The sequence below is a fragment of the Streptomyces sp. RPT161 genome (genome assembly GCF_027533845.1).
Classification (GTDB): Bacteria; Actinomycetota; Actinomycetes; order Streptomycetales; family Streptomycetaceae; genus Streptantibioticus_A; species Streptantibioticus_A silvisoli_A.
The window spans coordinates 851705-909375 of sequence record NZ_JAPZVN010000001.1 but is presented as its reverse complement, the minus strand read 5'-3'; the positions used below and the strand labels follow the sequence as shown (position 1 = coordinate 909375).

52 protein-coding genes and 3 tRNA genes (2 of these 55 running past the window's edge) are annotated in these 57671 nt (G+C 70.6%); 40 read left to right on the top strand and 15 right to left on the bottom strand.

Annotated elements, in window-relative coordinates; all coding sequences use genetic code 11:
- The 11 genes in view from O5O46_RS04170 to nuoN are tightly spaced (at most 35 nt apart) and all read left to right on the top strand, a layout consistent with a single transcriptional unit that may run on beyond the window.
- Positions 1–50 carry the final stretch of an NADH-quinone oxidoreductase subunit D gene (locus tag O5O46_RS04170; protein ID WP_269853801.1) on the top strand. Its footprint begins 1297 nt before the window's first position, so only the last 50 of its 1347 coding nucleotides appear in the window; its start codon lies beyond the left edge, outside the window; the stop codon is at positions 48–50.
- A gap of 35 nt (positions 51–85) precedes the next feature.
- Entirely contained in the window at positions 86–808 is a 723-nt protein-coding gene (gene nuoE / locus O5O46_RS04165) for an NADH-quinone oxidoreductase subunit NuoE (protein WP_269853923.1), read from the top strand.
- Positions 805–2157, top strand: coding sequence for an NADH-quinone oxidoreductase subunit NuoF (nuoF, locus tag O5O46_RS04160; protein WP_269853800.1), 1353 nt, complete (start codon positions 805–807; stop codon positions 2155–2157). The genes nuoE and nuoF overlap by 4 nt, the downstream gene beginning before the upstream one ends.
- Positions 2154–4646 (top strand): NADH-quinone oxidoreductase subunit G, encoded by a 2493-nt coding sequence (locus tag O5O46_RS04155; RefSeq protein WP_269853799.1) that lies wholly within the window; start codon positions 2154–2156, stop codon positions 4644–4646. The genes nuoF and O5O46_RS04155 overlap by 4 nt, the downstream gene beginning before the upstream one ends.
- Entirely contained in the window at positions 4646–6031 is a 1386-nt protein-coding gene (gene nuoH / locus O5O46_RS04150; RefSeq protein WP_391858376.1) for an NADH-quinone oxidoreductase subunit NuoH, read from the top strand. Before O5O46_RS04155 ends, nuoH begins: the two co-directional genes overlap by 1 nt.
- Complete coding sequence (gene nuoI, locus O5O46_RS04145) at positions 6024–6647, top strand: NADH-quinone oxidoreductase subunit NuoI (protein ID WP_269853798.1); 624 nt, start codon at positions 6024–6026, stop codon at positions 6645–6647. The genes nuoH and nuoI overlap by 8 nt, the downstream gene beginning before the upstream one ends.
- A complete protein-coding gene (locus O5O46_RS04140; protein ID WP_269853797.1) occupies positions 6644–7495 on the top strand; it encodes an NADH-quinone oxidoreductase subunit J in 852 nt (283 codons plus the stop codon). The genes nuoI and O5O46_RS04140 overlap by 4 nt, the downstream gene beginning before the upstream one ends.
- Complete coding sequence (nuoK, locus tag O5O46_RS04135) at positions 7492–7791, top strand: NADH-quinone oxidoreductase subunit NuoK (protein ID WP_269853796.1); 300 nt, start codon at positions 7492–7494, stop codon at positions 7789–7791. Before O5O46_RS04140 ends, nuoK (O5O46_RS04135) begins: the two co-directional genes overlap by 4 nt.
- A 15-nt stretch (positions 7792–7806) precedes the next feature.
- On the top strand, positions 7807–9747 hold the full coding sequence (nuoL, locus tag O5O46_RS04130) for an NADH-quinone oxidoreductase subunit L (protein ID WP_269853795.1): 1941 nt from the start codon (positions 7807–7809) through the stop codon (positions 9745–9747).
- Between the two features lie 5 nt (positions 9748–9752).
- Complete coding sequence (locus O5O46_RS04125) at positions 9753–11378, top strand: NADH-quinone oxidoreductase subunit M (RefSeq protein WP_269853794.1); 1626 nt, start codon at positions 9753–9755, stop codon at positions 11376–11378.
- Positions 11375–13027, top strand: a complete 1653-nt coding sequence (nuoN, locus tag O5O46_RS04120) for an NADH-quinone oxidoreductase subunit NuoN (RefSeq protein WP_269853793.1) — start codon at positions 11375–11377, stop codon at positions 13025–13027. Before O5O46_RS04125 ends, nuoN begins: the two co-directional genes overlap by 4 nt.
- Positions 13028–13087: 60 nt before the next feature.
- On the opposite strand, the gene O5O46_RS04115 is transcribed toward nuoN, so the two are convergent.
- Positions 13088–13300 (bottom strand): DUF397 domain-containing protein, encoded by a 213-nt coding sequence (locus tag O5O46_RS04115; protein WP_269853792.1) that lies wholly within the window; start codon positions 13298–13300, stop codon positions 13088–13090.
- Entirely contained in the window at positions 13297–14145 is an 849-nt protein-coding gene (locus O5O46_RS04110) for a helix-turn-helix domain-containing protein (protein WP_269853791.1), read from the bottom strand. The genes O5O46_RS04115 and O5O46_RS04110 overlap by 4 nt, the downstream gene beginning before the upstream one ends.
- Positions 14146–14356: 211 nt before the next feature.
- On the opposite strand from O5O46_RS04110, the gene O5O46_RS04105 reads away from it, so the two are divergent.
- Positions 14357–14593 carry a hypothetical protein gene (locus O5O46_RS04105; RefSeq protein WP_269853790.1) on the top strand — a complete coding sequence of 79 codons (237 nt, stop codon included), beginning with the start codon at positions 14357–14359 and terminating at the stop codon, positions 14591–14593.
- A complete protein-coding gene (locus O5O46_RS04100) occupies positions 14583–15080 on the top strand; it encodes a hypothetical protein (RefSeq protein ID WP_269853789.1) in 498 nt (165 codons plus the stop codon). The genes O5O46_RS04105 and O5O46_RS04100 overlap by 11 nt, the downstream gene beginning before the upstream one ends.
- Positions 15081–15150: 70 nt before the next feature.
- Here O5O46_RS04100 and O5O46_RS04095 read toward each other — a convergent pair whose 3' ends face one another.
- Together O5O46_RS04095 and O5O46_RS04090 are read right to left on the bottom strand one after the other, a co-directional pair.
- Positions 15151–15600, bottom strand: a complete 450-nt coding sequence (locus tag O5O46_RS04095; RefSeq protein WP_269853788.1) for a hypothetical protein — start codon at positions 15598–15600, stop codon at positions 15151–15153.
- A gap of 67 nt (positions 15601–15667) precedes the next feature.
- On the bottom strand, positions 15668–17470 hold the full coding sequence (locus O5O46_RS04090) for an ABC transporter ATP-binding protein (RefSeq protein ID WP_269853787.1): 1803 nt from the start codon (positions 17468–17470) through the stop codon (positions 15668–15670).
- Between the two features lie 605 nt (positions 17471–18075).
- Between O5O46_RS04090 and O5O46_RS04085 the strand changes: the two genes are divergently transcribed.
- The 6 genes from O5O46_RS04085 to O5O46_RS04060 all read left to right on the top strand — a co-directional run bounded on the left by O5O46_RS04085 (position 18076) and on the right by O5O46_RS04060 (position 25422).
- Entirely contained in the window at positions 18076–19326 is a 1251-nt protein-coding gene (locus O5O46_RS04085) for a carboxylate--amine ligase (protein WP_269853921.1), read from the top strand.
- Positions 19323–20525, top strand: a complete 1203-nt coding sequence (locus O5O46_RS04080; protein WP_269853786.1) for an FAD-dependent oxidoreductase — start codon at positions 19323–19325, stop codon at positions 20523–20525. Before O5O46_RS04085 ends, O5O46_RS04080 begins: the two co-directional genes overlap by 4 nt.
- A gap of 561 nt (positions 20526–21086) precedes the next feature.
- Positions 21087–22106, top strand: a complete 1020-nt coding sequence (locus tag O5O46_RS04075; RefSeq protein ID WP_269853785.1) for a polyprenyl synthetase family protein — start codon at positions 21087–21089, stop codon at positions 22104–22106.
- 205 nt (positions 22107–22311) lie between these two features.
- A complete protein-coding gene (locus O5O46_RS04070; RefSeq protein ID WP_269853784.1) occupies positions 22312–23568 on the top strand; it encodes a LolA family protein in 1257 nt (418 codons plus the stop codon).
- A gap of 35 nt (positions 23569–23603) precedes the next feature.
- Entirely contained in the window at positions 23604–24578 is a 975-nt protein-coding gene (locus tag O5O46_RS04065; protein WP_443072384.1) for an ABC transporter ATP-binding protein, read from the top strand.
- Positions 24565–25422: an ABC transporter permease gene (locus O5O46_RS04060; protein ID WP_269853783.1), complete on the top strand. Its 858-nt coding sequence runs from the start codon at positions 24565–24567 to the stop codon at positions 25420–25422. The genes O5O46_RS04065 and O5O46_RS04060 overlap by 14 nt, the downstream gene beginning before the upstream one ends.
- A gap of 55 nt (positions 25423–25477) precedes the next feature.
- On the opposite strand, the gene O5O46_RS04055 is transcribed toward O5O46_RS04060, so the two are convergent.
- From O5O46_RS04055 to O5O46_RS04030, 6 genes are all read right to left on the bottom strand, one after another.
- On the bottom strand, positions 25478–27457 hold the full coding sequence (locus O5O46_RS04055) for an APC family permease (RefSeq protein WP_269853782.1): 1980 nt from the start codon (positions 27455–27457) through the stop codon (positions 25478–25480).
- An 81-nt stretch (positions 27458–27538) separates the two neighbouring features.
- Positions 27539–28591 carry a 2-oxoacid:ferredoxin oxidoreductase subunit beta gene (locus tag O5O46_RS04050; RefSeq protein WP_269853781.1) on the bottom strand — a complete coding sequence of 351 codons (1053 nt, stop codon included), beginning with the start codon at positions 28589–28591 and terminating at the stop codon, positions 27539–27541.
- On the bottom strand, positions 28581–30527 hold the full coding sequence (locus O5O46_RS04045; RefSeq protein ID WP_269853780.1) for a 2-oxoacid:acceptor oxidoreductase subunit alpha: 1947 nt from the start codon (positions 30525–30527) through the stop codon (positions 28581–28583). The genes O5O46_RS04050 and O5O46_RS04045 overlap by 11 nt, the downstream gene beginning before the upstream one ends.
- Positions 30528–30777: 250 nt before the next feature.
- A complete protein-coding gene (locus tag O5O46_RS04040; RefSeq protein WP_269853919.1) occupies positions 30778–31437 on the bottom strand; it encodes a response regulator transcription factor in 660 nt (219 codons plus the stop codon).
- A gap of 100 nt (positions 31438–31537) precedes the next feature.
- A complete protein-coding gene (locus O5O46_RS04035; protein ID WP_269853779.1) occupies positions 31538–32857 on the bottom strand; it encodes a sensor histidine kinase in 1320 nt (439 codons plus the stop codon).
- Positions 32858–32962: 105 nt separating this feature from the next.
- Positions 32963–34171: a sensor histidine kinase gene (locus tag O5O46_RS04030; RefSeq protein WP_269853778.1), complete on the bottom strand. Its 1209-nt coding sequence runs from the start codon at positions 34169–34171 to the stop codon at positions 32963–32965.
- 275 nt (positions 34172–34446) lie between these two features.
- Between O5O46_RS04030 and O5O46_RS04025 the strand changes: the two genes are divergently transcribed.
- From O5O46_RS04025 to O5O46_RS03970, 12 genes are all read left to right on the top strand, one after another.
- The gene (locus O5O46_RS04025) at positions 34447–34854 is read left to right on the top strand and encodes an NADH-quinone oxidoreductase subunit A (RefSeq protein ID WP_269853918.1); all 408 of its coding nucleotides are present in this window, start codon (positions 34447–34449) and stop codon (positions 34852–34854) included.
- On the top strand, positions 34845–35474 hold the full coding sequence (locus tag O5O46_RS04020; RefSeq protein ID WP_269853777.1) for an NADH-quinone oxidoreductase subunit B: 630 nt from the start codon (positions 34845–34847) through the stop codon (positions 35472–35474). The genes O5O46_RS04025 and O5O46_RS04020 overlap by 10 nt, the downstream gene beginning before the upstream one ends.
- Positions 35471–36553 carry an NADH-quinone oxidoreductase subunit C gene (locus tag O5O46_RS04015; protein ID WP_269853776.1) on the top strand — a complete coding sequence of 361 codons (1083 nt, stop codon included), beginning with the start codon at positions 35471–35473 and terminating at the stop codon, positions 36551–36553. Before O5O46_RS04020 ends, O5O46_RS04015 begins: the two co-directional genes overlap by 4 nt.
- Positions 36550–37512 (top strand): complex I subunit 1/NuoH family protein, encoded by a 963-nt coding sequence (locus tag O5O46_RS04010; protein WP_269853775.1) that lies wholly within the window; start codon positions 36550–36552, stop codon positions 37510–37512. Before O5O46_RS04015 ends, O5O46_RS04010 begins: the two co-directional genes overlap by 4 nt.
- Before the next feature lie 64 nt (positions 37513–37576).
- Positions 37577–38143 carry a NuoI/complex I 23 kDa subunit family protein gene (locus O5O46_RS04005; RefSeq protein ID WP_269853774.1) on the top strand — a complete coding sequence of 189 codons (567 nt, stop codon included), beginning with the start codon at positions 37577–37579 and terminating at the stop codon, positions 38141–38143.
- Positions 38140–38757: an NADH-quinone oxidoreductase subunit J family protein gene (locus tag O5O46_RS04000; protein ID WP_269853773.1), complete on the top strand. Its 618-nt coding sequence runs from the start codon at positions 38140–38142 to the stop codon at positions 38755–38757. Before O5O46_RS04005 ends, O5O46_RS04000 begins: the two co-directional genes overlap by 4 nt.
- Positions 38757–39167, top strand: a complete 411-nt coding sequence (nuoK, locus tag O5O46_RS03995; protein WP_269853772.1) for an NADH-quinone oxidoreductase subunit NuoK — start codon at positions 38757–38759, stop codon at positions 39165–39167. The genes O5O46_RS04000 and nuoK (O5O46_RS03995) overlap by 1 nt, the downstream gene beginning before the upstream one ends.
- On the top strand, positions 39164–41137 hold the full coding sequence (locus tag O5O46_RS03990) for an NADH-quinone oxidoreductase subunit 5 family protein (protein WP_269853771.1): 1974 nt from the start codon (positions 39164–39166) through the stop codon (positions 41135–41137). Before nuoK (O5O46_RS03995) ends, O5O46_RS03990 begins: the two co-directional genes overlap by 4 nt.
- Before the next feature lie 3 nt (positions 41138–41140).
- A complete protein-coding gene (locus tag O5O46_RS03985; protein ID WP_269853770.1) occupies positions 41141–42754 on the top strand; it encodes a complex I subunit 4 family protein in 1614 nt (537 codons plus the stop codon).
- Positions 42754–44265 (top strand): NADH-quinone oxidoreductase subunit N, encoded by a 1512-nt coding sequence (locus O5O46_RS03980; protein WP_269853769.1) that lies wholly within the window; start codon positions 42754–42756, stop codon positions 44263–44265. Before O5O46_RS03985 ends, O5O46_RS03980 begins: the two co-directional genes overlap by 1 nt.
- Before the next feature lie 143 nt (positions 44266–44408).
- Positions 44409–45269: a zinc metalloprotease HtpX gene (gene htpX, locus O5O46_RS03975; protein ID WP_269853768.1), complete on the top strand. Its 861-nt coding sequence runs from the start codon at positions 44409–44411 to the stop codon at positions 45267–45269.
- Positions 45266–45658 (top strand): YccF domain-containing protein, encoded by a 393-nt coding sequence (locus O5O46_RS03970; RefSeq protein ID WP_269853767.1) that lies wholly within the window; start codon positions 45266–45268, stop codon positions 45656–45658. Before htpX ends, O5O46_RS03970 begins: the two co-directional genes overlap by 4 nt.
- 40 nt (positions 45659–45698) lie before the next feature.
- On the opposite strand, the gene O5O46_RS03965 is transcribed toward O5O46_RS03970, so the two are convergent.
- Positions 45699–46187 (bottom strand): YajQ family cyclic di-GMP-binding protein, encoded by a 489-nt coding sequence (locus O5O46_RS03965; RefSeq protein WP_269853766.1) that lies wholly within the window; start codon positions 46185–46187, stop codon positions 45699–45701.
- Positions 46188–46418: 231 nt separating this feature from the next.
- On the opposite strand from O5O46_RS03965, the gene O5O46_RS03960 reads away from it, so the two are divergent.
- A tRNA-Tyr gene (locus tag O5O46_RS03960) sits at positions 46419–46501 on the top strand.
- A gap of 289 nt (positions 46502–46790) precedes the next feature.
- Positions 46791–47864, top strand: a complete 1074-nt coding sequence (locus O5O46_RS03955) for a S1 family peptidase (protein WP_443072371.1) — start codon at positions 46791–46793, stop codon at positions 47862–47864.
- A gap of 50 nt (positions 47865–47914) precedes the next feature.
- Here the strand turns inward: O5O46_RS03955 and O5O46_RS03950 are convergent, their stop codons facing one another.
- The 4 genes from O5O46_RS03950 to O5O46_RS03935 all read right to left on the bottom strand — a co-directional run bounded on the left by O5O46_RS03950 (position 47915) and on the right by O5O46_RS03935 (position 54250).
- Positions 47915–49420 carry a protein kinase domain-containing protein gene (locus O5O46_RS03950; RefSeq protein ID WP_269853764.1) on the bottom strand — a complete coding sequence of 502 codons (1506 nt, stop codon included), beginning with the start codon at positions 49418–49420 and terminating at the stop codon, positions 47915–47917.
- A gap of 145 nt (positions 49421–49565) precedes the next feature.
- The gene (locus O5O46_RS03945; protein ID WP_269853763.1) at positions 49566–52022 is read right to left on the bottom strand and encodes an ArnT family glycosyltransferase; all 2457 of its coding nucleotides are present in this window, start codon (positions 52020–52022) and stop codon (positions 49566–49568) included.
- A gap of 198 nt (positions 52023–52220) precedes the next feature.
- Complete coding sequence (locus O5O46_RS03940) at positions 52221–52883, bottom strand: SDR family oxidoreductase (protein WP_269853762.1); 663 nt, start codon at positions 52881–52883, stop codon at positions 52221–52223.
- Between the two features lie 68 nt (positions 52884–52951).
- On the bottom strand, positions 52952–54250 hold the full coding sequence (locus O5O46_RS03935) for a hydrolase (RefSeq protein ID WP_269853761.1): 1299 nt from the start codon (positions 54248–54250) through the stop codon (positions 52952–52954).
- A 311-nt stretch (positions 54251–54561) separates the two neighbouring features.
- Between O5O46_RS03935 and O5O46_RS03930 the strand changes: the two genes are divergently transcribed.
- The 7 genes from O5O46_RS03930 to O5O46_RS03900 all read left to right on the top strand — a co-directional run.
- Positions 54562–54634: transfer RNA gene (locus O5O46_RS03930), tRNA-Thr, on the top strand.
- A gap of 48 nt (positions 54635–54682) precedes the next feature.
- Positions 54683–54755, top strand: a tRNA-Met gene (locus O5O46_RS03925).
- Between the two features lie 84 nt (positions 54756–54839).
- Positions 54840–55004, top strand: a complete 165-nt coding sequence (gene rpmG / locus O5O46_RS03920; protein ID WP_004571794.1) for a 50S ribosomal protein L33 — start codon at positions 54840–54842, stop codon at positions 55002–55004.
- 118 nt (positions 55005–55122) lie between these two features.
- Complete coding sequence (locus O5O46_RS03915) at positions 55123–55599, top strand: MaoC family dehydratase N-terminal domain-containing protein (protein ID WP_269853760.1); 477 nt, start codon at positions 55123–55125, stop codon at positions 55597–55599.
- A 1-nt stretch (position 55600) separates the two neighbouring features.
- A complete protein-coding gene (locus tag O5O46_RS03910; protein WP_269853759.1) occupies positions 55601–56035 on the top strand; it encodes a MaoC family dehydratase in 435 nt (144 codons plus the stop codon).
- A 112-nt stretch (positions 56036–56147) separates the two neighbouring features.
- Entirely contained in the window at positions 56148–56729 is a 582-nt protein-coding gene (locus O5O46_RS03905) for a TetR/AcrR family transcriptional regulator (RefSeq protein WP_269853758.1), read from the top strand.
- Between the two features lie 78 nt (positions 56730–56807).
- Positions 56808–57671 carry the 5' portion of an MFS transporter gene (locus O5O46_RS03900; RefSeq protein WP_269853757.1) on the top strand. The gene runs 558 nt beyond the window's last position, so the window shows 864 of its 1422 coding nt (coding positions 1–864); the start codon lies at positions 56808–56810; its stop codon lies beyond the right edge, outside the window.

Here is a 57671-nt window from a genome sequence, read left to right as displayed (position 1 = left end):
TCGTCGCGGTGGCGTCCATCGACCCCGTCATGGGAGGCGTCGACCGGTGACAACCGAACCCCCGGTATCGCTCGGCATCCCCGAGATGCCGCCACCCGACTATCCGGCCGAGGTGCGTGCCAGGCTGGAGGCGGACGCACGGGAGGTGATCGCCCGCTACCCGGACACCCGCTCCGCGCTGCTGCCGCTGCTGCACCTGGTACAAGCCGAGGAGGGCTACGTCAGCCGCACCGGCGTCCGCTTCTGCGCGGAACTGCTGGAACTGACCACCGCCGAGGTGACCGCCGTCTCCACCTTCTACTCCATGTACCGGCGCAAGTCCTCCGGGGAGTACCAGGTCGGGGTGTGCACCAACACGCTGTGCGCGGTGATGGGCGGTGACGCCATCTTCGAGGAGCTCCAGCGGCACCTCGGCATCGGCAACGACGAGACCACCGGGGACGGCAAGGTCACGTTGCAGCACATCGAGTGCAACGCGGCCTGCGACTACGCCCCGGTGGTGATGGTCAACTGGGAGTTCTTCGACAACCAGACCCCCGACTCGGCCAGGCGCCTGGTGGACGACCTGCGCGCCGGAAGGCCGGTCCGGCCGACCCGGGGCGCGCCGCTGTGCACCTTCCGGGAGACCGCGCGGATGCTCGCCGGCTTCCCCGACACCCGGCCGGGCGCGGTGGAGGCCACCGGCGGCGCCGGTCCCGCCACCCTGGTCGGGCTGCGGCTGGCCAAGGGCGAAACGGCCCCCGGGCGAATCGTCTCGCCACGCGAAGGCGGGATCTCGCCGTGCGAGGGCGGGGAGGGTGAGGAATGACCGTGGCAGCCGCCGTCAACGAGACCAGCCCGGAGAAGGTGCTCTCCCCGGTCCTCTCCGCGTTCTGGGACGAGCCCGAGTCCTGGACCCTGGAGACCTACCAACGCCATGACGGCTACCAGGGCCTGCGCAAGGCGCTCGCCATGGCACCCGACGACGTGATCGCGCTGGTGAAGGACTCCGGCCTGCGCGGCCGGGGCGGCGCGGGCTTCCCGACCGGAATGAAGTGGCAGTTCATCCCGCAGGGTGACGGCAAACCGCACTACCTCGTGGTCAACGCCGACGAGTCCGAACCCGGTACGTGCAAGGACATCCCCCTACTCTTCGCCAATCCGCACGCCCTCATCGAGGGCATCGTGATCGCCTGCCACGCCATCCGCTCCAACCACGCCTTCATCTACCTGCGCGGCGAGGTGGTCCCGGTGCTGCGGCGGCTGCACCACGCGGTCGCCGAGGCGTACGGCGCCGGATACCTCGGCCGCGACATCCAGGGCTCCGGCTTCGACCTGGAACTGACCGTGCACGCGGGCGCGGGCGCCTACATCTGCGGTGAGGAGACGGCGCTGCTGGACTCCCTCGAAGGACGCCGCGGCCAGCCCCGGTTGCGTCCCCCCTTCCCAGCGGTCGCCGGTCTGTACGCGTGCCCCACTGTGGTGAACAACGTCGAATCCATCGCTTCGGTTCCCGCCATCCTCACCAGGGGTAAGGAATGGTTCCGGTCGATGGGCAGCGAGAAGTCCCCCGGCTTCACGCTGTACTCGCTCTCGGGCCATGTCGCCAACCCCGGCCAGTACGAGGGCCCGTTGGGCATCACGCTGCGCCAACTCCTCGACATCAGCGGTGGGATGCGCCCCGGCCACCGGCTGAAGTTCTGGACGCCGGGCGGTTCCTCCACCCCGCTGCTCACCGACGAACACCTCGACGTACCACTGGACTACGAGGGCGTGGGCGCCGCCGGATCGATGCTCGGCACCAAGGCGCTCCAGTGCTTCGACGAGACCACCTGCGTGGTGCGGGCGGTCACCCGCTGGACCGAGTTCTACGCCCATGAGTCCTGCGGCAAGTGCACACCGTGCCGCGAGGGGACGTACTGGATGGTGCAGTTGCTGCGGGACCTCGAAGCGGGCAAGGGCCGCCCGGAGGACCTGGACAAGCTGCTGGACATCGCCGACAACGTCAACGGCAAGTCCTTCTGCGCGCTCGGCGACGGCGCCGCCAGCCCCATCTTCTCCTCGCTGAAGTACTTCCGCGACGAGTACGAGCGCCACATCACCGAGCAGGGCTGCCCCTTCGACCCGGCCCTGTCGACCGTGTGGGCGCACCAGCCGCACCTGGAGGTGAACGCGTGACACTCGCAACCGGCGCCCCCTCCGGAGGCGGAAAGGAAGCGGCGGTGCCGCCTGAAGATCTCGTGACCGTCACCATCGACGGCATCGAGTTCTCGGTGCCCAAGGGCACCCTGGTGATCCGCGCCGCCGAGATGGTCGGCATCGAGATCCCCCGGTTCTGCGACCATCCGCTGCTCGACCCGGTCGGCGCCTGCCGCCAGTGCATCGTGGAGGTGGAGGGCCAGCGCAAGCCGATGGCGTCCTGCACCATCACCTGCACCGACGGCATGGTGGTCAGGACCCAACTCACCTCGCCGGTCGCCGAGAAGGCGCAACGCGGTGTGATGGAACTGCTGCTGATCAACCACCCGTTGGACTGCCCGGTCTGCGACAAGGGCGGTGAGTGCCCGCTGCAGAACCAGGCGATGTCCACCGGCCAGGCCGACACCCGCTTCGAGGGCCGCAAGCGCACCTACGAGAAGCCGATCCCGATCTCCCCGCAGATCCTGCTGGACCGGGAGCGCTGTGTGCTGTGCGCGCGGTGCACCCGGTTCTCCGAGCAGATCGCCGGGGACCCGATGATCGAGCTGCTGGAGCGCGGCGCGCTGGAGCAGGTGGGCATCGGCGAGGGCGAGCCGTTCGAGTCCTACTTCTCCGGCAACACCATCCAGATCTGCCCGGTGGGCGCGCTGACCTCGGCCGCGTACCGCTTCCGGTCCCGGCCGTTCGACCTGGTCTCCTCGCCGAGCGTGTGCGAGCACTGCGCGGGCGGCTGCGCCACCCGTACCGACCACCGGCGTGGCAGGACCATGCGGCGGCTGGCCGCCAACGACCCCGAGGTCAACGAGGAGTGGCTGTGCGACAAGGGCCGCTTCGCGTTCCGCTACGCCCAGCGCCCGGACCGGCTGACCCATCCGCTGGTCAGGGAGAACGGCGAACTGCGTCCGGCGAGTTGGCCCGAGGCACTGGAGACCGCCGCCCGCGGACTGCTGGCGGCACGCGGCCGGACGGGTGTGCTGACCGGCGGCCGGTTGACCGTCGAGGACGCCTACGCGTACGCGAAGTTCGCCCGGGTCGTGCTGGACACCAACGACGTGGACTTCCGGGCCCGGGTGCACAGCGCCGAGGAGGCCGACTTCCTGGCCGCCCGGGTGGCCGGACGCGGTCGCGACCTCGACGGCGACGGGGTCACGTACACCTCGCTGGAGCAGGCTCCGGCCGTGCTGCTGGCCGGACTTGAGGCCGAGGAGGAGGCGCCCGGTGTCTTCCTGCGGCTGCGCAAGGCGCACCGCAAGCGTGGCCAGCGGACCTTCGGGATCGCCCCCTTCGCCACCCGGGGCCTGGTGAAGGCGGGCGGAACGCTCCTGCTGGCCGCCCCGGGCACCGAGCCGGAGTGGCTGGACGCGCTGGCCAGCGGGGTCGGTCTGGACGAGGACGGTGCGGCGGCGTCCGAGGCGCTGCGGCAGGACGGTGCGGTGATCCTGGTCGGTGAGCGGCTGGCCGGGGTGCCGGGCGCGCTGACCTCGGCGGCCCGGCTGGCCACGGCGACCGGTGCCCGGCTGGCCTGGATCCCGCGGCGGGCCGGTGAGCGCGGCGCCCTGGAGGCCGGTGCGCTGCCGGGGCTGCTGCCCGGCGGGCGGCCGTTGACCGATCCGCGGGCCCGTGAGGAGGTCGCGGCGCTGTGGGGAGTGGCCGAACTGCCGCACCGCTTCGGCCGGGACGCGGACCAGATCGTGGCCGCGGCGGCGGGCGGTGAGCTGTCCGCGCTGCTGGTGGCCGGGGTCGAGGTGGTGGACCTGCCGGATCCGGCCCGGGCCAGGGAGGCGCTGGACCAGGTCGGGTTCCTGGTCAGCCTGGAGCAGCGGCCGAGCGAGGTGACCCAGCGGGCCGATGTGGTCTTCCCGGTCGCGGCGGTGGAGGAGAAGGCCGGGACGTTCCTCGACTGGGAGGGCCGGGCCCGTCCGTTCGAGGCCGCTATCAAGCCCGATCAGGCGACCAGCCGGTACCGGCTCTCCGATGTGCGGGTGCTGCACATGATCGCGGACGCCATGTCCGGTGCGGCGGGTCTGGGCCTGCCCGATGCGCAGGCCGTGCGGCGCGAACTGCGCGGACTGGCCCCCTGGGGCGGCGCGCGCCCCGCCGACCCGCTGGAGTCGTCGCGTCCGCTGGCCAGGCCGGGGGCGGGCGAGGCGGTGCTGGCCGGGCACCGGCTGCTGCTGGACCTGGGCCGGTTGCAGGAGGGCGACGACGCGCTGGCCGGTACCCGGCACGCGGCGGTCGCCCGGCTGTCCGCGGCCACCGCCGAGGAGGTCGGAGTCAAGGACGGCGCCGAGCTGACGGTGACCGGCCCGGCCGGGAGCGTGACGCTGCCGCTGCGGACCACCGCGATGCCGGACCGGGTGGTGTGGCTGCCGCTCAACTCCACGGGCTCCGGGGTGTACGACGAACTCGGTGTGCTGCCGGGCCGGTTGGTGTCGGTCGGCGCGGCCGTGCGGGAGGTGGCCAAGTGATCACTCCAGCGGTATCCGGACTGTCCGCCGTGCAGGGTCTCGCGGCGCAGAACCTGGGTGTCTTCGGCCGCGATCCATGGTGGCTGATCATCATCAAGGCGATCTTCTGCTTCGCCTTCGCGATGCTGACGGTGCTGTTCTCCATCGTCTGGGAGCGCAAGGTCGTCGCCTGGATGCAGTTGCGCATCGGCCCCAACCGGCACGGCCCCTGGGGGATGCTGCAGTCCCTCGCCGACGGTGTGAAGCTGATGCTCAAGGAGGACATCGTCGTCAAGGGCGCCGACAAGGTGGTGTACGTCCTGGCGCCCATCGTCGCGGCCATCCCGGCCTTCATGGCCTTCGCGGTCATCCCGTTCGGCCCGGCGGACAACGAGATCTCGATCTTCGGCACCCGTACCCCGATGCAGCTCACCGACCTGCCGGTGGCCGTGCTGTACGTCCTCGCCGTGGCGTCGGTGGGCATCTACGGCGTGGTGCTGGCGGGTTGGTCGTCGGGTTCGACGTATCCGTTGCTCGGCGGGCTGCGTTCGACAGCGCAGATGATCTCCTACGAGATCGCCATGGGCATCTCGTTCGCCGCGGTGTTCCTCTACTCGCACTCGATGTCGACCTCGCAGATCGTCGCCAGTCAACACGACAAGTGGTACGTGGTGTTGCTGCCGGTCTCGTTCATCGTCTACATCGTGGCGATGGTCGGTGAGACCAACCGGGCGCCGTTCGACCTGCCCGAGGCGGAGGGCGAACTGGTCGGCGGGTTCAACACCGAGTACTCGTCCATCAAGTTCGCGCTGTTCATGCTGGCCGAGTACGTCAACATGGTCACCGTCTCAGCCATCGCGACCACCCTGTTCCTCGGCGGCTGGCGGGCCCCCTGGCCGATCAGCACCTTCTGGGCGGGCGCGAACCACGGCTGGTGGCCGCTGCTGTGGATCACCATCAAGATCCAGCTGCTGCTGTTCTTCTTCATCTGGCTGCGCGGCACGCTGCCGCGAATGCGCTACGACCAGTTCATGAAGCTGGGCTGGAAGGTGCTGATCCCGGTCTCCATGGTCTGGCTGATGCTGGTCGCCACGGTGCGCGCGCTGCGCAACGAGAACTACGACTTCCAGCGGATCGTGCTGTACGTGGGCGGCGGGATCCTGGCGCTGCTGCTGCTCTCGCTGGTGGTCGACGTGCTGCGCGACCGCGGTCACAAGGCCGCCGCGGAGCCGGGCGCCCCCGGGGACCGGTTCGACCCGATGGCGGGCGGCTTCCCCGTACCGCCGCGGCCCGGACAGGCCCTGCCGCCGGTACCGCGCCGAAGGCCGCGCGGTGAACGGCAGTTGGTCAACGCCACGGACACCGCCGATACGCCGGACAAGGAGCAGGAGGGCGGCAATGCCTGACCGCGAACCCCAGGACGAGGAGTCCCGTACCCGCTGGCAGAATCCCGTGGCCGGGTTCGGCGTGACCTTCAAGGCCATGTTCAAGAAGCGGCTGACCGAGCAGTACCCCGAGTACAAGAAGCCGGTCGCGCCCCGCTTCCACGGCCGCCACCAGCTCAACCGGCATCCGGACGGGCTGGAGAAGTGCATCGGCTGCGAGCTGTGCGCCTGGGCCTGTCCGGCCGACGCCATCTACGTCGAGGGCGCGGACAACACCGACGAGGAACGCTACTCGCCCGGTGAGCGCTACGGCCGCGTCTACCAGATCAACTACGCCCGCTGCATCCTGTGCGGCCTGTGCATCGAGGCCTGCCCCACCCGGGCGCTGACCATGACCAACGAGTACGAACTCGCCGACCGCACCCGGGAGTCGCTCATCTACACCAAGGAGGAGCTGCTCGCGGGCCTCGACGAGTCGATGGTGGACACCCCGCACGCCATCTTCCCGGGCATGACCGAACAGGACTACTACCGCGGCCTGGTCACCGAGGCCGCGCCCGGCACGGCCCGGCAGGTCGCCGTCTCCAAGGGCGAACGGCCGGACGACGCCAGGAAGGCCGAGGAGGCCGACGCATGACGACATCCACCGGCGAGGCCGTCCAGTTCTGGTTGCTCGGAATCGTCGCGGTGCTCGGCGCGCTCGGCACAGTGGCGATGAAGAAGGCCGTGCACAGCGCGTTGTCGCTGGCGGGCACCATGATCATACTGGCCGTCTTCTACCTGGCGAACGGCGCGTACTTCCTGGGCGTCGTGCAGATCGTGGTCTACACCGGCGCGATCATGATGCTGTTCCTCTTCGTCGTCATGCTGGTCGGCATCACCGCCGCTGACTCCCTGCGGGAGACCATCAGGGGGCAGCGCTGGATGGCCGCGCTGGTCGGCATCGGCTTCGGCGTCCTGCTGATCGCAGGGCTCGGCAACGCCTCGGTGCACAGCTTCACCGGCCTGGGACAGGCCAACTCCGGTGGGAACGTGGAGGGGTTGGCGCGGCTGATCTTCACCACGTACGTGTGGGCCTTCGAGATCACCGGCGCGCTGCTGATCACCGCGGCCGTCGGTGCGATGGTGCTCACCCACCGGGAGCGCACCGAACGTGCCGCCACGCAGCGCGAGTTGGCCGAGCGGCGAGTGCGGGAGGGCGCCCAGGTGCCACCGCTGCCCGCGCCCGGCGTATATGCCCGGCACAACGCGGTGGACATCCCCGGGCTGCTGCCCGATGGCACACCCGCCGAGCTGTCCGTCAGCAAGACGCTGCGCGCCCGTGGCCAGATCCGGGACGTCAGTGGTGAGGCACTGGAGAGTCTCAGGGAGTTGGAGCAGCGCTCCGAGCGGCACGCCGAGGGCGAAGGGGAGTCGGGCCCCGCACCGGCGAACGGAGCGAACTCGGCGAACGGTGCGAACTCGGCGAACGGGGCGGCGAAGTGAACCCGATCAACTACCTTTATCTGTCCGCCCTGTTGTTCACCATCGGCGGAGCCGGCGTGCTGATCCGGCGGAACGCGATCATCGTCTTCATGTGCGTCGAGTTGATGCTCAACGCCTGCAACCTGGCCTTCGTCACCTTCGCCCGGCTGCACGGCAACCTCGACGGCCAGATCTTCGCGTTCTTCACCATGGTCGTCGCGGCCGCCGAGGTGGTGGTCGGCCTGGCGATCATCGTGACGTTCTTCCGCTCCCGCCACTCGGCCTCGGTCGACGACGCCAGCCTGATGAAGCTGTAGATAGGGGCAGTTGACGTGGATCACCTCATCGGAGCCCTCATCGGGGCTCCACTTCTCGGCGCGGGCGTACTGCTCGTCGGAGGGCGTCGGCTCGATCGGGTAGGCCACTGGATCGGCTGCCTGCTGGCCGCGGCCTCCTTCGCGCTCGGCGCGGCGCTGTTCGTCCACATGCTGGGCAGGCCCACCGGCCAGCGCACCCTCACCTCGCACCTGTTCAGCTGGGTGCCGGTCGGCGGCTTCCGGGCGGACGTCGCCTTCCAACTGGACCAGCTCTCCATGACGTTCGTGCTGCTGATCACCGGTGTGGGCACGCTGATCCACATCTATTCGGTCGGCTACATGGCACACGACGAGAACCGCCGCCGCTTCTTCGGCTACCTCAACCTCTTCCTGGCGGCGATGCTGCTGCTGGTGCTCGCCGACAACTACCTGCTGCTGTACGTGGGTTGGGAGGGCGTCGGTCTCGCCTCGTACCTGCTGATCGGCTTCTGGCAGCACAAGCCGAGCGCGGCGACCGCGGCGAAGAAGGCGTTCATCGTCAACCGGGTCGGCGACATGGGTCTGTCGATCGCGATCATGGTGCTGTTCACCACGTTCGGCACCTTCTCCTTCGCCCCGGTGTTCTCCCACGCCACCAGCGCCAGCCAGGCCAAGCTCACCGTCGTCGGCCTGCTGCTGCTGCTCGGCGCGTGCGGCAAGTCGGCCCAGGTGCCGCTGCAGTCCTGGCTCGGGGACGCGATGGAGGGTCCGACGCCGGTCTCGGCGCTGATCCACGCGGCGACCATGGTGACCGCGGGCGTCTACCTGGTGACCCGCTCCGGCGCCGTCTTCAACGCGGCGCCCACCGCGCAGCTCGCGGTCTGCGTGGTCGGCGCGGTCACGTTGATGTTCGGTGCGATCGTCGGTTGCGCCAAGGACGACATCAAGAAGGCGCTGGCCGGATCCACCATGTCGCAGATCGGCTACATGATGCTGGCCGCCGGACTCGGCCCGATCGGCTATGTCTTCGCCATCATGCACCTGGTCACCCACGGCTTCTTCAAGGCGGGCCTGTTCCTCGGCGCCGGTTCCGTGATGCACGCGATGAACGACGAGGTCGACATGCGCAGGTACGGCGGGCTGCGCAAGTACATGCCGATCACCTATGTCACCTTCGGCCTCGGCTACCTGGCGATCATCGGCTTCCCCGGGCTGTCCGGCTTCTGGTCCAAGGACAAGATCATCGAGGCGGCGTTCGCCAAGGGCGGCACCGAGGGCTGGATCCTCGGCGGGGTCGCGCTGCTGGGCGCGGGCATCACCGCGTACTACATGACCCGGGTCATGGTGATGACGTTCTTCGGCGAACCGCGGTGGCAGCCCGCGCCCGACCCGGACGAGGTGCCCAGCGTCGAACCCGGCATCGAGGTGCACCCGGGAGAGCTGCCGCATCCCCACGAGTCCCCGAAGTCCATGACCATCCCCATGGTCGTCCTCGCCGTCGGCTCGGTGCTCGCAGGTGGGCTGTTCAGCATCAACTCCGCGTTCCTGAAGTGGCTTGAGCCGGTGACCGGGCACAGCGAGGGGCACTCGCCGGTCTCCACCTGGGAGGTCACCGCGGCCACCCTGGTGGTGCTGGCCGTCGGTGCCGCGCTGGCCTGGGCGCAGTACGGGCGGGCGCCGGTGCCGGTCACCGCGCCGCGCGGTTCGCTGCTCACCCGGGCGGCGCGGCGCGATCTACTCCAGGACGACTTCAACCACGTCGTGCTGGTGCGCGGCGGTGAACACCTCACCCGCAGCCTGGTCTACCTCGACCACTCGCTGGTGGACGGCGCGGTCAACGGCACGGCCGCCTCGGTCGGCGGACTGTCGGCCCGGCTGCGCCAGGTACAGAACGGCTACGTCCGGTCGTACGCGGTCTCGATGCTCGGTGGTACGGCGGTCGTGGTTGCCGCGACCCTGCTGATGAGGGCGGTCTGATAGCCATGGCGTTTCCCCTGCTCACCGTGACCGCCGCGGTCCCCGCGGTCGGCGCGATCGCCACCGCCGCGGTACCGGCCGGGCGGCGCACCGCCGCCAAGTGGCTGGCGCTCGGCTTCTCGCTGGCCACCCTGGTGCTGGCGGCGGTGGACGCGGCCCGGTTCACACCGGGCGGCGCCCGCTACCAGCTCACCGAATCGCACGCGTGGATCGCGGACTTCGGGGTCCGCTACGAACTCGGTGTGGACGGCATCGCCGTGGTGCTGGTGCTGTTGGCGGCGGTGCTCGTACCGTTCGTGATGCTGGCGGGCTGGCATGACGCCGACGTACTGGACGGACACACCCCGAACCGCAACTGGCGCCCCACACAAGGGTTCTTCGCGCTGATCCTGCTGGTCGAGGCGATGGTGGTGATCTCGTTCGAGTCCACCGACGTCTTCCTCTTCTACATCTTCTTCGAAGCCATGCTGATCCCGATGTACTTCCTCATCGGCGGCTTCGGGGACCGCGCGGGGGCGAAGGGCGAGGACGAACAGGCCAAACAACGCTCCTACGCGGCGGTGAAGTTCCTGCTCTACAACCTGGTAGGCGGGCTGATCATGCTGGCCGCGGTGATCGGACTGTACGCGGTCACCGCACACCAACTCGGCGGCCACGGCACGTTCTCGCTGCCGCAGATCCTCCAGGCGCGGGCCAGCGGCCAGCTCCGGCTGTCCACCACCGCCGAGCGGTGGATCTTCCTCGGCTTCTTCTTCGCCTTCGCCGTCAAGGCGCCGCTGTGGCCGCTGCACACCTGGCTGCCCAACGCGATGGGCGAATCCACCGCTCCGGTCGCCGTGCTGCTGACCGCGGTGGTCGACAAGGTCGGCACCTTCGCGATGCTGCGGTACTGCATCCAGCTGTTCCCCGAGGCGTCGAAGTGGGCGACCCCGGTGATCCTGGTGCTGTCGGTGATCGGGATCATCTACGGTGCGCTGCTCGCCGTGGGCCAGCGGGACATCAAGCGGCTGATCGCCTACGCGTCCATCTCGCACTTCGGCTTCATCATCCTGGGCATCTTCGCGATGACCTCCCAGGGCCAGGGCGGCGCCACCCTCTACATGGTCAACCACGGCATCTCCACGGCCGCGTTGCTGCTGGTCGCGGGCTTCCTGATCACCCGGCGCGGTTCGCGGTTGATCTCCGACTTCGGCGGTGTGCAGAAGGTGGCCCCGCTGCTGGCGGGCACGTTCCTGGTGGGCGGCCTGGCCACCCTCTCCCTGCCCGGACTCGCGCCGTTCGTCAGCGAGTTCCTGGTGCTGGTGGGCACCTTCAGCCGCTATCCGGCGGCCGGGGTGGTCGCCACGCTGGGCATCGTGCTGGCGGCGCTGTACGTGCTGGTGCTCTACCAGCGCACCATGACCGGCCCGGTGAAGGCGGGCATCGAGGGCATGAAGGACCTCAAGGCGCGTGAACTCGCCGTGGTGGCACCGCTGATCGCCTTGCTGGTCTTCCTCGGGGTCTATCCGAAACCGGTCACCGACCTGATCAACCCGGCGGTCAAGGACACCCTCTCCGACGTCCACCGGACCGATCCCGCGCCGCAGATCAACGCGTCGCTCACCGCCGCAGCGAAGGAGACCGCGAAGTGACGGGTGTCATCCACAGCCTGTGGACAACGGCGGCCGATCCCGCGCTGCCGTTGGACCGGATCCCGACCCCGAAGATCGAGTACGCCCAGCTCTCACCGGTGCTGATCGTCTTCGGCGCGGCGGTCCTCGGCGTCCTGGTCGAGGCCCTGCTGCCCCGACGCAGCCGCTACATCGCGCAGTTGGGCGTCTCGGTGGTGGGGCTCGCCGCGGCGTTCGCGGCGATCGTCGCCCTGGCCGCCGACGGCTACGCCAGCACCAAGTCGCACATCGCGGCGATGGGGGCGGTCGCGGTGGACGGTCCAGCGCTGTTCCTCCAGGGCACCATCGTGCTGGTGGCACTGGTCGCCGCGTTCACCTTCGCGGAGCGCCGGCTCGATCCGCTGGCGCACGGCCGACGGGTGGACTCCTTCGCCGCGCAGGGCTCCACGGTGCCCGGCAGCGAGCAGGAGAAGCGTGCGGTACGGGCCGGGTTCACCACCACCGAGGTCTTCCCGCTGCTGCTGTTCGCGGTGGGCGGCATGATGATCTTCCCTGCCGCGAACGACCTGTTGACACTGTTCGTCTCGCTTGAGGTGTTCTCCCTGCCGCTGTACCTGCTGTGCGCGCTGGCCCGGCGGCACCGTCTGCTCTCCCAGGAGTCGGCGGTCAAGTACTTCCTGCTGGGCGCGTTCTCCTCGGCCATCCTGCTGTTCGGCGTGGCGCTGCTGTACGGGTACGCCGGGACCATCTCGTACGGCGGGATCGCGGACGTGGTCAACGGCACGGCCAGGATGACCCCGGCGCTGGCCAACACCACGGCGAACGACGCCCTGTTGCTGATCGGCGGTTCGATGGTGGTGGTGGGCCTGCTGTTCAAGGTGGCGGCGGTGCCGTTCCACATGTGGACGCCGGACGTCTACCAGGGCGCCCCGACTCCGGTGACCGGCTTCATGGCCGCCGCCACGAAGGTCGCCGCGTTCGGCGCGCTGCTGCGGCTGCTGTACGTGGTGCTGCCGGGGCTGCGCTGGGACTGGCGGCCGGTGATGTGGGGGGTGGCCATCGCGACGATGGTCATCGGCGCGGTGGTCGCGGTGACCCAGACGGACGTGAAGCGGCTGCTGGCGTACTCGTCCATCGCCCACGCCGGCTTCATCCTCGCGGGCGTGATCGCGGTCTCGCCGGACGGTGTCTCCTCGGTGCTGTTCTACCTGGCCGCGTACTCGTTCGTGACGCTGGGCGCCTTCGCGGTGGTGACGCTCGTACGGGACGCGGGCGGCGAGGCGACCCACCTGTCCCGGTGGGCCGGTCTGGGCCGCCGCTCCCCGTTGGTGGCCGCGGTCTTCGCGGTGTTCCTGCTGGCCTTCGCGGGCATCCCGCTGACGTCCGGCTTCGCCGGTAAGTTCGCGGTGTTCAAGGCGGCGGCGCAGGCGGGTGCGGTACCGCTGGTGATCATCGGTGTGATCTCGTCGGCGGTCGCCGCGTTCTTCTACATCAGGGTCATCGTCCTGATGTTCTTCAGCGAACCGCAGCCGGGCGGACCCTCGGTGGCCGTGCCGAGCCCCCTGACCATCACGGCCATCACGGTGGGCGCTGCGGTGACGCTCGTGCTGGGCGTGGCGCCGCAGTACTTCCTGGACCTGGCGGGGAAGGCCAGCGTCTTCGTGCGGTAGGTGTACACGGCCCGCGTCTCGCCGACAGAAGCCCCCGCAAGCGGGGGCTTCTGTGCGCTGTCAGGCGATTTCGTCGTCCTTGACGGCCTGGACGAAGGAGAACCAGGCGTCAGCGCTGAACCTGAGTGCCGGCCCCTGAGGGTCCTTGGAGTCACGCACGTAGGCTGAGCCTGTCGTCGCGGCTATCTCAACGCAGTTGCCGGCTTGACCGCTGTAAGTGGACTTCCGCCATCCGATGTTCAGCGGTGCTGACGAGGGGAGTTGGGTACTCATTCGTTGTCCTTCAGTCGTTCGATCATGGCCCGCGAGTCGTCAAAGCTGAGAGCTTCGGCCCGCAGCCGTTCAAAGGCCCCGGTGTAGACGGCTACGTCTTCGCGCTCCTCGATGTAGAGCGTGTTGGACAGATTCTCCAGGACCACCACGTCCAGTTCTTCCCCCTCGGGGAAGCGCAGCATGGAAAATCCGCCTGAGTAACCAGGGTGAGGAGCGGCCTCAGAGGACAACACCTGAACGTACACGTGAGGCAACTCGGACAGGTCGATCAGCCGTTGCAACTGGTCGCGCATCACGGACTTCGATCCCTTGATGCGAGTACGTAGCGCTGCCTCATGCACGATCGCCCAAATCTCCAGTGGGTTCGGACGAGTCAGCACGCTCTGGCGCCCGATGCGTACCTCTACCCGCGCGTTGATCTGATCCGCTGGCAGTGGAACAGCGCCGCCACCGATCACGGCACGCGCGTACGCCGCAGTCTGAAGCAGTCCCGGGATGAGCAGCGCTTCGAAGGTGCGCATGGCGACGGCTTCGGCTTCCAGGCTGATCAGGTCGCTATAGGCGGGGTCGATCATGTCCCGGTACGGCTGCCACCATCCACGCCGTGCACCTTCACGAGCCAGAGCCAGGAGCACGGCGCGCTTTTCGTCGGTCGCGCGGTAGAGCGTCAGGAGACTCTTCAGGACATCCGGCTTGATGGCGAACTGCGCTGTTTCAAGCCTTGAGAGCTTCGCCGCTGTCAGCCCAGCTTTGGCAGCGGCCTCCTCTTGTGTGAGCGCCTCGCCTTCGCGGAGCTGCCTCAGCTCCGCACCAAGCCTGCGACGCCTCACGGTAGGTGCGCCCATGCCCCCTCCCTTCCGTAGCCCAGTCTGCCCGTGCTGTTGATCGGTCTGCCACAGCGTGACGGCCTGCTGACCCGCGCATCCCCCGCAAGAGTGCAAGTTTGCAGTTTTTGCCCAACTGCTTGCAGCGGGAGCAGAGTTAAGGGACGCTCATCACAACGCCTTGCACTTCGTGCTCGGTTGATCACTCCATGCCATCGGGTTGGGGGCACGTATGTCCACAGACGCGCACACACCTGACGCCGCCGAGGCGGCTGTCGCGGCCAAGCGGGCGTTGCGTGAGGCCATCGCCATGACCGGCATCCAGGCCCCGGCCTTGTTCCAGGTCCTCAGCGGCAGGGGATCACGGTTCGAGCTGGGCGGCCTGGACGTCGCGGCGGCGGCCCAGTTGGCGAAATGGATCGAGGCTCGCGCCAAGTGCCCGTGCTGGGAGGGCGTCAGTGGCCAGTGATCGCCTGTACACGCTGATGCGCAACGGCGTGCCGGAAACCGAGTTCGTCGCGGCCAGAGATGCCGTCATCGGCATGGCCAAAGCCATCAGGGTGCTGCGGATGACGGCCGACGAGCGCCGCTCCTGGCGGGGCTGGTACACGTGGTGCAACTACCGGGCGGCGGTGTTGAGTCTGCACCGGGGAGACGGATTCGTATTCCGCGTCCGCAGCAACGGCAAGCACGTGACGTTCCGGATTACGCCTCCTACCGATCGGGGGCGTGTGGTGAGGTCCCGCTACTCCCAACACCATTGTGACCGCTGCCACGACCTGATGGACCTCGCTGCCCTCAGCCGCAGGCGCCGCGTGCTGGTTGACGAGTTGGGCGATGCCGAACGGGTCACGGAGGTGGTCTGCACTGACGGGTCGGCCTGTGATGCCCGCAGACGCCGGAAGGCGCGCGTAGCAGCGAGTGGTAAGGCTCAACGGACGGTCGCTCGGCGCTGATCCGGCCGCTCCCCGGTTCGCAGCCGCCCGCGCGACACCCGAGGCGCGCGGGCGGTCCTTGCCGCAGGACTTACTGCTTCAGCTTGTCGATGCTGGGGATGATCGGCTTGGTCGCCGTGCGGGTGAACGTGTCCGTGCTGGAACCCCAGTTGACGGAGAGGGTCTTGCCGTCCGAGCCGGGCGTCACCACGCCATTGGCGTGATCGGTGCTGTGGTCCGCGCACTTGAGGTGCAGCAGCGTCTGCCCTCCGACCACCACGGTGGCGCCCGCGCACACCGTCTTGCCCGCGATGGCCGCCTTGTCGCCGACGACGGTGAGCGACTTCACGCCGTCCGCGTTGTTCCCGGCCCACGTCCCGTCAAGCCTGACCACCGGCGCGCTGGCGGACGGCGCGGCCTGGGACGCGGTCGCCGAAGGCGTGGCGTCCGACTGCTTGCCGTCGTTCTTGCTGCTGCCGCACCCACTCACCAGCACGGCGGCCACAATCGCCGCCCCCGCGATCCGCGCTGCGTTGCGCACGTCCTTCTCCTCCACTGTCGATCAGGACACGACAAGGTAGCAGCGACCGCCGCCACCTGTGTGCCGATCAGCGTCCCGCTCGCGCCGCCGGACCGTCGTAGCACCCCGTACGACGTCCGACTGGTGGGGAGTCCGCCGGTGTTCCGTCGGCGTTGAGCCGGAGCACCGCGTCGGCCAGTGCGGCCAGTTCGGGGGCGTGGGTGATCAGTACCGTCGTGCGGCCCGCCATCAGGCGGCGCAGTGGCCCGAAGACGCGGAGCGCCGCCGCGTGGTCGAGGCCCGCGGTGGGCTCGTCCAGTACCAGCACCGGCGTGGCCCGCAGGAAGGCGCGGGCGATGGTGATGCGGCGGATCTGGCCGCCGGAGAGCTGGAGGCCGTGCTCACCCAGTACCGAGTGGTAGCCGTCCGGCAGGGCGCTGATGAATTCGTCCGCGTCGGCGTCCCTGGCGGCCTGGACGATCTCGTCGTCGGTGGCGTCCGGGCGGCCGTAGGCGATGTTGTCGCGGATGGACGCGGAGAACAACTGCGAGGCCTGCGGCAGCAGCGTCACCGCCTGCCGCACGGACACCAGCGTCGCGTCCCGCAGGTCGACGCCGTCCAGGAGCACCGCGCCCGCGTCCGGATCCATGAACCGCACCAGCAGCTTGGCCAGCGTCGACTTGCCCGCCCCGCTCGGCCCCGTCACGGCGAGCACCCCACCCGGCGCCACCCGGAACGTCACGTCCCGCAGCACCGGTGCCCCGTCCCCCGTGGTGTACGACGCCCGCACCCCGGTACAGCTCAGCTCGCCCCGCACCGCGCGCAACGGTGCCGCCGCCGGGCGGTCGTTGACGGGGGAGCGCAGCCGGGCCAGGTCGATGATCCGTTCCGCGCCTGCGCTCGCCGCGCCGAACACCGTTGCCAGCCCGGACAGTTGCTGGATGGGACCGAACAACTGGGTGAGGAACGCGGCGAAGGCGAGCAGTCCGCCCACGGTGAGCGCACCCCGGCTGAGTTCGAAGGCGCCGAGCCCGACCACGGTGAGGCCGCCGAGGACCTCCAGCACGTCCAGGACCGCCGGGTACGCGGCGGCCACCCGAGCGGTGGCCAGTTCGGCCCGCAGCAGCGCCTCGCCCTCCCGGCGGATCCGGCCGACCTCGCGCCGCTGCTGGTTGTAGGCGTGCGCCACGGGCGCGTTGGCGAGGCTCTCCTCAAGCACCGCGGTGACCCGGCCGTCGCGCCGCCTCGCCTCCCGGGACAGCCGCTGCACCCGGCCGCCGAAGTGCCGTGCGCTGAGCCAGAACACCGGGCTGACCAGGAACACCGCGAGCGCGAGGGGCCAGCTCAGGAAGAGTGCCGCGGTGGCGAAGAACACCAGGCTGATCAGCGCCGAGGCCACGTCGATCACCCCGGAGGCGACGAAGGACTCGATGCGTTCGATGTCGGAGGTCAGCCGGGCCAGTACGTCGCCGTGCCAGCGGGTGCGCAGCGTGTCCGGCGGCAGGGTGTGCAGATGGGCCACGCACGCGGTGCGCAGCCGCAGGATGAAACGTTCCGCGACCCAGGTCGCGGTGTAGTCGCCGAGGAAGGTCAGCAGCCCGGTCAGCGCGGCCACGGCGGCCATCCATCCGGCCAGCGGCCAGAACGCGGCGAACCGCCTGGGCACCAGCACCTGGTCGATCAGGTCCTTGAACAGCCAGACGGTGACCACCTCACCGCCCGCCCCCGCGGCCAGCAGCGCCGTAGCGGCCAGCAGCCAGCGGCGGTCCGTGCGTACCCAGGGCCAGAAGCGGCGGAAGACCTCGCGCGGCGAGACCGCGGGGGCCAGCGCCACCAGCGGGTCGTCCGCGGTGGCCGGTGTGGTGACGGACCGTTTCCGTGCGGTGTCCAACCCGGTCGCCTCCTCGGCAGCGTCCGGTCACGGGCTACGCGGGGGTGGCTGCGCGCCGCCACCCCCGCGGTGAGGAACCCCTCGCGGCGCGGTCAGTAGTACCAGCCGCCGCCTCCGCAGCGCCCGCCACGACCGTGGTGGCGCCCGCGGTGGTCGAACCTGCGGTGGCCGTCGTCACCGTGCCGCCGCCCGAACCGTCCGAAGATGCTCATGATGACCTCCCTCCTACGCTCGGCGGGACAGCTGTGCTCCCGCCCCGGAGATCCGCGGGCGCGGGTGCGCCCATGCTCCGGAGGGTGCACTTGGGCATACGGAAACCACCCAAAGCGTGTTCAATATGCCCAAAGTTCATTCTCGAACGTTTACCGGTGAACAGCCAACCGGAGGGCGGGGACGGACAGTTCCCCGGTGGTTCTACGCGCGTATGCCGGATTGCTGGGCCTATGTCCGGTCATGCTGGTACTCGGCGGAATGATCTCTAAAGGCATCGCAATATCCCGAAACTGGTTGCCGCCAGGGTGAATTCGCCAGTAGCGTCCTGACGGGTCGCCACGGTGGGGGAGCACGCCCTTACTCTGCGTGGCCAGGGGGGATAAGTGGCGAGCATGCCGTTGTTCGCGCTGGACAGGTCCGTCCCGGGCCTCATCGTCAAAATCGGCAACTATCCACTGCACCACGGGGGCGTTGGAGCCATCCGGAGCCTCGGCAGGCTTGGCGTACCGATGTACGCCATAACCGAGGACCGGTTCACCCCGGCAGCGTCCTCGCGTTATCTCACCAAGGGGTTCGTCTGGCCGACCACCGGCCTGGAACGCCCGGACCGGCTGGTCGAGGGGCTGCGGCGGATCGGCCGCCGGATCGGCAGGCCCACCGTGCTGCTGCCGACCGACGAGGAGGCGGCGGTACTGATCGCGGAGCACGCCGACGCGCTGGGCGATCAGTTCCTCCTCCCGCGCACCGACCCGCGGCTGCCCCGCCGTCTCGCCAGCAAGCAGGGGCTCTACGAACTGTGCGTCACCCACGGGGTACCGGCGCCGAAGTCCGCCTTCCCCGACTCGTACGCCGACATCGAGGAGTTCGCCGCCACCGCGCGGTTCCCCGTGGTGGCCAAGAACCGGGAGGCCTTCGAGCGCCGCCGGTCCCCCGCGGTGCCCGGCACCACCCGGATCGCCGGGCCGGACGAGCTGCTGACACTGGCCCGCGGCTGGGGCGAACGGCCCGGGGTCATCCTCCAGGAGTACCTGCCGCGCGAGGAGGCCGAGGACTGGATCGTGCACGCCTACGTGGACGCGGACCATGCCGCGCGCACCCTGTTCACCGGGGTCAAGGTGCGCTCCTGGCCGCCGCACGCGGGCATGACGGCATGCGCGTACGCGGTGCCCAACCCGGAACTGGCCACGCTGGCCGGTGAGTTCATCAAGCACATCGGCTTCTCGGGCATCGTCGACCTGGACTGGCGCTACGACCGCCGCGACGGGCGGTACAAGCTGCTGGACTTCAACCCCCGGATGGGCGCGCAGTTCCGCCTGTTCGAGAACACCGCCGGGATCGACGTGGTCCGGGCCCAGCACCTGGACCTGACCGGACAGCGGGTGCCGGAGGGCGAGCAGCTCAACGGGCGGCGGTTCACGGTCGAGAACATCGACCTGCCCGCGATGCTCGTCTACCGGCGCAGCGGCTACACCACGCCGCACGCACCGCGCCGGGCGCACGGCACGGAACTGGCCTGGCTGGCACCCGACGACATCAAGCCCTTCTTCACCATGCTCGCCCGCTTCGTGCGGCCGGGCGTGAAGCACCTGTTCCAGATGTGGCAGGGCCGCAGAACGACCGTTTCCGGGAGGGATCAGATATGAAGCCTGTGGTGGTGATCGGTGCCGGGCCGTACGGCTTGTCAACCGCCGCGCACCTGAAGGGGCGCGGCGTCACGGTACGGGTCTTCGGTACCCCGCTGTCGAACTGGACGGACACCATGCCGGCCCGCATGGTGCTCAAATCGACCCCGAGCGCGTCGACCATCTCGGCGCCGCACCCCGGCCACACCATCCAGGACTTCTGCGACGCGGTGGGGGAGCCGCGGCTGGTAACCGAGCGCGACCTGGTCACCCTGGACTTCTTCGTGCGCTACGGGCGGTGGTTCCAGGAGCGGCTGGTGCCCGAGGTGGAACGGGTCCAGGTGGTCTCGGTGGACCGGGGGGCCGGTGAGTTCCGGCTGAAGCTGGACTCCGGCGAGGAACTGGCGGCGAGCGCGGTGGTGGTGGCCAGCGGGCTGAGCGGGTTCGCACACGTGCCGTCGCTGCTGCGCGGGGTGACACCGGACGGGCCGTCGGCGACCGGACCGGTCTCGCACAGCTCGCAGCACACCGACTTCGCACGGTTCGCCGACCGCGAGGTGCTGGTGGTCGGCGCCGGGCAGTCCGCGCTGGAGAGCGCGGCGCTGCTGCACGAGGCGGGCGCGTCGGTACGGGTGGTGGCGCGGCGCGCCGGGGCGGTGGGGTTCGGCGCGCCGCCGCGCGACGGCCTGCAATGGAAGCCGGACTCGCCGGTCGGCCGGGCCTGGTCGCTGTACGCGTTCAGCAATGTGCCGGGGCCGGCGGCGTTCCGCTATCTGCCGGAGCAGAGCAGGCTGTGGCTGGTGCGGAAGGTGCTGGGGCCGCGTGGCGCGTGGTGGCTGAAGGAACGGGTCGCGGGGCGGGTTCCGGTGCTGCAGGGCAGAGTGCTCACCGGGGCACGGGTGGACGACGCGGGGCGCGTCGTGCTGTCGACCAGCGGGCCCGGGGGCCGCGCCGGTCAGCTCGCGGCGGACCATGTGGTGGCGGCCACGGGTTACCGCGTCGACCTCGGCGCGCTCGGGTTCCTCAGCCCTGAGCTGCGCGCCCGGCTGACCCGCAGTGGCGGCTCCCCCTGGCTGGACCAAGGCTTCCAGGCCTCTGTGCCCGGCCTGTACTTCACCGGTCTGCCGTCGGCGGCGACGTTCGGTCCGCTGATGCGGTTCGTGTGCGGTACATCGTTCGCTTCGCCCCGGGTGGCGGAGGCGGTTCGGGCGGCGGCGTAGGGCCGGCGCTCGGGGTCGTCCGTTCGCGCCGCGACGCAGGGTTGCCACGGTGGCGCCCGGCGCACCGGTGGGTCCGGTGCCGTCGGTGCTCGCCGTGGCGGCGCTCGCCGTCGCGGCGCTTTCGTCCGCGGCGGCGATGCGTTGCCGTCGCGGTGGTGAGGCGGCGGTAGGCAGTAGCCCCCCGCGACGGCGGGTCACCACGATGGCGCGGACCGGCGGTCTGGGACGGCCGTAGTGCCCGACGCCCCCAGGGGCTTGGGGGCTCGCCCGCAAAGGGGGCCAGCGGCTTGCCCGCGAAAGGCCGGGGTCTGGGGGCTTGCCCCCAAGCGGCGAAACCCCTGCCAGGGCGTGGAATGGCGTGAAGTGTGCGGTGGGTAAGCGGGTTCCGCGTAGGGGACGGAAAAGGGCGGGAGGAGGGCAAAGGCGTCGCAGACGCAGGTCATCGGCCACGGCCACATGGCGGCGAACCGGACCAGCCCATGGTGATCCACAGGCGACCGGATACGCTGCAACCAATGGCACTGAGGCCACGTGACCGAATCAGCGACAGGAGTTCCCCTCGTGACCGTCGTCGGGCCCTTCGGGCTGAGCGTGCGCGACCAGGTCCTCGACACCGACATCCGCGCGGGTCTTGCGGATGTCGAGGAGGGCCTGCTGGAAGCCACCAAGAGCGACGTACCGTTCATCACCGAGGCGGCACAGCATCTGGTGCGGGCGGGCGGCAAGCGGTTCCGACCGCTGCTGGTGCTGCTGGCAGCGCAGTTCGGGGACCCGCACGCGCCGGGTGTGGTCCCGTCCGCGGTGGTCGTGGAACTCACCCATCTCGCCACCCTGTACCACGACGACGTGATGGACGAGGCGAACGTCCGCCGGGGCGTGCCGAGCGCCAACGCCCGGTGGGACAACTCCGTCGCGGTGCTCACCGGTGACTTCCTGTTCGCCCGTGCCTCGCACATCCTGGCCGATCTCGGCCCGGAGGCGGTGCGCATCCAGGCGGAGGCGTTCGAGCGCCTGGTCACCGGTCAGATCCTGGAGACCGCGGGGCCGCGCGACGGGCGTGACCCGATCGAGCACTACCTCGACGTCATCGCCGGGAAGACCGGTTCGCTGGTCGCCGTCTCCACCCGGTTCGGCGCGATGATGTCCGGCGCCCCCGAGTCGGTGGTGGACACCCTCACCCAGTACGGCGAGCGGATGGGCGTGGCGTTCCAGCTGGCCGACGACGTCCTGGACATCGCCAGCGACACCCATGAATCCGGCAAGACGCCGGGCACCGATCTGCGCGAGGGCATCCCGACGCTGCCGGTGCTGCACGTGAGGGACCAGGTGGCGCGGGCCGGCGCCGCGGCGTCGCCGGAGGACCGTCGGCTCGTGGAACTCCTGGACGGCGACCTCAGCGACGACGCGCGGCACGCCGAGGCGTTGCGGCTGCTGCGCGCCCACCCGGCTCTCGAACAGGCGCGCAGGGACACCGTGCGGTACGCCGACGCGGCCCGTGCGGCGCTGGGCCCGCTTCCGGAGAGTGCCGCGAAGCAGGCGCTGGTCGCCCTGTGCGACGCGGTGGTCTACCGGGCGGGCTAGCCGCGGGACTGTCAGGGTCCGTCATCCCCGGGGCGTACATCTGGTTGATCCCGTGGGCGGATGTGGCGGCACGCCTCTGTTTGGTGGGATTGACAGCACCATCCACAGGGGGCTCGGGTGACAATGGGCCCGAAGGGTGGACGAGTGCGAACGCGGTCCGGCGTGCCAGGAGCCGGGCCGCCGCCAACAACGGAGGTACTAGGCAATGGCACCGATCCAACCGCCGCAGCCCGAACGGGACTTCGGAGGGTACGCAGGGTTCGAGGGGGACGGCGGCGACGGCTTCCCGCGCTCCCGCAAGCTGGTCCGGTACGGCGTGCCGGTCGCCATCGCGGGCGTGGCGGCAGCCACGATCGGCCTGGGCACCGCCCTGGCCAGCACCGGTGGCAGCCCCTCCCTGCCGAACATCACCGCCGAGCAACTGCTGGACAAGATAGCGACGTCCAAGGTCCAGACGGTCTCCGGCTCGGTCCAGGTCACCACCGACCTCGGCCTGCCGCAGGGGCTGGTCGGCGGCGCCATGGGCGGCGCGACCGGCGGTGCCGGACCGTTCGGCCAGCACGGTGGCGGCAAGGGCGGCGACGGCTCGGCCGCCGATCCGCAGGCCAAGCTCACCGAACTGCTCTCCGGTACGCACACGCTGCGGGTGGCGGCGGACGGCCCGGACCGCCAGCGGGTGTCGATCGTCGACAGCACGTCCGAGTACACGGTCGTGCACAACGGCGACCAGATGTGGGCGTACGACAGCGCCAGCAACGCGGTGTACCACCAGACGGCGGACAAGAACGCCAAGCACGGCCCCCGTTCGCACCGGGCCGAGCAGGTCCCCGCCACCCCGCAGGAAGCGGTCAGGCAGGCGCTGAAGAACGTCGGCCCGAGCACCTCGGTCAGCGTGGACGGCACCGCCGAGGTCGCCGGCCAGCAGGCCTACCAGCTGCTGATCAAGCCCAAGCAGGCGGACAGCACCGTCGACTCGATCCGAGTGGCGGTCGACGCGGCCAACGGCGTACCGCTGAAGTTCACCCTCACCCCGAAGGGCGGCGGCGCCGCGGCGGTGGACATCGGCTACACCAAGGTGGACTTCGGCAAGCCCGCCGCCAGCACCTTCGACTTCTCGGTGCCCAAGGGTGCCAAGGTCACCGAGGGCAAGGGCAGCGGTGAGAACCAGGGAACCCAGGACCACGGCGGCCTGTCCGGTCTGAACGTGATCGGCAAGGACTGGAGCTCCGTCGCGGAGCTGAAGTCCGCGAACGGCCAACTGCCCAGCGCCAAGGGCGGCCAGAGCCAGAGTGTCGAGGGGCTGCTCGGCTCCTTCGGCCACCAGGTCAAGGGCGGCTTCGGCACCGGCACGGTCATCAACACCCGGCTGGTCAACGTGCTGATCACCGACAAGGGCGCGGTCTTCGCGGGCGCCGTCAACCAGGACTCGCTGGTCCGGGCAGCCGATTCGGCGGCCGGTTAGTGGAACAGCGGCGCGAAGCGCCTCCGTTGAGTGCGGTGGCGGGCGACGGGCGGGCGGCTGGGCCGCCCGCCCGCCAGGCCGCGATCGCCACTCACGGCCTGACCAAACGGTTCCGTGGCGGGCAGCTAGCCGTCGACGGGCTGGAGTTGACCGTTCCGCGCGGCAGCGTGTTCGGCTTCCTCGGTCCCAACGGCTCGGGGAAGACGACCACGATCCGCATGCTGCTGGGGCTGATCGAGCCCACCTCGGGCGGCGGCTATCTGCTCGGCGAGCCGATGCCGCGGGCCGCTCGCCGGGTGCTGCCCAGGGTCGGCGCGCTGATCGAGGGACCCGCGCTGTATCCGTTCCTCACCGGCCGCGACAACCTCGTACGGTTCGACGCCGCCGATCCGACGGCCGACCCGCGTACCCGAGGGGCGCGGGTGGACGCGGCGCTGGAGCGGGTCGGGCTGGCCGCCGCCGCGGGCAAGAAGGCGCGGGCGTACTCGCTCGGCATGAAGCAGCGCCTTGGCCTGGCCTCGGCGCTGCTCCAGCCGCGTGAACTGCTGGTGCTGGACGAGCCCACCAACGGCCTTGACCCCCAGGGCATGCGGGAGATCCGCGGCCTGGTCAGGGAGTTGGCGGCGGACGGCACCACGGTGTTCCTCTCCTCGCACCTGCTGGACGAGATCGAGCAGGTGTGCACCCACGCCGCGGTGATGTCCCGTGGCCGTCTGATCGTCCAGGGCGCCGTCGCCGAGCTGTCCGCGGGCGTACGCGGCCGGCTGACCGTCACCACCCCCGACCCGGCCGAGGCGGTACGGGTGCTGAAGGAGCACGGGCTGTCCGAGCTGACCGCGGAAGGCGACGAGGTCAGCGGTGAACTGCCCGACGACGCGCCGGACTTGGCGATGCTGAACGCGGCGCTGGTGGCCGCCGGGGTCCGGGTGCGCGGCTTCGGCAGGCAGCGGGCCTCGCTGGAGGACGCCTTCGTGGCGCTGACCGGGGAGGGCTTCGATGTCGCTGGCTGAACCGCTGGTCCGCACCCCGAGCCCGCTGTGGACGCTCGGGCTGCTGCGCAGCGAACTGGGTACGGTGTTCCGCCGCTGGCGGACCCTGGTGCTGCTGGGAGTGCTGGCGGCGGTGCCGGTGCTGGTCGGCATCGCGGTCAGACTGCAGACGCACGGCGATCACGGCGGGGGCGGACCGGCGTTCATCGCCGAGGTCACCAACAACGGCCTGTTCCTGGTGTTCACCGCGCTCGCGGTGACGCTGCCGTTCTTCCTGCCGATGGCGATCGGCGTCATCGCGGGCGACGCGATCGCCGGTGAGGCCGGCGCCGGGACGCTGCGCTATCTGCTGGTGGCGCCTGCCGGGCGGACTCGGCTGCTGTTGGTCAAGTACGCCGCGGTGATGGCCTTCTGCCTGGTCGCCACGCTGGTCGTGGCGGCCTCCGCGCTGCTGGTGGGAGCGGTGCTGTTTCCGCTCGGCGATGTCACACTGATCTCCGGGGTCACCGTTTCGTTCTCCGACGGGCTGTTGCGAGCGGCGGTGATCGCGGGGGTGGTCGCCGTGTCGCTGATCGGCATCGCGGCGCTCGGTCTGTTCATCTCAACGCTGACGGACAGCGGCATCGCCGCCATGGCCAGCACGGTCGGCGTGCTGATCTCCGTGCAGATCATGGATGGCGTGCCGCAACTGCACGCCATCCAGCCGTACTTGTTCTCGCACTACTGGCTGAGCTTCGCGGATCTGCTGCGCACGCCGGTGATGTGGGACGGCCTGGCGAAGAACCTGGAAGTCCAGGCCCTGTACGCGGCGGTCTTCGGCTCCGCCGCGTGGGCCCGGTTCACCACCCGGGACATCACCGCGTGATCCCGGTGCGGGTGCGGCCGGTTGGTGCCGAACCAACCGCACCCCCATGACGCTGTTACGGGGCGGGCGGGCGACCGGCCTCCAGCGTCCGGACCGCCCGTTCGACGTCGAACGGAAGGACCGTGACCGCCACGTTCGGCAGGTCCTCGACCGCCTTTGCCAGCGCGTCACCGGTGCCCCGGTGCAGGATCTTGCCGATCACCGGGGCGTAGGTGCGCCGCGGCAGCAGCAGGGTCAGCGCCGTCTCGCCATCGCTGGTGGTGCGGTCGGCCAGATCGGCCACCGCGCGGCGCAGCCGCCGGTCGGGGCAGGCGACCACCTCCAGCGGCACCGTGGTGCCCGCGGTGTCCTCCCAGTTGTCCATCAGCTGCCGGGCGTGCTTGTCGTCGACCATGAAGTGCAGCGCCCGTACCTCGTCGGGACGTAGCCGGTGCGCGTAGCGCAGTGCCTTGAGGGTGGCCAGGTCCAGGCTGTCCACCAGGACGTAGACGATGTGCCGCCGCCAGGTCGGCCGGTCGGCGCCCGGTACCGGCATGGTCTCCATGGCCGTCGCCTCGGCGCGGTACTGCCGGTTGATGCGGATCAGCGCCCACACGCCGATCGGGAAGAGCACCACCACCAGCCAGGCGCCCTCGGTGAACTTGGTGATCGCGAAGATCAGCACGACCAGTGCGGAGGCGATGGCCGCCGCCAGGTTGACCGCCAACTTCCAGGTGCGGCCGGACTCCTGGCGCCTGAGGTGGTAGGCGAACAGTCCGGAGGCGGCCATGGTGAAGCCGGTGAACACACCGATCGCGTACAGCGACACCAACTTGTCGACGTTGCCGCGGGTGACGATCAGCAGCGACAGCGCCAGTGCGGTGAGCACCACGATCCCGTTGGAGAACGCCAGTCGATGCCCGCGCCGCATGAACTGACGTGGCAGGAAGCTGTCTTCGGCCACGAAGCTGGCCAGGAACGGAAAGCCGGTGTACGGGGTGTTGGCCCCGGTGTAGAGGATCAGCGCGGTGGCCAACTGCACGTAGATCAGGCCGACGGTACCGAGCCAGCCGTTGCCGAACAGCAGGTGCGCTTCCTGCGCGATGACGGTCGGGTTGCCGTCGGAGTAGGGGACGGCGTGGGTGAAGTACGCGAGGGTGGAGACCCCGAAGACCATGATGGCCAGCGCGATGCTCATCGCGATCAGGGTGCGGCGGGCGTTGACGCCCTGCGGCTCGCGGAACGCCGAGACGCCGTTGGAGATCGCCTCAAGACCGGTCAGTGAGGAGCCGCCGTTGGCGAACGCCCGCAGCACGATGAACAGCGTCGCGCCGTACAGCAGTCCGCTGCCCGGCGTGCCGAGGTGCAGGGCGCCGGGCGCGTGGAGGTTGGCGTGCGGCAGATGGCCGTCGGCCATGAACCGGATCACGCCCACCACCAGCATCATGGCGACCGCGAACATGAACAGGTAGGCGGGCGCGGCGAACGCCCGTCCCGCCTCCCGGATGCCGCGCAGGTTCCCGTACATCAGGACCAGTACCACCACCACGCTGATCGGGGTCTTGTAGTGGTCGAGCCCGGTGTAGCCATGGCCGACCAGGTGGGCCAGTGAGATGATCGCGTCGGTTCCGGCCGCGGTCTGCACGGCGACGGTGACGATGTAGTCGATCAGCAGCGCCACGGCGGCGATCTGCGCGATGTTCGGGCCGAAGTTCTCCCGTGCGACGACATAGGAGCCGCCCGCCCGGGTGTAGACGGTCACCACATCGCGGTAGGAGAGGGTCAGTAGCAACAGGACGAAGATGATGACGCCGGTGAGCGGCATCAGCATGGAGAACGCCGCGACTCCGATCACCGGGACCAGGATCCGCAGCATCTCCTCGGAGCCGTACGCGGTGGAGGACATGCAGTCGGACGCGAGCACGCCGAGCGCGATCGGGTTGGAGAGCTTCTCCTCTGACAACTGCTCGGTGATCAGCGGCGGCCCGAGCAGCAGTCGCTTGACGCGGTAGCTGACCTTGTCACGGGGCGCGGAGGTCTCGGTAGTGGTGGCCATAGACATACACATACGGGTGCCCGGTCGCCGTGTCTTGTAGACGCGACGACCGGGCACCCGTGCGATGCGTCATACCCGTGTTCAGCCGGTGACGGTCCAGGTGTCGTTGCCGGTGAGGAGGGTGGCGAGGTCGCCTTTGCCCTTGTGTTCGATGGCGGTGTCGAGCTGGTCGGCCATGGTGTCGTCGTAGACCGGGCGTTGGACGCTGCGTAGTACGCCGATGGGGGTGTGGTGCAGGGTCTGCGGGTCGGCGAGTCGGGACAGGGCGAAGGCGGTGGTGGGGGTGGTGGCGTGGGCGTCGTGGACGAGGATGTCGCTTTCGTTGCTGCCGGTGACCTCGGTGATGTGCAGGTCGCCGGTGGCGGGGTCGCGTACCACACCTTTGGTGTTGTTGGTGCCGAAGCGGATGGGTTGGCCGTGTTCGAGGCGGATGAGGGTTTCTGGGGCGGTGTTGTTGTCCTTGAGGTCGTCGAAGGCGCCGTCGTTGAAGATGTTGCAGTTCTGGTAGATCTCGACCAGGGCGGTGCCGGGGTGGGCGGCGGCTTGGCGTAGGACCTCGGTGAGGTGTTTGCGGTCGGAGTCGATGGTGCGGGCGACGAAGGAGGCTTCGGCGCCGAGGGCCAGCGAGACCGGGTTGAACGGTGCGTCGAGGGAGCCCATGGGGGTGGACTTGGTGATCTTCCCGACTTCTGAGGTGGGGGAGTACTGGCCTTTGGTCAGGCCGTAGATGCGGTTGTTGAAGAGCAGGATCTTGAGGTTGACGTTGCGGCGTAGGGCGTGGATGAGGTGGTTGCCGCCGATGGACAGCGCGTCGCCGTCGCCGGTGACGACCCACACGGACAGGTCGCGTCGGGTGGTGGCCAGTCCGGTGGCGATGGCGGGGGCGCGGCCGTGGATGGAGTGCATCCCGTAGGTGTTGACGTAGTAGGGGAAGCGGGAGGAGCAGCCGATGCCGGAGATGAAGACGATGTTCTCGCGAGCCAGGCCGAGTTCGGGCAGGAAGCCCTGGACGGCGGCGAGGATGGCGTAGTCACCGCAGCCGGGGCACCAGCGGACTTCCTGGTCGGACTTGAAGTCCTTCATCGACTGCTTGGCGTCGGCTTTGGGGATCAGCGAGAGCGCGTCAGCGGACATCGGCGGCCTCCTTCGTAAGGCCTTGTGCCACGGCCTCCTGGAGGCGGGCGGCGAGTTGTTCGGCCTTGAACGGAAGGCCGGTGACCTGGGTGTGGCAGGCGGCGTCGACCAGGTATCTGGCGCGCAGCAGGTGGGCGAGCTGGCCGAGGTTCATCTCCGGGACGATGATGTTGCGGTACCGGGCCAGGACCTCGCCGAGGTTGGTGGGGAAGGGGTTGAGGTGGCGTAGGTGGGCCTGGGCGATCTGGCTGCCGGTCTGCCGGGTGCGCCGCACGGCCGCGGTGATCGGGCCGTAGGTGGAGCCCCAGCCGATGACCAGGGTGCGGGCGGTACCGGTCGGGTCGTCGACCGTGATGTCGGGCACCTCGATGCCGTCGACCTTGGCCTGGCGGGTGCGGACCATCAGGTCGTGGTTGGCCGGGTCGTAGGAGATGTTGCCGGTGCCGTCTTGTTTCTCGATGCCGCCGATGCGGTGCTCAAGGCCGGGGGTGCCGGGTACGGCCCAGGGGCGGGCCAGGGTGTGCGGGTCGCGCAGGTAGGGCCAGAAGTGCTGGTTGCCGTCGGCGTCGGTGTGGTTGGGGGTGGTGGCGAACTGGACGCGCAGGTCCGGCAGTTCGCTGACGTCGGGGATGCGCCAGGGCTCGGATCCGTTGGCGAGGTAGCCGTCGGAGAGCAGGAAGACCGGGGTGCGGTAGGTCAGTGCGATGCGGGCGGCTTCCAGGGCGGCGTCGAAGCAGTCGCCGGGGGTGGCGGGCGCGATGATGGGCACCGGGGCCTCGCCGTTGCGGCCGTACATGGCCTGGAGCAGGTCGGCCTGTTCGGTCTTGGTGGGCAGGCCGGTGGACGGGCCGCCGCGCTGGATGTCGACGATCAGCAGCGGCAGCTCAAGGGAGACGGCCAACCCGATGGTCTCGCTCTTGAGCGCGACGCCGGGGCCGGAGGTGGTGGTGACCGCCAGCGAGCCGCCGAAGGCCGCGCCGAGGGCGGCGCCGATGCCCGCGATCTCGTCCTCGGCCTGGAAGGTGCGCACACCGAAGTTCTTGTGCTTGGACAGCTCGTGCAGGATGTCGCTGGCCGGGGTGATCGGGTACGAGCCGAGGAACAGCGGCAGGTCGGCCTGCTGCGAGGCGGCGACCAGGCCGTAGGCCAGCGCCAGGTTCCCGGAGATGTTGCGGTACACCCCCGGACCGAACGCGGCCTGGGCGGGCGCCACCTCGTAGGTGACCGCGAAGTCCTCGGTGGTCTCGCCGAAGTTCCAGCCCGCGCGGAACGCGGTGATGTTCGCCTCGGCCAGTTCCGGCTTCCTGGCGAATTTCGTGCGCAGGAACGTCTCGGTTCCGGCCGTCGGGCGGTGGTACATCCACGACAGCAGCCCGAGCGCGAACATGTTCTTGCTGCGCTCGGCCTCCTTGCGGGTCAGCCCGAAGTCCTTGAGCGCCTCCACCGTCATGGTGGTCAACGGAACCGGGTGGACGTTGTAGGCCTGCAGGGCGCCGTCCTCCAGCGGGGAGGTGGTGTAGCCGACCTTGGCCATCGCGCGCTTGGTGAACTCGTCGGTGTTCACGATGATCTCCGCGCCGCGCGGCAGGTCGGCCACGTTGGCCTTCAACGCCGCCGGATTCATCGCGACCAGCACGTCCGGGCGGTCGCCCGGGGTGAGGATGTCGTGGTCGGCGAAGTGCACCTGGAACGACGAGACACCCGGTAGCGTCCCGGCGGGCGCCCTGATCTCGGCCGGGAAGTTCGGCAGCGTCGACAGGTCATTGCCGAACGAGGCCGTCTCGGAGGTGAAGCGGTCACCGGTGAGCTGCATGCCGTCCCCGGAATCACCCGCGAACCGGACGATCACCCGCTCCAGGCGCCTGATCTCCTTGCCTGGCTTGCGCTGCTCACCGAGCGCCGGCGGCTCGGCCGGGCTACTGACCTGGCTGGTCACTGAACTGGACCTCCTTCGAGGCGGCGGCTCGCGGACGAAGGATCACTGCCTTACCGCCGGTACCGCGGCCCATGTTACGTCGGTAAGGGTGACCTTCCTGGCGCATTTCGCTTGCTGGGCGCCGAGTCAGTACAACGCTGTCACGACGCCCTTTAGTCCTGCTTGCGTCCCTTCACGGGGTGGAAATCCGGCCGCTTCTTATGACCGCCGACCGCGCGGCCGGCGGCTCGGGTGACACCGTGTCAGACCCTCAGGAGTTCAGGTAAGTGAGAACGGCCAGAACACGACGGTGATCCCCGTCACTGGGCGCCAGCCCCAGCTTCAGGAAGATGTTGCTCACGTGCTTCTCCACGGCACCGTCGGAGACCACCAGCTGCTTGGCGATCGCCGAGTTCGTCCGGCCCTCGGCCATCAGCCCCAGCACCTCCCGCTCGCGCGGGGTCAGCCCGGCCAGTACGTCCTGCTTGCGGCTGCGGCCCAGCAGCTGGGCGACCACCTCCGGGTCGAGCGCGGTGCCGCCCGCGGCCACCCGTACCACCGCGTCCACGAACTCGCGGACCTCGGCCACCCGGTCCTTGAGCAGATAGCCCACTCCGCGGCTCGATCCGGCCAGCAGCTCGGTGGCGTACTGCTCCTCCACGTACTGCGACAGCACCAGCACGCCCACCGACGGATGGTCGCGGCGCAGCCGCACGGCCGCCCTGACGCCCTCGTCGGTGTGGGTGGGCGGCATCCGCACGTCGGCCACCACGACGTCCGGCAGCGCGTCCTCGTCGGCCAGTTCGCCGACCACCTTGAGCAGCGCCTCCGCGTCGCCGACGCCCGCGACGACCTCGTGCCCCCGGTCGGTCAGCAGGCGGGTCAGGCCCTCCCGAAGCAGTACCGAATCCTCGGCGATGACCACCCGCACCCTGTCCACCACTGCTCGCTTCCCCCAGGTCCTCTTGCCCATGCCGGTCGGCTTTCGCCGTCCAGCATCCCAGGATTCGGGGGAAGGCGCTGTCCTCGGCTCACGCCCGCCAGGGAAGCTCGGCGGTGATGCGGGTGGGGCCGCCGGGCGGGGAGTCGACGACGAGCAGGCCGTCGACCGCGTCCAGGCGCTCGGCCAGGCCCGCCAGGCCGCTGCCCGCGTCGGCTGAGGCGCCGCCGCGGCCGTTGTCGGCCACCTGGAGCAGCATCCGGCCCTCCGCCCGCCAGATGTCGACGGTGGCCCGGCTGGCCCCGCTGTGCTTGCTGACGTTGGTGAGCAGCTCGGAGACGGTGAAGTAGGCGATGCCCTCGATCGCGGGCACCGGTCGGGCGGGCAGCTCGACGGTGACGTTCACCGGGACCGTGCAGCGGGCCGCCACCGCGGACAGTGCCGGGCCCAGGCCGCGGTCGGTGAGGATCGCCGGGTGGATGCCGCGGGCCAGGTCGCGCAGCTCCTGGAGCGCGGTCTTCACCTCGCCGTGCGCCTCGTCCACCATCCGGGCGGCCGCCTCCGGGTCCTCGGTGAGCTTCTCCTTGGCCAGGCCGAGGTCCATGGCGAGGGCGACGAGCCGGGCCTGGGCGCCGTCGTGCAGATCGCGTTCGATGCGGCGCAGGTCGGCGGCGGCGGTGTCCACCACCGTGCCGCGGTCCGTCTCCAGCTCGTGCACCCGGGTGGCCAGCCGGGACGGGCCGAGCAGCACGGAGACCATCAGCCGGTCCACGGCGACCAGACCGCGGATCACCCACGGCGTGCCCAGCACCAGCAGCAGCCCGGCCAGCGAGGTGAGCGCGACCCTGACCGGACCGTCCAGGTAGACGGAATGGTCGACGTCCCCGTACAGCTGGAGCCCCGGCTGGTGGACGTAGGCCGGGAAGACCCACTGCCACAGCGGATAGGTCAGCGCCGCCCAGCCGTACGTCCACAGCACCACGGAGACGCAGAAGGTGAAAACGCCCCAGGGGAACAGCAGGAACGCGTAGAGCACATGCCGCCACGAGGTGCCGGACTTGAACAGGCCGCCCACCCAGGCCATCAGCCCGCGGCCGCGCCGCACCGGTTCCGGATCAGCGACGTCCAGCCGCAGCAGCCCCCGGGCCCGGCTCCGCTCCACATGGCCCAGGCCCAGGCAGCCCGCCAGCATCGCGGCCAGCACCGGCACCCCGAGGAAGGTGATCAGCAGTCCGGCGCCGCAGGACAGCATCGTCACCACGTAGACGAAGCCGACGACGCCCATCGGCAGGTTGAGGATCAGGTACAGGAACTCGCGCCAGGTGCGGCCCTCCAGCGGGGCACGCAGCACCGCGGGCACCCGGGAGCGCGTGTGGTCGGGATACCGCGTGTCGGGATAGCCTGTCGCCATCGTTCGTGTCCGTCCTACTCACTGTGGTTCGGTGTGCTTCCAGCGTCGTGGAACGGGCGGCCTCGGCCCATGGTGCGGATCGGCGTCTTGGGGCGGGGGATATCCCTACCGTGCGGCTCCGGCGTTCTCCCGGTCCCGCCAGGGCAGTTCGGCTGTGATGGTGGTCGGGCCGCCGCGCGGGGAGTCGACCACCAGCAGCCCGTCCACCGCGTCCAGCCGTTCGGCCAGGCCCGCCAGGCCGCTGCCCGCGTCGGCTGAGGCGCCGCCCCGGCCGTCGTCCCGCACCTGGATCAGCAGCCGCTCGTCGGAGCGCCACACGTCCACGCTGCCGGTGCTGGCACCGCTGTGCTTGCTGATGTTGGTGAGCAGTTCGGAGACGGTGAAGTAGGCGATGCCCTCGATCGCCGCGGCCGGCCGGGTCGGCAGGTCGGCGACCACCCGCACCGGCACCGTGCAGCGCGCCGCCACCGAGGACAGCGCGGCGTCCAGGCCCCGGTCGGTGAGCACCGCCGGATGGATGCCGCGGGCCAGGTCGCGCAGCTCCTGGAGGGCCAGCTTCACCTCGCCGTGCGCCTCGCCGACCATCCGGGCGGCCGCTTCCGGGTCCTCGGTGAGCTTCTCCTTGGCCAGGCCGAGGTCCATGGCGAGGGCGACGAGCCGGGCCTGGGCGCCGTCGTGCAGATCGCGTTCGATACGGCGCAGGTCGGCGGCGGCGGTGTCGACCACCGTGCCCCGGTCGCTCTCCAACTCGGCGATCCGCCGCTCCAGTTCGTCCGACGGCGACAGCAGACCCCGGGCCATCGCCCGGTCGGCGTTGCCCAGCCCGCGGGCCGCCCACGGCAGCACCGGCCAGCCGACGAGCAGCAGGACCACCGCCAGCGCGAAGGTCAGCACGCCCCACGGCAGCCGGATGAAGAAGTACAGCGCGTGCCGCCAGGCCACCGGATCCTTGATCGTGGTCCACAGCCAGCCGAAGAAGCCGCCGTCCCGGGACCGCAGCCGCCGCGGCTCGTCGATCCGCACCCCCAGCAGCCCGCGCACCCGGGCCCGCTCCATCCGGCCCAGCAGCCGGCAGCCCAGCAGCCCGCCCGCGAGCAGCGGCAGGCCGATCACCGTCACCGACAGACCGATGCCCAGGGTGAGGATGATCACGACGTAGGCGAAGCAGACCAGGTCGACCGGCAGGTTCACCAGGAGATGCGCGATCTCCTTCCACGTCGCCGCGCCGAACACCAGCCGCGCCGGCGGCAGCGGCTGGGACTCGTCGTCCTGGGCACTCTCGGGGGCGGTCTCGTCCAGGGCACGGGTGTTCATGATGTAAGACTGCCCGGCTCGTCGGGGGCGGCGCCATGGGGGGTGTTGGGGGGACAAGGTGGGGTTTTCCCCACCAGCGGTCGTACGCACCCGCGTCCCTCGGCGGTCCGCCGTCCTGGGCAGGCCATAGACTCGCGTGCGTACAGATCGTCTAAAGAGTCTAAAGAAACCTCCCAGGCATCGTCCCGGACGCTGGACGGGACACTGGGACGGAAGAGGAACGAGGGGCGGACGTGCCGGAGGCGACCGTGGCCACCGTGGCGAGCGCCGACGCCGTGGGCGGTGTCAGGGGCGCGGTTGACGCGCACCTGGCGGCGGGGTACTTCCACGCCTACTCCGTCGTCGGCCTGGTAGCCGTCGTCGGCGTACTCTTCGTCGCCGTGGCGTTCGCGGCCGGACATCTGCTGCGGCCGGTGGCGCCGACGCGGGAGAAGATGCTGACGTACGAGTGCGGTGTCGACCCGGTCGGCGAGGGCTGGGCGCAGACCCAGATCCGCTACTACGTCTACTCCTTCCTCTACGTGATCTTCGCTGTGGACGCGATCTATCTGTTCCCGTGGGCGACGGTCTTCGCCGCACCCGGGTTCGGCGGCACCACGCTGGTGGAGATGTTCGTCTTCATCGGCTTCCTCGCCGTCGGGCTGCTGTACGCATGGAAGAAGGGCGTCCTGGAATGGACGTGACGCCGCAGACCACCCCCCTGCCGCTGCTGGAGCCCAGGCGGCTCGGCACGCTGGCCCGGCTGGCCCCCGAGCCGATGAAGGTGGTGCTCAACTGGGGCCGCCGCTACAGCCTGTGGGTCTTCAACTTCGGCCTGGCCTGCTGCGCGATCGAGTTCATCGCCGCGTCGATGGCCCGGCACGACTTCATCCGGCTCGGGGTCATCCCGTTCGCCCCCGGTCCCCGGCAGGCGGACCTGATGATCGTCTCCGGCACCGTGACCGACAAGATGGCGCCCGCGGTCAAGCGGCTCTACGAGCAGATGCCGGAACCGAAGTACGTCATCTCCTTCGGCGCCTGCTCCAACTGCGGCGGCCCGTACTGGGACTCGTACTCCGTCACCAAGGGCGTCGACCAGATCATCCCGGTCGACGTCTACGTGCCCGGCTGCCCGCCGCGGCCCGAGGCGCTGCTCCAGGGCATCCTCAAGCTCCAGGAGAAGATCGCCCGCGAGTCGCTCAGCGAGCGGTACGGGGACGGTGCGGGCGCCGGGCGGCCGTCGGCCGCCGCGTTGAGCAGCGGACTGGTGCCCGCGCCGCCCGCGCCCTCGGCGGACGCACCGGCCGGGGAGGGCGGCAGATGACCGCGTTCGACCGGCTGCCCGAGGCCGCCGCCGAGATCTTCGGCGCGGAGGCGACGGCGGAGGAGGCGTACGGCCTGCTCACCGTGGACGTCCCGGCCGCCTCGTGGATCGCCGCGCTGGTGACCGCCCGCGACGAGCTGGGCTGCACCTACTTCGACTGGCTGAGCGCGGTCGACGAGCCCGGTACCGGCTTCCTGGTCTGCGCGCACGTCGCCGCGCCCGGGCACGGCAGCGTCCGGCACCTCGTGCTGCGCACCACCGTGCCGCACGACGCGCCCGAACTGCCCACCGCCACCGGGGTCTACGCCGGTGCCGCCTGGCACGAGCGGGAGACGCACGAGATGTTCGGCGTCGGTTTCACCGGCCACCCGCACCTGGTTCCACTGCTGCTCCCCGACGGCTTCGAGGGGCATCCGCTGCGCAAGGACTTCGTTTTGGCGGCGCGGGTGGCCAAGCCCTGGCCGGGTGCGAAGGAGCCTGGGGAGCCCGCGGCGGGAGCCGCGCACGGGGGCCCGAAGCGGCGGCAGATGCTGCCGCCCGGCGTGCCCGACCCCAACGAGTGGGGACCGCTCAAGGGCCAACTCCCGCCCGCCCCGGCCCGGCCCGCCCGCGCGACCGCAGCCGGCGAGCGCCCGGCGCGGCGCACCCGCAGCGTCTCCGAGGGCTCGGCCAGCCAGGCGGCGGCCGCGGGTGCGGCCGCCGAGCGTCCGGCGCGGCGTGCCCGCAGCGTCTCCGAGGGGTCGGCCAGCCAGCGCGCTGTGGAGCCCTCGGCCGAGGGCGTGCCCGCCCCGGAGCGTCCGGCTGCGCGCAGGCGCACTTCCGACGCGCCGTGGAACCAGCCCCGGCAGGCCGCGGAACCGGCGAAGCCGGAGGCCGCGGAGCCGCAGTCCGCGCAGCCGGAGGCGCCGGAACCGGGGCCCGCCACGCCGGACGCGGCGCCGCGAACGGGTGCCGCCAAGCAGGGCGCGCCGGAACCGGAGGCTACGCGACCGGCCGCGCCGGAGCCGGGCGCCGCCGAACCGCGGCCTGGGACCGACACGGCCGAAGGCCCGAGCGACGAAGGAGGCGACACGCAGTGAACGGCACCCTTGACGTCATTTTGCGGTTGGTCGCCGTCCTGGTGGTCTTCCTGGTGCTGCCGCTGGTCGTCGGTCAGACCGAGCACAAGGTCATGGCCCATATGCAGGGCCGACTCGGTCCGATGTACGCGGGCGGCTTCCACGGCTGGGCACAACTCGTCGCGGACGGCGTGAAGTTCGCGCAGAAGGAAGACGTGGTTCCGGCGGGCGCCGACCGACGGATCTTCCAACTCGCCCCGGCGGTCTCCCTGTTGCCGTACCTGCTGGTGCTGATCGCCATCCCGGTCGGCCCGAACGGGTTCGTCGGGCAGGCCATCGACGCCGGGTTGTTCTTCGTGCTCGCCGTGATGGGCGTCGGCGTGCTGGGTTCCCTCATGGCGGGCTGGGCCTCGGCCAACAAGTTCTCCCTTCTGGGCGCCTTGCGGACCGCCGCCCAACTCATGGCCTACGAACTGCCGATGCTGCTCGCCGCGGGATCGGTCGCGATGGCGGCGGGTACGGTCTCACTGCCCGGGATCGTGCAGGCCTTCCACTGGTGGTGGATCCCCTGGCAGATCGTCGGCGGGCTGGTGTTCTTCACCGCGGGCCTCGCGGAACTGCAACGTCCGCCGTTCGACATGCCGGTCGCCGACTCCGAGATCATCTTCGGCGCCTACACCGAGTACACCGGACTGCGGTTCGCGCTGTTCCTGCTCGCCGAGTACGCGGGCATCGTCGTGCTGTGCGCGCTGACCACCGTGCTGTTCCTCGGCGGTTGGCACGGACCGCTGTCCGGCAGCCTCGGCTGGCTGTGGACCCTGGTGAAGACCGCGTTGCTCGCCTTCGTCGTCATCTGGCTGCGGGTGAGCTATCCACGGCTGCGTGAGGACCAGTTGCAGAAGCTCGCCTGGACCGTGCTGATCCCGCTCGCCCTCGCCCAGATCGCGCTCACCGGCATCGTCAAGGTGGTGATCTCATGAGCGAGCCAATCATGGAAAGGTGCGTCCTGGGCGATTGCCGCACCGAGCGAAGCGAGGTGCTCGCATGAGTCCCGTTCCCGGACACGGGCTGGCCAAGGGGCTGGCCGTCACCCTGCGGACGATGACCCGTCGCTCGGTCACCCACCAGTACCCGGACGCTGCGCCGCAACTGCCGCCGCGCAGCCGCGGGGTGATCGCGCTGTTCGAGGAGAACTGCACGGTCTGCATGCTGTGCGCCCGCGAGTGCCCGGACTGGTGCATCTACATCGACTCCCACAAGGAGACGGTGCCGCCCGCCGCGCCCGGCGGACGGGAGCGCAGTCGCAACGTCCTGGACCGCTTCGCCATCGACTTCTCGCTGTGCATGTACTGCGGTATCTGCATCGAGGTCTGTCCTTTCGACGCGCTGTTCTGGTCGCCGGAGTTCGAGTACGCCGAGACCGACATCCGGGAGCTGACCCACGAGCGGGACAAGCTCCGCCAGTGGATGTGGACGGTGCCGACTCCGCCCGCCCTCGACCCCGGTGCCGAGGAGCCGAAGGAGATCGCCGCCGCCCGCAAGACGGCGGAGAAGCTGGCCGCCGCGCAGGAGGCCGCCCAGGAGACGGAGCCACGGGAGGGCGACGCATGACCCTCGCCGTAGGACACCCCGGCTTCATGTCGCCGTCGGGGGTGGAGATCGCCTTCGTGCTCGTCGGGATCGCCACGCTCGGCGCGGCCCTGGTCACCGTGACCACCAGGCAACTGGTGCACGCGGCGCTGTGGTTGGTGGTGGCACTGGGTGGACTCGCCATCGAGTACCTGCTGCTGACCGCCGAGTTCATCGCCTGGGTACAGGTGTTGATCTATGTCGGTTCCGTGGTCGTCCTCCTTCTGTTCGGGCTGATGCTCACCAGGGCCCCCATCGGCCGCTCCCCGGACGCCGATTCCGGCAACGGCTGGGTGGCTCTCGCCGTGGCCGTGGCCGCCGCGGCCACGCTGGTGTGGGTGGTCGTGGACGCGTTCCGCTCGACCTGGATCGACCTGGGTGGCGCCGCCCAGGGATCGACCAAGGTGACCGGCACGGTCCTCTTCCGGCACTGGGTGCTGCCGTTCGAGGCGCTGTCCGTACTGCTGCTGGCCGCGCTCGTCGGCGCGATCGTGCTGTCCAAGCAGGGCGCCCCGGCCAGGCGTGCCGCCTCGGCCAAGCTCGGAGCGCTGTCCGGGCTCGGTGCGCTGTCCAAGCGGAAGACCGGGGAGAGCTGATGCACCTCGCCTATCCGGCCGTCCTCGCCGTCCTCCTGTTCTGCGTCGGCCTGTACGGGGTCCTCGCCCGGCGCAACGCGATCCTTGTCCTGATGTCCGTCGAGCTGATGCTCAACGCCGTCAACCTCAACCTCGTGGCCTTCGACGTCTGGCTCCGCGACACCCTGCACGCGGGCCAGGCGCTCACCCTGTTCACCATCACCATCGCCGCCGCGGAGATCGGCATCGGCCTGGCGATCGTGCTGCTCGTCTACCGCAACCGGGGCACCTCGGACGTGGACAAGCTCACCGATCTGGCCGACACCGGGACCCTTCCCGACGCTGGCTCCGCCAGCATCGCACCCCCCACTGACAATCCCGCCGACACCGCCGCTGAGCAGGCACTTCGCGCCAGGGAGCAGACCGCGTGACCCTGACGACCCTCGCCGCCCTCGTCCCCCTCCTACCGTTCCTGGGCGCCGCCGCCGGGCTGCTGCTGGGCCGCCGGGCGCCCGGCTTCGTACGGCCGCTGGCGGTGCTGCCCACGCTCGCCGCGTTCGTCCTCGCCGCGCTGGTGGCGGTACGCCAGGGCACCGGCCCGGCGACCGACGCGGGCACCCGGCTCACCCCGACCGGCTCCGTCCCCATCGACCTGGCGCTGCACCTCGACGGCTTCTCGGTGCTGATCGCGGTGCTGGTGGGGCTGGTGGCGACCTGCGTGCAGATCTACTCCACCGGCTATCTGCGCGACGATCCGCGCTATCCGTCGTACGCGGCCCTGGTCTCGCTGTTCACGGCGGCGATGCTGCTGGTCGTCTACTCGGGCGACCTGATGGTGCTGCTGGTCGGCTGGGAGGTCATGGGCATCTGCTCGTACTTCCTGGTCGGGCACTACTGGGAGACCCCGCAGGCCCGATCGGCGTCGATCAAGGCGTTCCTGGTCACCAAGCTCGGCGACGTGCCGTTCCTGATCGGCATCTTCGCGCTCGCCGCGGACGCGGGGACGTTCCGGATCAACGGAATCCTCACCGCGGCCGCAGGCGGGCAACTGCACCACCCCACGCTGATCGCGCTGCTGCTGCTCGGCGGCGTGGCGGGCAAGTCCGCGCAGTTCCCGCTGCACACCTGGCTGCCGGACGCGATGGCGGGCCCCACCCCGGTCTCCGCGCTGATCCACGCGGCCACCATGGTCGCGGCCGGTGTCTACTTCATCGCCCGGCTGCTGCCGGTCTTCGCGCTGTCCGCCGCCGCGCTGGCCGTACTGGCGGCCATGGCCGCGGTCACCATGATCGGCTCGGCGCTCGCAGCGCTGGCGCAGGACGACATCAAGCGCGTCCTGGCGTACTCCACCATCGGGCAGCTCGGCTACATGACCGGTGCGCTGGCCGTCGGCGACCGTAGCGCCGCCGTCTTCCACCTGCTCAGCCACGGTGCGTTCAAGGCCCTGCTGTTCCTCGGCGCGGGCGTACTGATCCACGCCGCGGGCACCAACTCGCTGGCCGCCATGTCCCGGATGCGCGACCTGCGCGACCGGGTGCCGGACGCGATGTGGACGTTCACCGTCGCGCTGGCCGCGCTGGCCGCGCTGCCGCCGTTCTCCGGGTTCTTCTCCAAGGAGTCCGTGCTGCGCGCCGCCGAACACGCCGCGGGCGGCCACCAGCCGCACGTACCGGTGGCGGTCGGCTGGACGGTACTCATCGCGGGCCTGGCTACCGCCCTGCTCACCGCGGCCTACGCGACCCGGCTGTATCTGCTGGCCTTCCGCGGCAGCGGCGGTCAGGCCCCGGAGGCGCACCGGCAGCCGGTGGTGATGAACGCGGTGCTGTGGGTGCTGGCGATCCCCGCACTGGCCCTGGGTGTGACCGTCGGCGCGCTGCCGAAGTGGTTCGACGGCACGCCGCTCACCCCCACCCTGACCACCTCGATCGTCGGGCTCGGCCTGGCACTGGTCGGAGTCGCGGTCACCAGCGCGGCCTGGCGGGTCACCGCGGCGCGCCGCGCTCCGCTCGCCGTGATCACCGATGTCGAGCCCGAACCCGGCGCCACCGAGGCGGTCGCCATCGCCACCCATGAGCGGACGTACGGCGACATCGCCGCCGCCCCCGACCCCGCCGACCCGGGCCGACTGCTCCTCGGCCCGCTGCACCGGCACGCGGCACACGGCTTCCACCTCGACGCCGTGTACTCGGCGCTGTTCGTCCGTCCCGTGCTCGCCGCGGCCAGCCTTGTCCGCTTCCTCGACCGCGAGGTCGTCGAGACGTACGTACAGGGCGCAGGAGCCACCCCCCGGCTGCTGGGCGCGGTGGTCCGCCGCGCACAGACCGGCAATGTGCAGACCTACCTCAGCGCACTGCTCGCCGGCGCCGTCGTCCTCGCCGTCCTCGTCGCCACCGGAGCCTGAGCCGTGAACGACACCGCCTTGCAGTACGCCCTCGTGGCGCTGGTCGTCCTGCCCCTGCTGGGCGCGATCGGCGCCCTGCTGCCCGCCCCGCCCGGGCTCAAGGGCCGCGACCCCGACCAGGCCGTGCTACGGCACGGCGTGTCCGTCACCGGTGCGGTACTGCTGCTGTCGATCATGCTGGCGGCCGGGTTCGACTACGGCCACTCGGCGCGTATGCAGGGCACCACCGACCTCAGCTGGATTCCGGCGCTGCACATCCGTATCCACCTCGGGGTGGACGGCGTCTCGCTTCCGCTGATCGTCCTCACCGCGCTGCTGACCTTCCTGTGCGCTCTGCACGCCTACTTCAAGATGCCCGAGGGGCCCACCCCCAAGGCGTTCGTCGCACTCCTCCTCGTCCTGGAGGCCGGCACCCTGGGCACCTTCGCGGTGCTCGACCTGATGCTGTTCTTCCTGGCGTTCGAGATGGTGCTCATCCCGATGTACTTCCTCATCGCCCGGTGGGGCGGCGAGGGCTCGCCCGTCTCCGGCCACCACCCTTCTGAGGAAGCGCTTCGCGCCCGTTCCCGGGTGGACCGCGCCGCCTTCCGGTTCATCCTCTACACGCTGCTCGGCTCCGTCGTCATGCTGCTGGGCCTGCTGTTGATCGGGCTCAAGGCAGGCACCTTCGACATGGTGGCACTGGCCACTGACAACGGCTCGAAGCTCAGCCACAGCACCCAGATCATCGCGGTGCTCGCCATCGGCCTCGGCCTGGCCGTCAAGGCACCGATGTGGCCGCTGCACAGTTGGTTGCCGGACGCCCACACCGCCGCGCCCACCACCGGTTCGGTACTGCTCGCCGGTGTGCTGCTGAAGATGGGCACCTACGGACTGGTGCGGATCGTGCTGCCGATCGCACCGCAGGGCGCGCACTTCTTCGCGCCGTATCTGGCCGCGTTCGCCGTCGTCGGCATCCTCTACGGTTCGCTGGCCTGCCTGGCGCTCGGCCGCAAGGGCAGCGGGGGCGACCTCAAGCGGCTGATCGCCTACTCCTCCGTCGGCCACATGGGCTTCGTGCTGCTCGGCATCGCGACGCTCACCCCGACCGGGGTCAACGGCGCGCTGTTCGCCAACATCGCCCACGGTCTGATCACCGGCCTGCTGTTCTTCCTGGTCGGCGCGGTCAAGGAGCGCTACGGCAGCACCGACCTGGACCAGCTCGCGGGTGACGGCGGCGCCGCGCTCTACGGCACCGCGCCACGCCTGGGCGGGCTGCTCGCCTTCGGCGCCGTCGCCTCGCTCGGGCTGCCGGGGCTGGCCGGGTTCTGGGGCGAGATGCTCGCCATGTTCGGCTCCTTCCACCCGGCGGCGGGGCTCAGCCGCCCGGCGTATCTGACGTTCATGGCGCTGGCCGCCTTCGGCACCCTGCTCACCGCCGCCTATCTGCTCGGCGTGGTGCGCCGGGTGTGCATGGGCGACCGCGGTGCAGAGACCGTGCGGCTGGCCGACGTACGCGGCTTCGAGTTCGCCACGTGGTCCCCGCTGGTCGCGCTCACCGTCCTGGCGGGCCTGTGGCCCGCCGCGCTCCTCGGCCTCACCGACCCGGCCGTACGCACCCTGCTGGGAGGCCACTGATGACCGAACTCGCCGGAGGGCTGGTCCAGTCCGTCGACTGGCTCGCGGTCGCCCCGCCCACGATCCTGGCGGTCGTCGCGCTGGCCGTGCTGGTCGCCGACCTGTTCACCGACGAGGCACGCAAACCGCTGCTCGGCTGGGCCGCGGTGGGCGGGTTGGTCCTGGCGGGACTGGCGTTGCTGCCGCTGCTCAACGGCGACCGGAGCACCTTCTGCCTCACCACCGGTGCGCACAACTGCAGTTACGTGGCGGATCACTTCACGCTGGCCATCCAACTCCTGGTGATCGGCGGCGCGTTGCTGACCGCGCTGCTGTCGCTGCACAACCAGGACCGGCTGCCGCCAGGGGAGTTCTGGTTCCTGCTGCTGTCCTCCGCGGCGGGCGCCGCGCTGCTGCCCGCCTCCCGTGACCTGGCGACCCTGGTGGTGGCGCTTGAGGTCGTCTCGCTGCCGTCGTTCGCACTGGTCGGACTGCGGCGCGGGGACCGGCTGTCCAGCGAGGCCGCGCTGAAGTTCTTCCTGTCCTCGGTCACGGCGACGGCCGTGATGCTGCTGGGCGTGAGCTTCGTCTACGCGGCCACCGGCACCCTGCACCTGACCGCGGTGGCCGACGGGCTCAGCCACGCGCCCGCACAACTGGCCACCCTCGCCAGGACCGGCGCGGTGCTCACTTTGGTGGGCTTCGCGTTCAAACTCGCCGTCGCGCCCTTCCACTTCTGGGTGCCGGACACCTATGCGGGGGCGCCGCTTCCGGTCGCCGCGTACCTGTCGGTGGTGGGCAAGGCCGCGGGCTTCTCCGGGCTGATCCTGGTGACGGTCATCGGCTTCCGGCCGTACGGGGACGTGTGGGGTCCGGCGCTCGCCGTGCTCGCCGCGCTCACCATGAGCGTGGGGAACGTGGCCGCCCTGCGCCAGCGTCCTGAACAGGCGCGCAGCGCGGTGCGGCTGCTGGCCTGGTCCTCGATCGGCCAGGCGGGCTATCTGCTGGTCCCGCTGGCCGCCGCGGGCTACGTCAGCGACCAGGGCCACCAGATCGGCGCGACGGTGTCGTACGCGCTGATGTACGCGGTGGTGAACCTAGGCGCGTTCGGGGTCGCGGCGCTGGTGCTGCGCTCCCACGCGCTGAACCGTATCGCCGACTACCGCGCCCTGTACGCCAGGCGACCGCTCGCCGCCCTGGCGCTGGCGTTCTTCCTGCTCTGCCTGGCCGGGTTGCCGCCGGGGATCATCGGGCTGTTCGCCAAGGTCGTGGTCTTCTCCTCGGCGGTCGACGCCGGTCTGGGCTGGCTCGCGGTGATCATGGCGGTCAACGTGGTGATCGCGCTCTACTACTACCTGCGCTGGACGGCCCTGCTGTTCGCACGGCCCGAGCCGGCCGCCGGAGAGGCGGCGCCGGTGGTGCGCGCTCCGGCCTCCCTCACGGCCGCCATCGCGGCCGCCGCGGTGGTCGGCGTCGCGCTGTCCGGTGCGCCCCAACTGGTGCTGCGGTTCGCCTCCGGCTCGCTGTTCTAGGTCCCGCGTGAGGTTCACCCGTAAGGGGACGGCAGACGGGAGGCCCCCGGGGAACCGGGGGCTTCCGCGTGGCGTTGACCAGTACGGGAGGGTCCACTGGAGGGTGGAAGGAGAGTTCCCGCCGCACGTCTTGGAGGGCTACCGTGCACCGCCGGCACAACGGGCTGAAGACCGCCGTACTCCTCGGGGGACTGTCCGCGCTCATCATCATCGTGGGCAGCTTCTTCGGGCGAACCGGCCTGGTCGTCGCCGTACTCGTGGCGCTGGGCACCAACGCGTACGCGTACTGGAACAGTGACAAGCTCGCCCTGCGGTCGATGCGGGCCCGCCCGGTCAGCGAGTTCGAGGCGCCCGCGCTGTACCGCATGGTCCGCGAACTGTCGACCGCCGCCCGGCAGCCCATGCCCCGGCTGTACATCTCCCCGACCGAGGCCCCCAACGCCTTCGCCACCGGCCGCAACCCGCGCAACGCCGCCGTCTGCTGCACGGAGGGCATCCTGCGGATCCTGGACGAGCGCGAGTTGCGCGGTGTCATCGGCCATGAGCTCAGCCATGTCTACAACCGCGACATCCTGATCTCGTCGGTCGCCGGAGCGCTCGCCTCCGTGGTGATGTTCCTCGTCAACTTCGCCTGGCTGATCCCGATCGGCCGCTCCGAGGACGACGAGGGCCCCGGCATCGTCGGCATGCTCCTGATGATGATCCTGGGCCCGCTCGCGGCCTCCTTGATCCAGCTCGCGGTCAGCCGTTCCCGGGAGTACGAGGCGGACGCCTCGGGCGCCCGGCTCACCGGCGACCCCCTCGCCCTGGCCTCCGCGCTGCACAAGCTGGAGATCGGCACCCAGCAGCTTCCGCTGCCGCCGGAGCCGCGGCTGGAGACCACCAGCCACATGATGATCGCCAACCCGTTCCGTGCCGCGGACGCGTCCAAGCTGTTCTCCACTCACCCGCCGATGGCGGAGCGCATCGCCCGCCTGGAGGAAATGGCCGGAGGTCGCCGGTGAAGACCCTGCTCAACATCATCTGGCTGCTGCTCTGCGGCATCTGGATGGCCATCGGCTACGCGGTGGCCGGACTCGTGATGCTGGTGTTGATCATCACGATCCCGTGGGGCATCGCCGCGTTCCGCATCGCGGGCTTCGCGCTGTGGCCCTTCGGCCGTACCACGGTGGTACGGCGGGACGCGGGCGTCGGCTCGTTCCTCGGCAACCTGGTGTGGCTGATCCTCGCCGGACTCTGGCTGGCCATCGGCCACATCGTCACCGGCATCGCGCTGTGCCTCACGATCATCGGCATCCCGCTGGGCATCGCCAACTTCAAGCTGATCCCGATCTCCCTGATGCCCCTGGGCCGCGAGGTCGTCCCCACCGACCGCCCCTTCGCCACCCGCTGAGGCCTCACCGCGGTTGCGGTGAGGCCTCTGGGGGCAGCGCTCAGCGGTAGTTGACGAACTGGAGCGCGAAGTCCAGGTCCTTGCCCTTCAGGAGGGCGATGACGGCCTGGAGGTCGTCGCGGCTCTTGGAGCTGACGCGGAGTTCGTCGCCCTGGACCTGGGCCTTGACGCCCTTCGGGCCCTCGTCGCGGATGATCTTGGCGACCTTCTTGGCGTTCTCCTGTGAGATCCCCTCCTCCAGGGAGGCGATGATCTTGTACTCCTTGCCGGACGCCTGCGGGTCGCCCGCCTTCAGTGCCTTCAGCGAGATCCCGCGCTTGACCAGCTTGGACTGGAAGATGTCGAGGACCGCCTTGACCCGCTCCTCGCCGCTGGCGCGCATCTCGATCTTCTCGCCCGACCATGCGATCGAGGCGTCGACGCCCTTGAAGTCGTAGCGCTGCGAGATCTCCTTGACGGCCTGGTTGAGGGCGTTGTCGACCTCCTGCCGCTCGACCTTTGAGACGATGTCGAAACTGGAGTCGGCCATGTTCAGTTGGCTCCTTGCGTCGGATGCTCGGGGGAACGGACCGGGGACGAGCGGGCGCACACCACCGGTGCGGACCACACGCCGCGCGCCCGGGCCGTACCCGCAAGGGTAGCCATCGCCACCCGCCGCGGTGCTGATCAACCGGGTGGCGGACCACCCCCGGTCATCAGGTATCGTTTACGTCGTTGCCACGGAGTTCCGCGCGAGCGGGGTCCGAGCAACGACTTTCCTGGCGGTGTGCCCGAGCGGCCAAAGGGAGCAGACTGTAAATCTGTCGGCTTACGCCTACGCAGGTTCGAACCCTGCCGCCGCCACATGGAAGAAACGGCCCCTGGCCCGCGGAAGCGCGGGTCGGGGGCCGTTGCGTTTTCGGGTGCGGGGTGTCGCCGGTCGGGCGGCGCGGGCGCGCGGGTCTCGGGGGAGTGCGGCGACCACGTACGGGTGAACGTGGTCCGTACTTGATGTGCCGACCACGGGTGGCGGGGAGACCTGGACGGCAGACTCTGAGGACAGGCGTGGCTTTGCCGGAGATGTGGCATTTGTCGGTTCTTCGGTGCTGAGCGGCGCCGTTGTCAGGCCCACTGCCCCTCTGGAGGTCCTGAGTTGAAGAACCGTCGGATGCCTGCGCCGCGCGCAGCCCTGTTCGGTGCGGCGGCCGCCGCTCTCATGGCTGTGACGCTCGCCCCGCAGCACGCCAGTGCGTCACCCGCCCCCGCCCCGAATCCCGTCTCCGCAGTTCAGGCCGCACATCTGGCCACCACCCTGGCCGCGAAGCTGAAGGGCGCCGCGGCCGGTTCCTACTACGACGCCGCGACGCGGCGGCTCGTGGTCAACGTCCTCGACAACGGCTCCGCCGCCACCGTGCGCGACGCCGGCGCCGTACCGAAGCTGGTGCGCAACTCGCAGGCCCGGCTGGAGGCCGACCGCGCGGTGCTCGACGCCCAGGCCGCCATTCCCGGCACCGCATGGGCCGAGGACCCACGGGTCAACCAGGTGGTGGTGACCGCCGACCGCACGGTCTCGGCCACGGACATGGTGAGGCTGACCGCGGTCGCCAGGTCGCTCGGCGACGGGGTGGCGGTACGCAGAACGTCGGCGCAGCTCAGACCGCTGATCGCGGGCGGCGACGCGATCTGGGGCAGCACCGCGCGCTGCTCGCTCGGGTTCAACGTCGTCAAGGGCGGCCAGCCGTACTTCCTGACCGCCGGGCACTGCGGCAACGCCGTCAGCAGCTGGTCCGCGACCCAGAACGGCCCGCAGATGGCGGTCACCGAGGCGTCCACCTTCCCCGGCCACGACTACGCGCTGGTGCGGTACACCGCCGCTGTCGGCCACCCCAGCGCGGTGGACCTCTACAGCGGCGGAACACAGCCCATCACCCAGTCCGCCGACGCCATCACCGGCGAGTCGGTCCAGCGCAGCGGCTCCACCACCGGTGTGCACTCCGGCCGTGTCACCGGTCTGAACGCCACGGTCAACTACTCGGAAGGCCAGGTCAACGGACTGATCCAGACCGATGTGTGCGCCGAGCCGGGCGACTCCGGCGGCCCGCTGTTCGACGGCGCCAGCGCTCTGGGGCTCACCTCGGGCGGCAGCGGCAACTGCACCACGGGCGGTGAGACCTTCTACCAGCCGGTACCGCAGGCCCTCCAGGCGTTCGGGGCACAGCTCCCCTGACTCCCGGCCGCGCGCCGTCGCGGTGGACGGCTTGAGCCGCCGCGACGGCGCTAACCGACGGTCGGTACGCGGGCGGGGGTACGCGGCACCCGGGCGGGCGCTCGGCGGCGTACCGTCCGGCGGCGGTACCACCCGGCGAGTTCCTGGGCGCCCGCCGCGGCGGTGGCCGCCGCCAGCAGCAGGTAGAAGACGACGAGCTTGCGCAGGTCGTCCAGGAAGTACCAGATCGCCGAAGTGGCGGTGAGCCAGAAGGCGACCACCGCGAAGGCGGCGTCACCGCGGACACGGGCCGCGCGGGCGAGGCAGACGGCGGAGGCCATCGCCAGCATCAGGGCGATGCTGGCGTACGAGCTGTCCCACCCGAGGTTCGCCCGCCGTAGCTCGGAGTTGACCGCGACGGCCTCGGCCACCGGCCCCCAGGCGACCACGCAGGACAGCCGGGGTGATACCGGTAGCGCGGCAAGTCCCAACAGGCCCGCCGCCACGGCGACTTGACCGAAGTGCGCGGTCTCCACCGTCTGCGCACGGGCGCACAGGAACGACAGTACGCACCCGACCAGCGCCAACGCACCCGCGCTGGAAGGCCGCAGCGCGTGCCTGAGCCGTTTACCGGCGCTGAACCCGGGTTCTGGTACGGGATTTCGAGCCGCCTCCTGAACAGGTGCCCGCGCCGGTACGGCCGCCTCCTGCTCGGGCGCCGGCACCGGTACGGGAGCCGCCGCCTGGTCGACCGCATCCGTCAGTGCGGCCCGCATGGACTCCGCATCGGCGAAACGATCCGCCGGATCCTTGCGCAGCGCCCGTGCGATCACCGCCTCCACCGCCGGCGGCACCTCGGCGCGCAGCCGGGAGACCGGCACCGGCTCGGCGTACACATGCTGGTGCATCACGGCGAACGGCGAGTCGGCCCGGAACGGCGGTGCCCCGGTGAGCAGTTCGTACAGCAGGCAACCCATGGCGTACAGGTCCGCCCGGTGGTCGATCTCGCCGCCGCTGATCTGCTCGGGTGAGAGGTACGCGGGCGTGCCGGGCGCGGCGCCGCTGCCCGTGAGCCGGGTGGCGGCCTCGGTGAGCGCCTTGGCGATGCCGAAGTCGAGGACCTTCACCGTGGTGGGGCCGGTGAGCATGATGTTCGACGGCTTGATGTCCCGATGCACGATGCCGTGTTGATGGCTGTGCCCCAGGGCGTCGAGCACCTCGCCGGCCAGGGTGACCGCCCGGCTGATCGGGAGCGGCCCGGCGCGCAGCGCCTCGGCGAGGGTGCCGCCCGGCACGTACTCCATGACCAGGTACGGCCGCGGACCCTCGGGGTCCGGTTCCTCTGCGACGTCGTGGATGGTGGCCACCGCGGAGTGGTTCAGCGCCGCCACGGCGTGCGCCTCGCGCTGGAACCTCGCCCGCGACTCCGGGTGGTGGGCCAGCTCCGCGGACATCAGCTTGATGGCCACCGTGCGCCGCAGCCGGTGGTCCACGGCACGGTGGACCGTGCCCATGCCGCCCTGACCGAGCCGCTCGACCAGCTCGTAGCGCCCGCCGAGCATCGCGTCCCGCCCCACCCGCTCCTCCTCGCTCCAGCGGCTTTGCGTGCAGCTTACGTTGCGTTCGAGTGGCACCCGGAGGCGCGCCGTGGGGTGCGGACATGGCACCGCCCCCGGCCGGTGAATCCGGTCGGGGGCGGTGGTTTACCAGCGGATGACGCGGTTAATGCGCCGGGCTGCACTGGTAGAGGGTCTGTGCCGCGTTGGCCTCACCCATGCCGGGGAACCCGTTCGTGGCCGCCGCGGACGACTGCGTTCCGCCGTAGGCCGAGGCCGGTACCGGAGTGCAGCCGGACTTGACCCAGTTGGTGATCTGGGTGGTGCTCGTCGTACCGGCGTCGCTGTTGCCGAACATCGCGCCGATGCCCCGGCCGCTTCCGCTGACCAGCACGTACTTGAGCTTGCCGGAGTTCACCATCTGCTGGAACTGGCTCTCGGTGGGGAACGGCACCTGGCCGGTGAAACCGCCCAGCGGAAGCACGTCGGCGCCCTTGGCGAGGATGTACGGAGAGGCGCTGCTCCAGCTGGTGGTGGCGAACACGTACTGCGCGGAACCGCGGTGGGCGGTCGTGTAGTCCAGCAACTTCTGCTGCTGCGCGGTCAGTTGGCCGCTGCTGTCGCCGAATCCGCCCATGCCGCCTCCGTGCGTCGCGCCCTTGCCGGGGGCGCCGCCCGCCGCGCCGCCCCAAGGCAGCTGGCCCATCCGGCCACCCGCCAGCTTCGACTGGCCGTGGCCGCCGCCTCCGTGGCCCGTGCCGGACGGACCGACCGAGCCCATGCCGGAGCTGCCGTACGACGGGTTGAACACCTGCACCGCCCACGCGCTGGGCGCGAACAGCACCGCCGCCAGCGAGGCGGCGAGGCCCGCGAGGGCGAGCCGCCCACCGGACCGCACGCCGCCCGGGCGGGCCAGGACGAGCAGCACGACGGCGGCCACCGCGAGCACGCCCACGGCCGGCGCCAGCCACGGCAGGAAGGTCGGGAATCCGCTGGCTATGTACGCACCCCATGCGGCCGTCGCGGCGACCGCGCCGGGCAGCACCCAGGCGCGACGGCCACCGGCCCGGTACGCGCGCCACAGCAGCGTCATCCCGCCACCGGCGAGCGCCGCGAGCGGCACCGCGATCACGCCCATGTAGTACGTGTGGCCGCCGACGCTGCCCGCGCTGAAGACCAGGAAGTACGTGGCCAGCCAGGTGCCCCACATGACGAAGCCGATGCGGACCCGGTCCGTACGGGGCCTGCCGCGGCGCCACCACAGGCCGCAGACGACGGCGATGGCGGCCAGCGGGTAGAGCCAGCCGGTCTGCGAGGCGAGCGACGAGCCGAACATCTTCGACCAGCCGTTCTGGTCGCCGCCCCAGCCGCCGCCTCCGCCGCCGCCACGGCCCTGCTGGCCCCCGTGCCCGGCGGCCGACTGCTGCCCGGCCGACTGCTGAGCGGCACCCCCGGTCCCCTGCCCGGAACCGGAAGCCGAACCGGAACCGAAGTGCTGACCCGGGGCGGAGGCGCCGTTGAAGCCGCCCTGACGGTGGTGGGCGCCGGAACCGTGGTGGCCCGCGCCCGAGTGCTGGCCCATGCCTGAGGTGCCGGGCAGGCCGGGCGCGGTCGCCCCGGACTGGCCGCCGCCGCGGCCCGCGCCGGACTGGCCGCCTGCGCCCTGGGCCGCGTTCCGGCCCGCGCCGGGGGCGCCGGTCGCGCCGTGCTGGCCGCCGCCGTGGCCGCCGCCCTGTGTGGCGCTGATGCTGCCGGTGGAGGCGGCGCTGATGCCCAGCGACGAAAAGCGGTTCAGGAAGTTGTAGCCCACGACCATGCTGAAAGCGGAGTTGTTCGTGGTGCCGTCCACATAGGGCCGGTCCTTGGCCGGGGTGAGGGTGACGGCGAGCATCCACGAGCAGGAGACCGCGGCCATCACGAGGGCGGACAGTCCGATGTGCGCCAGCCGCTTCCGCAGCGCGATCGGCGCCGAGATCAGATACACCAGCGCCAGCGCGGGCAGCACCGCCCACGCCTCCAGCATCTTGGACTGGAAGCCGACGCCGACCCAGACGCCCGCCATCACCAGCGGACGCAGCCGGCCCGCCTCCGCGGCCCGCTGGGTGGCCTCCGCCGCCAGCAGCACGCACAGGGTGAACAGCGGGTCCTCCACCGCGGTGCGGAACAGCCCCACGGCGACCGGCGTGACCAGGAAGGCCGTGCTGGCGATCAGCGCCGCGTTGACGCCGGCCCAGCGGCGGACCACCCGGTAAAGCACCAGGAGGCTGGCCACCCCCTCAATTACCTGAGGAAGCGTCAGCGCCCAGGGATGAAATCCGAAGATGCGGGCCGAAATGGCTTGCGGCCACAGGAATCCAGGCAATTTATCCAGCGTGATGGAATTGCCGGGATCGAAGGAGCCGTAGAAGAACGCCTTCCAGCTCTCGGTCATGCTGCGCGCGGCGTTCGCGTAGAACGTGTGGTACTGGCTGTGATTGATCCCCCACGCGTAGAGCACGGCGGCGAGCACGGTGATGACCAGCAGAGCCGGCCGCGCGTACGCGGGTTGGTCCACCGGCGATCTCCAGGGCGCGCGCCGGTCCGCGCCGGTGGGGACGGTCGGGTCGAGGACTGTTGTAGCCATGTACGGCAGTCTTCGTCACCCGCGGGCGTCCTCTGTGCCAATGCGGCCGTATTCAAGGAACTTCTCATCGGACCAAGAAGAAGCTTTGAAAAGACCTGGGGCTGCCTTTAATCGGCACCCGGCGTTCATTACACATGGCGAACATTTCGGCACGCCGGGTAGATGCACAGCGAATGCACAGGGAGTCCATGGAAAGGGTCAGTGCGCGGCCGCCGCCTTGACCGCCTCCGCGATCGGCACCGGGCCGCCTATCAGCTCCAGGGTGCGGCCCGCCGTACGCGGCTCGTCCAGCAGCGCGGCCAGTACCGCCGCCACGTCGTCCCTGGGCACCGAGCCGGGACCGGTCCGTTCCGCGAGCGTGACATGGCCGGTCCCGGGATCGTCGGTGAGCCGGCCGGGGCGCAGTACGGTCCAGTCCAGGCCGGGCCTGGACCGTACGTCGTCGTCGGCCGCCGCCTTGGCCCGCAGGTACTCGGCGAAGACCAGGTCGGTTCCCGGGGGTGGCTCGCTGTCGGCGCCCATCGAGGAGACGATCAGATAGCGGCGTACCCCGGCCCGCTCCGCCGCGTCCGCGAACAGCACGGCAGCCGCGTGGTCCACCGTCCACTTGCGGGCCGCGCCGCTGCCCGGCCCGGCACCCGCGGCGAACACCGCGGCGTCGGCGCCTCGCAGATGAGCGGTCACCTCCTCGACGTCGGCCCGCTCCAGGTCGCAGACGACCGGATCGGCGCCGTTCGCCCGCAGGTCCTCGGCGTGGTCGGGATTGCGGATGATCCCGGCCACGCTGTCACCGCGCGCGGCCAGCAGGCGCTCCAGCCGCTGCGCGATCTTGCCATGTCCACCAGCGATCACGATGCGCATACTCACGACCGTACGCCCGGCCACCGACACCCGCCGCCGGAGCGAAAGCCCTTGTGCGCAAGACCAGTTCAGGCCGGGGTTCCGCCGCTGCGCGACTGCCTGGGCAGATCGAGTGCCGCCGTGGTCGCGCAGTCCGCGTACTCGCGCACCGCGCTGGTGCGCGAGACCACCCGGCCCCGGTGGATGACGATCCGGCTGTACCCGAGCGACAGCACCGCGTCGATCCGCTGCCCGCGCACCGCCAGCAGCTCCGCCGGAAAGCCCGCCTCGACCCGTACCTCGGGCAGTCCCAGCACCTCGCGCGCCCGCCCGCTCACCGCCTCGTACGCGGCCTGTGCCCCGCACTCGCCGTACGAGGCCAGCAGGAACGCGGCCTCCAGCGGATCGCCTCGGCCGACCGGATTGGCCGCGTCCCGCAGCGCGCCGCCACCCGCGGTGACCCGTACCCCTGCGGCGCGCAACAGGCGTGCGACCCCCGGCGCGTAGCCGCTGGACGCGCTGCCGGCGAGCGCCCCGCAACCGCCCTGCGGCAGGCAGGCCACCGAGATCCCGGCGGCGGCGAGCCGGGCGGCGGCCCGCTCGGCCGCCTCGCGCGGCAGCGCGGCGAGACCGGTGCACGGTCCGATGGTCACCCCGGGCCGCAGCCCGCCCGCCATCGCCGCCAGCCGCGCCAGCCGGGCCGGATCGCCGCCCTCGGTGTGCAGGTCGACCGCGCAGCCGAACTCGGCGGCCACCCCGAGCACCGCCTCCACGTAGCCGGTCGGATCGGGGTCCAGGTCCGGGTAGCCGCCGACCACGCCGGCGCCGGTCTTCACGGCGTCCCGCAGTACCGCGAGACCCTCCGCGCCCGCCATGCCGGTGAGCACCCGGGGCATCGCCACCGCGGTCAGCTCGACCAGGCCGCGCAGCGCCCGCCGGGACTCCAGGACGGCCTCCAGGGCGGTGAGGCCGCGCAGGTCGCCGACCCGCACATGGGTGCGCAAGGCGGTGGCACCATGGCCGAGTTGCAGCAGTGCGGCCTCGGTGACCCGGCGCTGTACGTCCTGCTGCGCCTCGCTCGGCGGTCCGGGGCAGTCGGCGGTGAGGGCCGAGTCCAGGTGCGCGTGGGGCTCGGCGGGGGCGGGCAGCAGCAGATAGCCGGCGAGGTCCACCCGGGTGCCGCCGGTGGCGTCCGGCGCGGCCAGGCTGCCCGCCGTGCCGACCGCCTCGATCCGGCCACCGCTGAGCCGTACGTCCACCACCCGCCCGTCGCCCAGCCGGGCGCCGCTGAGCAGCAGGGCGGGCGCGCGATCGTCCGGGGCGTCGTCGGTTTCCGGCCTTCCCTGGGGTTTGGGCTGGTGCGGCTGCGACGGCACGCTCTCGGTCATCGCGCTCCTCGGTGGGGGGCGGCGGGTCGGTGCGCAAGATCACGCGGAGTAACTGCGCAAGATCACGTGACATGAGCCTATGGGCCGTGAAGCGGCCGATCGCGCAGGAGGGGAATAGTCGTACCGGCGCTGTCGTACACGTTCGGCGTGCGTGTCGAGGAGTCGCTGGTGGGACGCCGTTCGCCCACGGGGTGCGGGTGGCCTCGCGGGGCACCGGTGACGGGGCGGCGACGGGTGGGGAGACGACAGGTTGTGGGGGCTCGATACGGATTTCACGTATCGCGGCGGAGCGTGTAATGTCTTCCTCGCTCGCCCCAATAGCTCAGTCGGCAGAGCGTCTCCATGGTAAGGAGAAGGTCTACGGTTCGATTCCGTATTGGGGCTCTGATGTGACGGCTGTCCCCGCCTCCGGCGGGGGGAACCGTTCATCACAGCGGCGTAGCTCAGTCGGTAGAGCAAGCGGCTCATAATCGCTGTGTCACCGGTTCAAGTCCGGTCGCCGCTACCCTGTGTAGCCGATTGCGGGATCGGTCCTTCAATCGGCTACTCTTGCTGCGTTAAATCCATCCGTCCGTCAAGGAGCACTCACGTGGCTGCCACCGACGTCCGCCCGAAGATCACGCTGGCCTGCGTGGAGTGCAAGGAGCGGAACTACATCACCAAGAAGAACCGGCGCAACGACCCGGACCGTCTTGAGATGAAGAAGCACTGCCCGCGCTGCAACGCGCACACCGCGCACCGCGAGACGCGCTGACCAAAACACCACCGTAAGGCCGCCCCCATGCCCGGGGGCGGCCTTACGGCGTTGAGCCGGTCCGAGCGCTCGCGCCACCGGCCGTACCGGACCGCACACCGGAGCACTGGAGGTGCCGATGCCGCTCGACCCGTCCTACGTCGGGCGTACGTACCCGCCCACCGAGGCCTACGAGGTGGGCCGGGAGAAGATCCGCGAGTTCGCCGAGGCGGTGGGCGACGCCAACCCCGCGTACTACGACGCCGACGCGGCCCGGGCGCTCGGGCACCCCGATGTGATCGCGCCGCCGACCTTCCCGTTCGCGTTGACCTACCGGGCCGCCGCCCAGGTGGTCAACGACCCCGAGCTGAGGCTCGACTTCAGCCGGGTCGTGCACGGCGACCAGAAGTTCGCCTACACCCGCCCGGTGCGGGCCGGCGACCGGCTCTCGGTGACGGTGAGCATCGAGGCGATCAAGTCGATGGCGGGCAACGACTTCCTGACGGTGCGCGGCGAGGTGTACGACGCGGACGGCGAGCACGTGGTGACGTCGCTGATGATGCTGGTCGTGCGCGCGGTCGAGGCGGAGTCCGCAGAGCAGAAGGTGGGGGGCTGACGTGGCCGCGAAGGTGCGTTACGACGAGGTCGAGGCCGGAACCGAACTGCCGCCGCTGACCATCCCGGTGACCCGCGCGACCCTGGTGCAGTACGCGGGCGCGTCCGGCGACTTCAACCCGATCCACTGGAACGAGAAGTTCGCCAGAGAGGTCGGACTGCCGGACGTGATCGCGCACGGCATGTTCACCATGGCGTCGGCGGCCCGGGTGGTCACCGACTGGGTGGGCGACCCGGGGGCGCTGGTCGAGTACGGGGTGCGGTTCACCAAGCCGGTCGTGGTGCCCAACGACGACAAGGGCGCGCTGATCGAGGTCCGCGGCAAGGTCGCGGCGAAGCTGGACGACGAGGAGCGCACCGTGCGCGTCGAGCTGACCGTGACGGCCGCCGGGCAGAAGGTGCTGGGGCAGTCGCGGGCCGTCGTCCGGCTCGGCTGACGGAGCGCCTCCCGCGCGGGGCTGGGATGGCCCGGGGCGAAGTACCGGGCCCCACCGCGCGGGTGGCGCATGCCGTTTGACGCGGAAGTTATTGAGTACTAACTTAGTCCGCATGGTGAACTCGGGACCCAGGATGTCGGCCGAGGAGCGGCGTGAGAGCGTCATCCGCGCGGCCGTCGTCGAGTTCGCCCGCACCGGCTACCACGGCACCTCGACCGAGGCGATCGCCCGCCGGGTGGGCGTCTCCCAGCCGTACCTCTTCCGCCTCTTCCCCGGTAAGCAGGCGCTGTTCCGCGCCGCCGCCGAACGCTGCTTCGACCGCACCGCGGAGACCTTCGAGGCGGCGGCGGCCGGAATGTCCGGGGCGGACGCGCTGGAGGCGATGGGGGAGGCGTACTCCCTGCTGATCCGCGACCGGGACGTGCTGATGCTCCAGATGCAGCTGTACACGGCGGCGGCCTCGGCCGAGGACCCGGAACTGGCCGACTTCATCCGGCGGCGCTGGACCGGGCTGTGGGACATCGTCCGCGGCCGCACCGGCGCCAGTGACGAGGAGCTGACCGGTTTCTTCGGGCACGGCATGTTGATCAACACCCTGCTTGCGCTCGGCATCCCGGTCGAGGACCGCTGCTGGAACGGCTTCGACGGCGCCTGCAAGGTGGCCGCCGCGGAGGTTTACGCGCAACAGCGCTGAGCCGAGGCCCTCCCCGCCGGGAGGGCTTTTTCATCACCGGACAACTTAGTGACTGCTAACTAAACTCAGGGGGAACCCATGGCACAACCAGGCACGTCCAGGGCCACCGCCATATGGGCACTGGTCGTCACCAGCGTCGCCGGATTCATGGCGGCGCTCGACAACCTCGTGGTCACCACGGCACTGCCCTCGATCCGCAAGGATCTCGGCGGCGGGCTCACCGACCTGGAGTGGACGGTGAGCGCCTACACGCTCACCTTCGCCGTACTGCTGATGTTCGGCGCCGCGCTCGGCGACCGCTTCGGACGCCGCCGGATGTTCGCCATCGGCCTGACGGTCTTCACCGCAGCCTCCGCCGCAGCCGCGCTGGCGCCCGGCATGGGGGAGCTGATCGCCGCCCGGGCGGTACAGGGCGTCGGGGCGGCGATGCTGCTGCCGCTCACCCTCACCCTGCTCTCGGCGGCTGTTCCGGCCGAGCGGCGCGGTACCGCGTTCGGCATCTGGGGCGCCGTCAACGGCCTCGCGGTGGCCACCGGCCCGCTGATCGGCGGCACCCTCACCGAGCACTTCTCCTGGCAGTGGATCTTCTGGCTGAACGTCCCGATCGGCCTGCTCCTGCTGCCGCTGGCGCTGCTGCGGCTGGGCGAGAGCCGCGGTCCCAACCCGCGGCTCGACCTGCCCGGCACCGTGCTCGCCAGCGCCGGCCTGTTCGGCATCGTCTACGGGCTGGTGCGCAGCCAGCCGGACGGTTGGACCAGCACCCCCGTGCTGACCGGGCTGATCGCCGGGCCGCTGGTACTGGCCGCGTTCGTCTGGTACGAACTGCGGGCCGCCAACCCGATGTTGCCGATGCGACTGTTCCGCAGCCGGGCCTTCAGCACCATCAACGTGGCGAGCCTGCTGATGTTCGTCGGCATGTTCGGATCGATCTTCCTGCTCAGC

Coding starts and splice junctions, on each gene's coding strand:
- O5O46_RS04055 (WP_269853782.1), bottom strand. CDS start 27,457: ATGGCCACCACTACCGAGACCTCCGCGCCCCGTGACAAGGTCAGCTAC.
- nuoE (WP_269853923.1), top strand. CDS start 86: ATGCCGCCACCCGACTATCCGGCCGAGGTGCGTGCCAGGCTGGAGGCG.
- O5O46_RS04070 (WP_269853784.1), top strand. CDS start 22,312: ATGGCACCGATCCAACCGCCGCAGCCCGAACGGGACTTCGGAGGGTAC.
- O5O46_RS03965 (WP_269853766.1), bottom strand. CDS start 46,187: ATGGCCGACTCCAGTTTCGACATCGTCTCAAAGGTCGAGCGGCAGGAG.
- O5O46_RS03940 (WP_269853762.1), bottom strand. CDS start 52,883: ATGCGCATCGTGATCGCTGGTGGACATGGCAAGATCGCGCAGCGGCTG.
- O5O46_RS04060 (WP_269853783.1), top strand. CDS start 24,565: ATGTCGCTGGCTGAACCGCTGGTCCGCACCCCGAGCCCGCTGTGGACG.
- O5O46_RS04015 (WP_269853776.1), top strand. CDS start 35,471: ATGACCGCGTTCGACCGGCTGCCCGAGGCCGCCGCCGAGATCTTCGGC.
- O5O46_RS04140 (WP_269853797.1), top strand. CDS start 6,644: ATGACGACATCCACCGGCGAGGCCGTCCAGTTCTGGTTGCTCGGAATC.
- O5O46_RS04020 (WP_269853777.1), top strand. CDS start 34,845: ATGGACGTGACGCCGCAGACCACCCCCCTGCCGCTGCTGGAGCCCAGG.
- O5O46_RS04110 (WP_269853791.1), bottom strand. CDS start 14,145: ATGGGCGCACCTACCGTGAGGCGTCGCAGGCTTGGTGCGGAGCTGAGG.
- O5O46_RS04105 (WP_269853790.1), top strand. CDS start 14,357: ATGTCCACAGACGCGCACACACCTGACGCCGCCGAGGCGGCTGTCGCG.
- O5O46_RS04050 (WP_269853781.1), bottom strand. CDS start 28,591: ATGTCCGCTGACGCGCTCTCGCTGATCCCCAAAGCCGACGCCAAGCAG.
- O5O46_RS04035 (WP_269853779.1), bottom strand. CDS start 32,857: ATGGCGACAGGCTATCCCGACACGCGGTATCCCGACCACACGCGCTCC.
- O5O46_RS04080 (WP_269853786.1), top strand. CDS start 19,323: ATGAAGCCTGTGGTGGTGATCGGTGCCGGGCCGTACGGCTTGTCAACC.
- nuoI (WP_269853798.1), top strand. CDS start 6,024: ATGCCTGACCGCGAACCCCAGGACGAGGAGTCCCGTACCCGCTGGCAG.
- O5O46_RS04005 (WP_269853774.1), top strand. CDS start 37,577: ATGAGTCCCGTTCCCGGACACGGGCTGGCCAAGGGGCTGGCCGTCACC.
- O5O46_RS04085 (WP_269853921.1), top strand. CDS start 18,076: ATGCCGTTGTTCGCGCTGGACAGGTCCGTCCCGGGCCTCATCGTCAAA.
- O5O46_RS04115 (WP_269853792.1), bottom strand. CDS start 13,300: ATGAGTACCCAACTCCCCTCGTCAGCACCGCTGAACATCGGATGGCGG.
- nuoF (WP_269853800.1), top strand. CDS start 805: ATGACCGTGGCAGCCGCCGTCAACGAGACCAGCCCGGAGAAGGTGCTC.
- O5O46_RS03980 (WP_269853769.1), top strand. CDS start 42,754: ATGACCGAACTCGCCGGAGGGCTGGTCCAGTCCGTCGACTGGCTCGCG.
- O5O46_RS04030 (WP_269853778.1), bottom strand. CDS start 34,171: ATGAACACCCGTGCCCTGGACGAGACCGCCCCCGAGAGTGCCCAGGAC.
- O5O46_RS04000 (WP_269853773.1), top strand. CDS start 38,140: ATGACCCTCGCCGTAGGACACCCCGGCTTCATGTCGCCGTCGGGGGTG.
- O5O46_RS03935 (WP_269853761.1), bottom strand. CDS start 54,250: ATGACCGAGAGCGTGCCGTCGCAGCCGCACCAGCCCAAACCCCAGGGA.
- nuoK (WP_269853772.1), top strand. CDS start 38,757: ATGCACCTCGCCTATCCGGCCGTCCTCGCCGTCCTCCTGTTCTGCGTC.
- O5O46_RS03905 (WP_269853758.1), top strand. CDS start 56,148: ATGGTGAACTCGGGACCCAGGATGTCGGCCGAGGAGCGGCGTGAGAGC.
- O5O46_RS03945 (WP_269853763.1), bottom strand. CDS start 52,022: ATGGCTACAACAGTCCTCGACCCGACCGTCCCCACCGGCGCGGACCGG.
- O5O46_RS03915 (WP_269853760.1), top strand. CDS start 55,123: ATGCCGCTCGACCCGTCCTACGTCGGGCGTACGTACCCGCCCACCGAG.
- O5O46_RS04125 (WP_269853794.1), top strand. CDS start 9,753: ATGGCGTTTCCCCTGCTCACCGTGACCGCCGCGGTCCCCGCGGTCGGC.